General features: G+C 66.9%; 51 protein-coding genes and 1 riboswitch (1 of these 52 only partly in view). Of the genes, 25 read left to right on the top strand and 26 right to left on the bottom strand.

Going from position 1 to position 55,767, the window contains the following annotated elements:
- The 3 genes in view from OKA11_RS19495 to OKA11_RS19485 are tightly spaced (each overlapping or abutting the next) and all read right to left on the bottom strand, a layout consistent with a single transcriptional unit that may run on beyond the window.
- Window positions 1–4, bottom strand: partial view of a gp53-like domain-containing protein gene (locus OKA11_RS19495; RefSeq protein WP_267223416.1) — the 5' portion only. Its footprint begins 1,028 nt before the window's first position; only the first 4 of its 1,032 coding nucleotides appear in the window; it begins with the start codon at window positions 2–4; its stop codon lies beyond the left edge, outside the window.
- On the bottom strand, window positions 4–645 hold the full coding sequence (locus OKA11_RS19490) for a phage tail protein I (protein WP_267223414.1): 642 nt from the start codon (window positions 643–645) through the stop codon (window positions 4–6). The genes OKA11_RS19495 and OKA11_RS19490 overlap by 1 nt, the downstream gene beginning before the upstream one ends.
- Window positions 642–1,547 (bottom strand): baseplate assembly protein, encoded by a 906-nt coding sequence (locus tag OKA11_RS19485; RefSeq protein WP_267223412.1) that lies wholly within the window; start codon window positions 1,545–1,547, stop codon window positions 642–644. Before OKA11_RS19485 ends, OKA11_RS19490 begins: the two co-directional genes overlap by 4 nt.
- 217 nt (window positions 1,548–1,764) lie before the next feature.
- Here OKA11_RS19485 and OKA11_RS19480 point away from each other — a divergent pair, with 217 nt between their 5' ends.
- The 4 genes from OKA11_RS19480 (at window position 1,765) to OKA11_RS19465 (ending at window position 5,318) form a co-directional block, all read left to right on the top strand.
- The gene (locus OKA11_RS19480; protein ID WP_267223410.1) at window positions 1,765–1,968 is read left to right on the top strand and encodes a hypothetical protein; all 204 of its coding nucleotides are present in this window, start codon (window positions 1,765–1,767) and stop codon (window positions 1,966–1,968) included.
- A gap of 1,277 nt (window positions 1,969–3,245) precedes the next feature.
- On the top strand, window positions 3,246–3,488 hold the full coding sequence (locus OKA11_RS19475) for a hypothetical protein (protein ID WP_142638337.1): 243 nt from the start codon (window positions 3,246–3,248) through the stop codon (window positions 3,486–3,488).
- 164 nt (window positions 3,489–3,652) lie between these two features.
- Window positions 3,653–3,955, top strand: a complete 303-nt coding sequence (locus tag OKA11_RS19470; RefSeq protein ID WP_267223407.1) for a hypothetical protein — start codon at window positions 3,653–3,655, stop codon at window positions 3,953–3,955.
- Window positions 3,956–4,235: 280 nt separating this feature from the next.
- Window positions 4,236–5,318 (top strand): IS630 family transposase, encoded by a 1,083-nt coding sequence (locus OKA11_RS19465; RefSeq protein ID WP_142632508.1) that lies wholly within the window; start codon window positions 4,236–4,238, stop codon window positions 5,316–5,318.
- 399 nt (window positions 5,319–5,717) lie between these two features.
- Here the strand turns inward: OKA11_RS19465 and OKA11_RS19460 are convergent, their stop codons facing one another.
- From OKA11_RS19460 to OKA11_RS19405, 12 genes are all read right to left on the bottom strand, one after another.
- Window positions 5,718–6,386 carry a phage virion morphogenesis protein gene (locus tag OKA11_RS19460; RefSeq protein ID WP_267223405.1) on the bottom strand — a complete coding sequence of 223 codons (669 nt, stop codon included), beginning with the start codon at window positions 6,384–6,386 and terminating at the stop codon, window positions 5,718–5,720.
- Window positions 6,386–6,868, bottom strand: a complete 483-nt coding sequence (locus tag OKA11_RS19455) for a phage tail protein (RefSeq protein ID WP_267223402.1) — start codon at window positions 6,866–6,868, stop codon at window positions 6,386–6,388. Before OKA11_RS19455 ends, OKA11_RS19460 begins: the two co-directional genes overlap by 1 nt.
- Window positions 6,852–6,983, bottom strand: coding sequence for a hypothetical protein (locus OKA11_RS19450; RefSeq protein ID WP_267223399.1), 132 nt, complete (start codon window positions 6,981–6,983; stop codon window positions 6,852–6,854). The genes OKA11_RS19455 and OKA11_RS19450 overlap by 17 nt, the downstream gene beginning before the upstream one ends.
- A gap of 10 nt (window positions 6,984–6,993) precedes the next feature.
- Window positions 6,994–7,392 (bottom strand): hypothetical protein, encoded by a 399-nt coding sequence (locus OKA11_RS19445; protein WP_267223397.1) that lies wholly within the window; start codon window positions 7,390–7,392, stop codon window positions 6,994–6,996.
- Complete coding sequence (locus tag OKA11_RS19440; RefSeq protein WP_267223394.1) at window positions 7,389–7,988, bottom strand: lysozyme family protein; 600 nt, start codon at window positions 7,986–7,988, stop codon at window positions 7,389–7,391. Before OKA11_RS19440 ends, OKA11_RS19445 begins: the two co-directional genes overlap by 4 nt.
- A gap of 5 nt (window positions 7,989–7,993) precedes the next feature.
- Window positions 7,994–8,329, bottom strand: a complete 336-nt coding sequence (locus OKA11_RS19435; RefSeq protein WP_207077930.1) for a hypothetical protein — start codon at window positions 8,327–8,329, stop codon at window positions 7,994–7,996.
- Window positions 8,330–8,557 carry a tail protein X gene (locus OKA11_RS19430; RefSeq protein WP_142633710.1) on the bottom strand — a complete coding sequence of 76 codons (228 nt, stop codon included), beginning with the start codon at window positions 8,555–8,557 and terminating at the stop codon, window positions 8,330–8,332. It abuts the gene before it with no gap.
- On the bottom strand, window positions 8,557–9,039 hold the full coding sequence (locus OKA11_RS19425; RefSeq protein ID WP_267223389.1) for a head completion/stabilization protein: 483 nt from the start codon (window positions 9,037–9,039) through the stop codon (window positions 8,557–8,559). The genes OKA11_RS19430 and OKA11_RS19425 overlap by 1 nt, the downstream gene beginning before the upstream one ends.
- On the bottom strand, window positions 9,036–9,326 hold the full coding sequence (locus OKA11_RS19420) for a hypothetical protein (RefSeq protein WP_267223388.1): 291 nt from the start codon (window positions 9,324–9,326) through the stop codon (window positions 9,036–9,038). Before OKA11_RS19420 ends, OKA11_RS19425 begins: the two co-directional genes overlap by 4 nt.
- A gap of 121 nt (window positions 9,327–9,447) precedes the next feature.
- Window positions 9,448–10,095, bottom strand: coding sequence for a phage terminase small subunit (gene gpM / locus OKA11_RS19415; protein WP_267223385.1), 648 nt, complete (start codon window positions 10,093–10,095; stop codon window positions 9,448–9,450).
- Window positions 10,096–10,296: 201 nt separating this feature from the next.
- Window positions 10,297–11,415 (bottom strand): phage major capsid protein, P2 family, encoded by a 1,119-nt coding sequence (locus OKA11_RS19410; RefSeq protein ID WP_267223383.1) that lies wholly within the window; start codon window positions 11,413–11,415, stop codon window positions 10,297–10,299.
- A gap of 44 nt (window positions 11,416–11,459) precedes the next feature.
- Window positions 11,460–12,281 (bottom strand): GPO family capsid scaffolding protein, encoded by an 822-nt coding sequence (locus tag OKA11_RS19405; protein ID WP_267223381.1) that lies wholly within the window; start codon window positions 12,279–12,281, stop codon window positions 11,460–11,462.
- A 21-nt stretch (window positions 12,282–12,302) separates the two neighbouring features.
- On the opposite strand from OKA11_RS19405, the gene OKA11_RS19400 reads away from it, so the two are divergent.
- The 7 genes from OKA11_RS19400 (at window position 12,303) to OKA11_RS19370 (ending at window position 21,998) form a co-directional block, all read left to right on the top strand.
- Complete coding sequence (locus OKA11_RS19400; RefSeq protein WP_446686311.1) at window positions 12,303–14,297, top strand: terminase large subunit domain-containing protein; 1,995 nt, start codon at window positions 12,303–12,305, stop codon at window positions 14,295–14,297.
- Window positions 14,294–15,349 (top strand): phage portal protein, encoded by a 1,056-nt coding sequence (locus OKA11_RS19395; RefSeq protein WP_207077935.1) that lies wholly within the window; start codon window positions 14,294–14,296, stop codon window positions 15,347–15,349. Before OKA11_RS19400 ends, OKA11_RS19395 begins: the two co-directional genes overlap by 4 nt.
- 1,041 nt (window positions 15,350–16,390) lie before the next feature.
- A complete protein-coding gene (locus OKA11_RS19390; RefSeq protein ID WP_267223380.1) occupies window positions 16,391–16,735 on the top strand; it encodes a site-specific integrase in 345 nt (114 codons plus the stop codon).
- Window positions 16,736–17,134: 399 nt separating this feature from the next.
- Window positions 17,135–17,389 (top strand): hypothetical protein, encoded by a 255-nt coding sequence (locus OKA11_RS19385; RefSeq protein WP_267223378.1) that lies wholly within the window; start codon window positions 17,135–17,137, stop codon window positions 17,387–17,389.
- Window positions 17,390–18,611: 1,222 nt separating this feature from the next.
- A complete protein-coding gene (locus OKA11_RS19380) occupies window positions 18,612–19,526 on the top strand; it encodes a LysR family transcriptional regulator (RefSeq protein WP_267223376.1) in 915 nt (304 codons plus the stop codon).
- A 172-nt stretch (window positions 19,527–19,698) separates the two neighbouring features.
- Window positions 19,699–21,051, top strand: coding sequence for an MFS transporter (locus OKA11_RS19375; protein WP_267223374.1), 1,353 nt, complete (start codon window positions 19,699–19,701; stop codon window positions 21,049–21,051).
- 71 nt (window positions 21,052–21,122) lie between these two features.
- On the top strand, window positions 21,123–21,998 hold the full coding sequence (locus OKA11_RS19370; RefSeq protein ID WP_267223372.1) for a shikimate dehydrogenase: 876 nt from the start codon (window positions 21,123–21,125) through the stop codon (window positions 21,996–21,998).
- Between the two features lie 46 nt (window positions 21,999–22,044).
- On the opposite strand, the gene OKA11_RS19365 is transcribed toward OKA11_RS19370, so the two are convergent.
- The 7 genes from OKA11_RS19365 to OKA11_RS19335 form a co-directional block, all read right to left on the bottom strand.
- Window positions 22,045–23,988, bottom strand: a complete 1,944-nt coding sequence (locus OKA11_RS19365; protein WP_267223370.1) for a bifunctional sugar phosphate isomerase/epimerase/4-hydroxyphenylpyruvate dioxygenase family protein — start codon at window positions 23,986–23,988, stop codon at window positions 22,045–22,047.
- 131 nt (window positions 23,989–24,119) lie between these two features.
- On the bottom strand, window positions 24,120–24,977 hold the full coding sequence (kdsA, locus tag OKA11_RS19360) for a 3-deoxy-8-phosphooctulonate synthase (protein WP_267223369.1): 858 nt from the start codon (window positions 24,975–24,977) through the stop codon (window positions 24,120–24,122).
- 18 nt (window positions 24,978–24,995) lie between these two features.
- The gene (locus tag OKA11_RS19355; protein WP_267223366.1) at window positions 24,996–25,619 is read right to left on the bottom strand and encodes a histidine phosphatase family protein; all 624 of its coding nucleotides are present in this window, start codon (window positions 25,617–25,619) and stop codon (window positions 24,996–24,998) included.
- A 1-nt stretch (window position 25,620) separates the two neighbouring features.
- Window positions 25,621–26,424, bottom strand: coding sequence for a 3-deoxy-manno-octulosonate cytidylyltransferase (locus OKA11_RS19350; RefSeq protein WP_267223364.1), 804 nt, complete (start codon window positions 26,422–26,424; stop codon window positions 25,621–25,623).
- Window positions 26,425–26,443: 19 nt separating this feature from the next.
- Window positions 26,444–27,025, bottom strand: a complete 582-nt coding sequence (locus OKA11_RS19345; protein WP_207077944.1) for a class I SAM-dependent methyltransferase — start codon at window positions 27,023–27,025, stop codon at window positions 26,444–26,446.
- A gap of 39 nt (window positions 27,026–27,064) precedes the next feature.
- A complete protein-coding gene (locus tag OKA11_RS19340) occupies window positions 27,065–28,078 on the bottom strand; it encodes a KpsF/GutQ family sugar-phosphate isomerase (protein ID WP_267223362.1) in 1,014 nt (337 codons plus the stop codon).
- Window positions 28,072–29,841, bottom strand: coding sequence for a hypothetical protein (locus OKA11_RS19335; protein ID WP_267223360.1), 1,770 nt, complete (start codon window positions 29,839–29,841; stop codon window positions 28,072–28,074). Before OKA11_RS19335 ends, OKA11_RS19340 begins: the two co-directional genes overlap by 7 nt.
- Before the next feature lie 254 nt (window positions 29,842–30,095).
- On the opposite strand from OKA11_RS19335, the gene OKA11_RS19330 reads away from it, so the two are divergent.
- Window positions 30,096–32,486, top strand: coding sequence for an HAD family hydrolase (locus OKA11_RS19330; RefSeq protein ID WP_267223356.1), 2,391 nt, complete (start codon window positions 30,096–30,098; stop codon window positions 32,484–32,486).
- 234 nt (window positions 32,487–32,720) lie between these two features.
- On the opposite strand, the gene OKA11_RS19325 is transcribed toward OKA11_RS19330, so the two are convergent.
- Complete coding sequence (locus tag OKA11_RS19325; protein ID WP_142635635.1) at window positions 32,721–33,629, bottom strand: dihydrodipicolinate synthase family protein; 909 nt, start codon at window positions 33,627–33,629, stop codon at window positions 32,721–32,723.
- A 117-nt stretch (window positions 33,630–33,746) separates the two neighbouring features.
- Here OKA11_RS19325 and OKA11_RS19320 point away from each other — a divergent pair, with 117 nt between their 5' ends.
- Window positions 33,747–34,970 carry a M24 family metallopeptidase gene (locus tag OKA11_RS19320; protein ID WP_379489335.1) on the top strand — a complete coding sequence of 408 codons (1,224 nt, stop codon included), beginning with the start codon at window positions 33,747–33,749 and terminating at the stop codon, window positions 34,968–34,970.
- A 127-nt stretch (window positions 34,971–35,097) separates the two neighbouring features.
- On the opposite strand, the gene OKA11_RS19315 is transcribed toward OKA11_RS19320, so the two are convergent.
- Window positions 35,098–36,804 (bottom strand): DUF885 domain-containing protein, encoded by a 1,707-nt coding sequence (locus OKA11_RS19315; RefSeq protein ID WP_267223425.1) that lies wholly within the window; start codon window positions 36,802–36,804, stop codon window positions 35,098–35,100.
- A gap of 375 nt (window positions 36,805–37,179) precedes the next feature.
- Here OKA11_RS19315 and OKA11_RS19310 point away from each other — a divergent pair, with 375 nt between their 5' ends.
- The 4 genes from OKA11_RS19310 to nagE all read left to right on the top strand — a co-directional run bounded on the left by OKA11_RS19310 (window position 37,180) and on the right by nagE (window position 45,401).
- Entirely contained in the window at window positions 37,180–38,745 is a 1,566-nt protein-coding gene (locus OKA11_RS19310) for a S10 family peptidase (RefSeq protein ID WP_267223352.1), read from the top strand.
- A 172-nt stretch (window positions 38,746–38,917) separates the two neighbouring features.
- Complete coding sequence (locus tag OKA11_RS19305) at window positions 38,918–41,167, top strand: family 20 glycosylhydrolase (RefSeq protein WP_267223349.1); 2,250 nt, start codon at window positions 38,918–38,920, stop codon at window positions 41,165–41,167.
- On the top strand, window positions 41,164–43,677 hold the full coding sequence (gene ptsP, locus OKA11_RS19300) for a phosphoenolpyruvate--protein phosphotransferase (RefSeq protein WP_267223348.1): 2,514 nt from the start codon (window positions 41,164–41,166) through the stop codon (window positions 43,675–43,677). Before OKA11_RS19305 ends, ptsP begins: the two co-directional genes overlap by 4 nt.
- Complete coding sequence (gene nagE / locus OKA11_RS19295; protein ID WP_267223346.1) at window positions 43,674–45,401, top strand: N-acetylglucosamine-specific PTS transporter subunit IIBC; 1,728 nt, start codon at window positions 43,674–43,676, stop codon at window positions 45,399–45,401. The genes ptsP and nagE overlap by 4 nt, the downstream gene beginning before the upstream one ends.
- On the opposite strand, the gene OKA11_RS19290 is transcribed toward nagE, so the two are convergent.
- Window positions 45,341–47,086, bottom strand: coding sequence for a tetratricopeptide repeat-containing sulfotransferase family protein (locus OKA11_RS19290; protein WP_267223344.1), 1,746 nt, complete (start codon window positions 47,084–47,086; stop codon window positions 45,341–45,343). The genes nagE and OKA11_RS19290 overlap by 61 nt on opposite strands.
- Before the next feature lie 44 nt (window positions 47,087–47,130).
- Window positions 47,131–48,441 (bottom strand): cobyrinate a,c-diamide synthase, encoded by a 1,311-nt coding sequence (locus OKA11_RS19285; RefSeq protein WP_267223340.1) that lies wholly within the window; start codon window positions 48,439–48,441, stop codon window positions 47,131–47,133.
- 73 nt (window positions 48,442–48,514) lie between these two features.
- Window positions 48,515–48,724, top strand: a riboswitch (cobalamin riboswitch).
- 274 nt (window positions 48,725–48,998) lie between these two features.
- On the opposite strand from OKA11_RS19285, the gene OKA11_RS19280 reads away from it, so the two are divergent.
- The 8 genes from OKA11_RS19280 to cobU are packed head-to-tail and all read left to right on the top strand — an operon-like array spanning window position 48,999 to window position 55,690.
- Window positions 48,999–49,406 carry a DUF1636 domain-containing protein gene (locus tag OKA11_RS19280; protein WP_267223338.1) on the top strand — a complete coding sequence of 136 codons (408 nt, stop codon included), beginning with the start codon at window positions 48,999–49,001 and terminating at the stop codon, window positions 49,404–49,406.
- A complete protein-coding gene (cobT, locus tag OKA11_RS19275; protein ID WP_379489336.1) occupies window positions 49,403–50,452 on the top strand; it encodes a nicotinate-nucleotide--dimethylbenzimidazole phosphoribosyltransferase in 1,050 nt (349 codons plus the stop codon). The genes OKA11_RS19280 and cobT overlap by 4 nt, the downstream gene beginning before the upstream one ends.
- A 10-nt stretch (window positions 50,453–50,462) precedes the next feature.
- Window positions 50,463–51,047, top strand: a complete 585-nt coding sequence (locus OKA11_RS19270) for a histidine phosphatase family protein (protein ID WP_267223337.1) — start codon at window positions 50,463–50,465, stop codon at window positions 51,045–51,047.
- A 13-nt stretch (window positions 51,048–51,060) separates the two neighbouring features.
- Window positions 51,061–51,786 carry an adenosylcobinamide-GDP ribazoletransferase gene (locus OKA11_RS19265; protein WP_267223423.1) on the top strand — a complete coding sequence of 242 codons (726 nt, stop codon included), beginning with the start codon at window positions 51,061–51,063 and terminating at the stop codon, window positions 51,784–51,786.
- A complete protein-coding gene (locus tag OKA11_RS19260; RefSeq protein ID WP_267223335.1) occupies window positions 51,783–52,781 on the top strand; it encodes a threonine-phosphate decarboxylase in 999 nt (332 codons plus the stop codon). Before OKA11_RS19265 ends, OKA11_RS19260 begins: the two co-directional genes overlap by 4 nt.
- On the top strand, window positions 52,774–53,745 hold the full coding sequence (gene cbiB / locus OKA11_RS19255) for an adenosylcobinamide-phosphate synthase CbiB (RefSeq protein ID WP_267223332.1): 972 nt from the start codon (window positions 52,774–52,776) through the stop codon (window positions 53,743–53,745). The genes OKA11_RS19260 and cbiB overlap by 8 nt, the downstream gene beginning before the upstream one ends.
- On the top strand, window positions 53,733–55,187 hold the full coding sequence (locus OKA11_RS19250) for a cobyric acid synthase (protein WP_267223330.1): 1,455 nt from the start codon (window positions 53,733–53,735) through the stop codon (window positions 55,185–55,187). The genes cbiB and OKA11_RS19250 overlap by 13 nt, the downstream gene beginning before the upstream one ends.
- Window positions 55,184–55,690: a bifunctional adenosylcobinamide kinase/adenosylcobinamide-phosphate guanylyltransferase gene (cobU, locus tag OKA11_RS19245; RefSeq protein ID WP_267223328.1), complete on the top strand. Its 507-nt coding sequence runs from the start codon at window positions 55,184–55,186 to the stop codon at window positions 55,688–55,690. Before OKA11_RS19250 ends, cobU begins: the two co-directional genes overlap by 4 nt.
- Window positions 55,691–55,767: the final 77 nt, after the last annotated feature.

Genomic DNA, 55,767 nt, shown 5'->3' with positions numbered 1-55,767 from the left:
TCATCAGTTGGTCTCCAGAAAGTCTTGCGTGTCGCCGTCGAAGATCGGCTCGCCGTCCTCGGTCTGGAGCAGGCTTGCCCAGTCGCGGGTCGTGTCGCGCTCGGCCGCGTAGTCGGCGCGGGTGAAGCTGCCGCCCATGCCGCCGGCAGCAAGGTACAGACCGGCCTTGAGGTCGAGGCTCTGCACGAAATCGAAATGGGCGCGGGCAGGCTTGGCCACGGCCACGTCGCGGATGATCGCGTCGGCCGTTTCACTGGTCAGGAAGCTGGCCGGGATTTCGGAGGCGGGCGCGCGCACCTCGAAGGTATGGGGCGCCCGGCGCGGGCTTGCCTCATGCCATTCGACCAGGCGCAGCGAGGGGTGATAGCGGGCCAGCACTTCCTCCACCGCGCGGCGGGTGCCCTTGCGCCGGTGATAGGGGATCGCGTCGGCAACCTCGGCGCGCTTTTGCGCGGTGGTCCATTCCGATTTCCAGTGGCTGATCGCCAACGCCCAGGCGAGCCATGGCAGGTGCGTTTCCGGGCAATCGGCGGCCGACCAGACCGAGCGCACCGGCGCGGGCAGATCGGTCAGGCGCGCGGCGACCTGCTCGAGAGCCTTCTCCAGCGGGGTGGAGGCAGGGGGCAGGACGGAGGCGTAGGTCATTCGCCCGTGCCCGCCAGCCTGGCGGTGACGCCGGTGCAGTAGGGCGCCTGCAGGCGCGTGATCGCGATATCGGCAGCGGGCTCGCGCAGGATGACGTTCTGTGCGCCTTCCACGTGCGCGGCGCGAAACAGGGCGGACCGGGTGATGTCGCGGCCGAGGCGGTGGCTTTCCGCGACGTAGGCTTCGACCGAGGCAAGCGAGGCCGCAAGCACAACTGCGGCATCCGGGCCGCTGTAGGTGGCAAGGTCATAGTCGACGGCATAGGGCACGATGTCCGCCGACTGGACGGTGACAAGGTCCGTCAGCGGGCGGCGGGTATCGGCCGAGACATAGGCGCTCACCGCGTCGACCAGCGCCTGCGAGGCCGCGCCATCGGCCGTGCGCGCCATGATCGTGACGATCACGTGGCCGGGATCGAAGCTGATCGCCGTGGCGTCCAGCACGTTGGAATCGGCCGACAGCGCGTGGAACACGTAGGCGCCTTCGGGGCCGGCAACGGAGTAGCCCTCGGGCGCCAGGACCATGCGGCGGCGGAATTCCGTATCGCTTTCCATGATCGCTGCGGTGCCGTTCGCCGTATCGGCGGGCGTGATCGTCTTGCGGGCGATGCCGAACAGGGCGGCGATGTTGTCCAGATCCGCGCCCACCGCATAGGCGGGCATCACCGCGCGCACGGCATCGTTGATCCGCTGGCGCAGCAGCTGGGCGAAATAGGTGAAGACCTGAAGGAGCTTGGTGGCCGGATCGCTGTTGCGGCCGGTGAAGGTCAGGCCGCTTTCCGCCATGGCGGCTTTCATCTGCGCGATGCAGTCAGCAAGGATCGTCGCGAAATCGAGATCCTCGACGATATCGGGCACGGGCATGCGCGAGAGATCGACAGCGGTGAAGGAGGTATCGGCCATGCCCCGCATGTCGCGGCAGGCTAGGGGCTTGCGCTATCCCCCGGCATTGGGATGGGCGGCCAGCCAAATGCTTCGATATGCAGTGGCTTCAAGGGGCCGGTAGGCGACTGTCGGCTTCGGGGCGAAGGCTGGCAACTCTCGGCCGTTCCATGGGCGTTGCACCCTACACGTTCCGGCGAATATTGCGTGAATCTGTAGATCGCTCTACTGGATGCAGATGCCAAAAATCGAAGTATTTGAGAAGGATGAAGACACCCCCATTTTTGAGGGTGAGTTCACGTTCATGCCCCGAATTGGGGAATACATATCGAAGGATATAGGCGGATATTTCGGCTACTACCATGTAGTCGAAATCTGGCACCGCGAAGAAGGCGATTCCGGCATATACCAAGCCTGCATTCAAGTGGAGCTTCGCGATTAGCGATTGCCCTGTGCCGAGCGCCCCGAATGGGCGCGCGATCGACTGCGCAAGTTCATTGTGGACTCAAGCATGTCGGTTTACTGATCAGTGATGTCTTCCAACAAGTCACTCCTACTAAATCTGCTCCTTCAGACTGGGCTTGTCGTCACTAACATCGCCCTTTGGACCTTGCTGTTTGGATGGTTCCCGAACATCTCGCGATTCACAGCGTCGCTTATCCTTCTCGCGGCATCGACAGTTTTTTACACTGTCTTCTTGCAACGCCGGTCATGCGGCCATGGAAGAATAACGGACGGCGGGCAGCGCATGTGGTGGCCCCACGTTGTCACCTGTTGCCCTGATTGTGGGGATGAAGTTTAATCTAGCCGGGACTAACCTGCAGTATCAGCTTGCCCCCCTCTCCACCTGAGTCCCAAGCTGATCGGCGAGGGAAACGGACGGTCGGCTGCTTGACGCTTAAAATCATGCGATAAACGACCAACAAGGGCGCAATGCGGTCTGACGGCACACGCCCCCTTTCGGTCGCTCGTCCGGTCTGGCATGCATACTTTATGAGCAGAACATATCGTTGGGGCACGTGGGCAGTTGTGTCAGCTAGCGCGCTCGCGCTCGGTGGATGTGCCGAGGGATGGAAGGCGAGTGAGGCCGAGAGTCGTGACTGGCTGCCCGGAGCGCTTCCTCATCTGAACCGCGTTATTTCGCTACTTCGGACATGTCAGCCAACGCGACCAAGCGGCTACAACAATATCTGGGTTGATGGATCAAACGACGACGAATTGCCTCACTGCGCCTTCGGTGACGACAGCGGAATTGAGGAAATCAGGTCCCGACTAAAACAAGCTGGCGTCCTCGGCGTCGCTTACTGGCCGAGCGGCAGCCCCCGCAAGCGGGTGAACTGGGCAGAATTCATCTTATTCCGTGAAGGGATGGTGACCTCGGGATCGAGCACTTCCGTGACCTACAAAGTGCAGCCAGAGCCTTGCGTCGGCACAACTGAGGGTGACGATAGCTTTCGCGTAACGTCTCGTTCTATCACTCCCGCGCCGTGTCGTTGGTTCTGGACTCGATCCGAAGGTTAGCGGAAGGACCGCCAACCACCCCTCCCAGCTGCTGACGAACCCGCCCGGCAGGGGAAACCGGACCGACCGCTGCTCGGCCCGTCAAATTGGCCAACGAACGACCAACTAGGGCGCTAGGCAGTCGCCGAATCGGAGCCTTTGCGGAAGTCGAGATACCAACGTAGGCTCTTCGGCCAAGCTAATTGAAAGAGCCTCGGAATGCGATTGCCCATTCGAAATTACCTGGCGACCCCACTTACGATTTTCATCGAGCCAATTTGCGATCAATACGAGGTCCCTCCGGGTGGCGAAGCTGCAGTAATTCTCGATGATGGGCATCCTCATTCAATTGATGTGCATCCCGACAACTGGGTTTCGATCTGGAACGAGGGCGATAGCTTGGCTCAAGTCGAAATTTTTGACCGGCACCAGTTCGGCACACCATCTCGCCCAATTTCGTAGTTTTCCGGCATGACCGGTTTCGGGAGCGCGCCTTCGAACACTGAGCGACCAACTTGGGCGCATGGCAGAATTTCAGCACACGCCCCCTTGCGGACTTTTGCACGGGCTGACACGTTCAGCGGCGCATGGATGAAAACTGGATCTCGACTATAGTGTGGACTGTCGTGAGCACGCTGGGTGGAGCGATCGTCGCAATCATACTCAACAGGCACGCGGCGGGGCGAAGCCGCTCGCTGCGTACTGTGATCGCAACGGCTTCGGCCTTGCTGCCAACCCTGGTGGTGACGGCTGTAGTCCTTCTTTCGTCCGGAGATCCTCTATCTTTGATCTTGTCGATGTCGCCAGATGAGTTCCTGTTTCCATTCGCCTTCCAGCTTGTGATTAGCTTGGCGATTGCGCTGCCTGTGTCATGGCTGATCAGTAAGCACGAACCTGATCAGATGCATGGAACCGGAGTGTTCGAATAGAACTGCGCATGCCCCCTTTCCACCCATCCCGGCTAATGGCCGCTCAGGTCGACAAGCCTAACCGGACAGACGGCTTCCTGGCGCCCCAGATCGGCCCTTGAGCGACCGACAAGGGCGCGTAGCAGAATTTCGGCAGACGCCCCATTGCAGGCCTAAGCATCCCGCCAGTAGCGGACGCTCCACTCGGGCAGCTCAGAAGCGACGGCACTAGTGGATTGACCGGAACGAAAGAGTCCAGTTGGGGATTCCCACTGGCTTGCTGGCGTGTCAGTCTCGGAGGATGCGTGATGGGATCAGCTTCATCGTTTCGGCCTCCGACCGTCAACGCCTGCACGACATCGTGTCGGCGCCCTTGAGTCCACAGAAACATGTCTGGCGCGCCCGTATCGTTCTTTTGAGCAGCGACGGCCTGGGCACCTCGGCGATTATGACGGCAACAGGAAAGTCGAAGACCTGCGTGTGGCGCTGGCAGGAGCGTTTCATGCACGAAGGCGTCGATGGCCTGCTCCGCGACAAGTCCCGTCCGCCCGGCAAGGCGCCGGTATTGCCCAAGCGCGTGGCCGAAATTGTCCGGCTTACGCAGGAACCGCCGCCGCATGAGGCAACCCACTGGACGGCGCGCGCGATGGCCAAAGCGGTCGGGCTTGCCGTTTCGACAGTGCAGTCGATCTGGAAGGCGCATGGGCTTGCTCCGCATCGCTGGCGCAGCTTCAAGCTGTCGAACGATCCGGCTTTCGCCGAAAAGCTCACCGAGATCGTCGGCCTCTATGTCGATCCCCCCGCCCATGCGGTGGTCCTGTCGATCGACGAGAAATCGCAGATACAGGCGCTCGACCGCACCCAGCCCGGTCTGCCGATGAAGAAGGGCCGCGCCGGCACCCTGACCCATGACTACAAGCGCCACGGCACGACCACGCTGTTCGCTGCGCTCAACGTGCTCGACGGAACCGTGATAGGGCAGAACATGCAGCGCCACCGCCACCAGGAGTTCATCCGCTTCCTCAATCGGATCGAGCGTGAAGTACCCAAGGGCAAGGCGATCCACGTGATCCTCGACAACTATGCCGCACACAAGAAGGACAAGGTCCAGGAGTGGCTCGCCCGCCATCCGCGCTGGACTTTCCACTTCACGCCGACATCTTCCTCATGGCTCAATGCCGTCGAGGGCTTCTTCGCAAAGCTGACCAGGCGGCGCCTTAAGCACGGCGTCTTCCACTCCGTCGTCGACCTCCAGGCTGCCATCAACCGGTTCATCCGGGAGTACAACGCCGACAACCCCAAGCCCTTCATCTGGAAGGCCAATCCGGACGAAATCATCGCGGCTCGAAATCGAGGGTTCCAAACGTTGGAGTCAATCCACTAGCTAACAAGCGTCCTTGCTCTTCGAATGCTTGTTCGTCCGAAGCTGACGCAAATCCCGAGGCCCTCGGATCATCATGGTTCAAGGTTGCATCGTATGTGGCTGCCCAAGCCCACAATTCGGTAACTAGCTGCCGGCTGAGAGCTAGGTCTTCCGGCTTGATGTCCCCAACTCGCCCCGACTCGTCCCACCAGAGCGGTGCGCATTGGTAATCCGTCATGACCTTGATTTTCATCGCCGCATGATGATGAAGGGCAGACACGAAGGCAACTTCCGCTTCCCACCCATCTTCACCGCCGAGCGCTCAGGTTGGCGCGGGAAACCCGACCGGCAGGTTTCTGGAGCGTCAAATCGGCCCTTGAGCGACCGCCATGGGCGCTAAGTGGCCGTACGAGCCTACCCTCAGACCAGTGAAATCTGAGCGAGGAGGGTGTCTAGCAGTCGCTCACGATCTGCGGCCGTCGCCCCAAGCAATTGGCGCTGCGGATAAGCAACTGCCTTTGCGCGCAGCGATGGCTTGTCCCGCAAGCCGAACTGGTGAACCTCCGCGATCTGCGAGACTTTGCCGGTGAAGCCAACCCAGATGCCCTGATCATCAACGCCAGAGCGCAGGAATCGCGCGCTGGCGAGGCGGCGGAACATGGCCTTGCGGCGCAGGCTTCCCTGCCGGCGCAGGCTGCTGCCGGTGGTGTTGCGGTGTTCCTCGGGGACCGGGAGCCACTTCACGATCTTGTCGAATTCGAACGTGCGGATATCGCCGGCCTCGATATCGAAGCCGGTGAGCATGCGGCCGGTGCCCCATGTGAAGCTTTTCATGATCACCCGGCGCGGTTCGCCGCTGCCGTGGGCGGGATAGAGGAAGCACGCGGCGCCCCGGCTCTGGACTGGCGGTGCCTTCTGCTTACGCGCTTCGAACGCGGCGCCGGCGGGATCGCGCTGGGCGGCAATGCGCTTACGCTGACTGGCGGCCAGCTCGCGCGCCATGCGGTGCATCAGTGCGCGGCGCGGGCCGGGTTCAAGGCTGCGCAGGATGGCGCCGGCGATGCGCTCCAGTTCCCCCAGATCGTCCATCAGTCGGCGCCGCCCAGCATCAGGGGTTCATCGCCGGCAAATGCATCGCTGAAGGTCGCGGTGACGCCGGCAAAGGCATCGGTAAAATCGGGTTCGGGCAGCGTGGTGATATCGTAGCCGCTGCCGTCCGCGCGCAGGTTCACCAGCACGCTTTCGGTGAGGTCGATCGAGAATTCCACGTCGGCCGTGTCCGCATCGAGCAGTTGGGCTTCGAACCCGAAAGGCTGGCTGTCCGACTTGCGCAGCAGGGCTGGCTGTTCGCGCTGGATCCACGCCAGCAGGGGCACGATGATGTCGTTGGCATCGCCCGCGTAATCCATGAAGAGGGCCTTCACGGTGTAGCCATAGGCGAACGACAGCGTGGCAGAGCGGCGCGCGTTCACGGTGCCGCTCTCGATGTAGATCTGCAGCTTGTCCGGGTGGACCTTCAGGTAGGGGATATAGGCGGTGAGCCAGCGGCGCAGCCTATCGGCCTTCTGCATCGGTGCCTCCCATCGCGGTGCGGACTTGTGCCTGGAGTTCGATCAGCGCCGCGCGGATCTGGCCGGCGACGTCATAGAGCGCGGTCAGGCTATTATGGGCGTCGGCGCCGTCCATGGTTCCGGCGCTATTGCGCTGCACCCTGGGCAGCGGCGCCGGGGGCGCCAGCAGCGCTGGCGACACCCGTGCCGTTCGCGACGTCGGCTGCGCGGTCGAGCAGGCCGACGCCATCAGCATCAATGCAGACATTGCGATAGACCGGGCGTTCAACGACCTTCTGGCTTTCATGGTAGATTTCCCTGACACTGGCCTGCCGGGTGTATTCGGCGGCCTGGCTGCGTTCGGTGGAGGCGTCGATCTGGCCCTGCAGTCTGGCACGCACCGCTTCGGCGGCATCGTCCGCGCGCTTCCGGGCGGCCTGTTCCTGTGCGGCGCCGACGTGCGTGCCGTAGAAGAAACCGCCGATGCCGGCGGCGCACGAAGCGAGCGCGCCGGCAAGAGCGAGGTGGCCAAGACCGAGCGTCACGCCCAGCCTGCCTTGATCAGCGCCGACTGGATGCGATCGGCATAAGTGGCGATATCATCGGCCCGGTCGGTGCCGTTGATGATGCGGCGGGCCATGATGAATTCGGAATGGGTGCCGGTGGGGCTGACGTAGTCTGCCAGCTTGCGCCCGGTGAACGCCCCGGCCTCCATGCCCATGATCAGGATCCGCACCGAGATATCGGGTTCGAGCGCGCGATCGAAGTTCCTCAGCAGGGTGCCGCCGAGGCCAAGGGCCTTGTCCGCCCATTCGTAGTTGCGATCCCACGTCAGCTGGACGAGCCCGCGCCCGTACTGCGACTGGCCGTACTTGCCGGGGACGGCATAGGGTTTGCCTCTGCCGAGCCCCCATTCGCGCTGCGGCTTGAAGCGGGCTTCGTGCCAGGCGGTGGCAAGGGCATAGGCCATCCAGCTGGCCGGCCAGAGGGCACCGGCGACAAGGATGGCGTTGACGATGTTGACCTGGGCCTGCGTCAGCGAGCCGGTGACGCCGCGCAGCGCGGCGAAGAAGGCATCGGGCGAGGCAAGCGCGCGGCGGCGCGGCGCGCTTGCGGTCCGGGGGCTGGCTTTGGTGGCCATGGCGATCAGTCCTTTTTCGGGAGGAAGCGGTCTGCGAGGCGACCGGGGAGGCTGGTGAGCGCATCGATCACCGCCCTGGAGACGCGCGGGGTGGCGTCAAAGGCGAGCAGGGCGATGGCAAAGGCGATCGACTGGGCGACAAAGCCGTTCCAGTCCGTCACGGCGACGATCGCGAGCGTGGCGTAATAGCTGACCGTGGAGCCCACTGCCCACTGCAGGAAGCGCTGGCGCCAGGGCAGACCGGGCTTCCACGCCTGCGCGACGGCCGAGCCGATCAGCGAGGGGCTGAGCGAGCCGACAAATTCAGCCGTGGTTTCAAGGATGCTGCGAAAGTCCGACATTCAAAGGCTCCAGAGTTGGACGAGGGGCAGCACTTGCGCGGTGCCGGCATCGGCAGAGGCCGGGACGATCACGACGGTGCCGAGGGGGAGGATGGGGCCGAGATCAGCCAGGCCGGGGTTCGCGTCGAGAACGCGCGCCAGATCGGCAATGCCAAGCCCGGCATCGCGCCAGAGCAAGAGGTCCAGCTTGTCGCCGGCCTTCGCGGTAAGGCGCTGCTGCGCGGCCATCAGATCAGATCGACCGTGGTGCGCGGCTTGCCGAGGATGTCGCGCACGGCATGCATGGCATCGCGGCGCAGATCGCCGATCGAGGCGGTGAGATCCTCGCCCTGCGCGTTGCCGGCGGCCGTCGTGTCGAAGTCGCGGTGGCGTTCGACCAGTTCGGCCTTGGCGTAGAGGGCGACCGCACGCTGATAGCGGATCAGCTGCACGCTCTGGCCATCCAGCTGTTCGGCCGGGACACTGGCCAGCGTGGCATAGCCGCCTGCCTTGCGGGCGGCGGCATAGGCGGCAAGGTCGTTGCCCACGGTCATGGTCGCACCGAGGATCGCCGCGCGCAGCCGCGCCGGCGTGATGCTGGTCGGGATCCGGGCGTCTTCGCGCACGGCAGCCGGATCGACGTCAGGGAAGAAGCCGTCGTTGATGACGGCCGGTTCCGTCGCCGGCGGCTGCTCGATTTCGGCCGCGTCGGGGAGGGAAACGAAACTCATACGAGCCCGAACGCCACGCAGGTTGCCAAGGCAGTGATCACGGCGAAGCGGCCACAGGCGTAAGCCACGTAACCCCAGAGCGCGGCGCCGGCGATTTCGATCACGAGACACCAGATCAGCGGAGTTTTGCTATACGCGCGCCAAAGCGTGGCGGCGCCGCGATGCCGCAAGAGTTTCGCCAGAGACCAAGCGGCAACGGCGCGCAGTTTGGTTTTCTTCATCGACCGCCAGAAGCCGGCAAGGAAAGTGATGGCAGCGACCAGCAGGATGGTCTGGACGAGGTTCATAACGGGCTCCGGGATCCGGCCCGCCGGCTAACAGGGGTGGGGACCGGGGCAGATGGCGGCCCTGCGGCCCGAAGGCCTCCCGCATCGCGCGATCCGCCCCTGAGCGCCGGGGGCGAGCTTGTCAGGCGGCAGGGCCGCCGGGTTCATTGTTCGTTGTGGGCGGGAAGGCGGCGAGGTTCGCAGCGATCAGCTTATCGGCTCGCTTGATGCGGTCCTTCACGCCGGCGCGGTCATTCAACCGCAGAGCCTCCCGCAGCGTATTGCGGGCAATCGTGAGGTGCAGGCGGGCGTTCGGACCTGCCTCCATGCCTTCGGCTTCGCGCAGTTCCTCGATCCCCTGAGCCTTGAACAGCTTGGCGCGAATCTCGTCGTGCATGTCGCAATCGGCCGTCAGTTCGGCGACGCGCTCAAGAATTTCGAGGGGGAACGGCGTGTCGAGTTTGTGCGCCTTGTCCGCAGCGTTGGCGATATTTTCGGTAACGACGGCGGCTGCGTCGCGGTGATAGCGCGCGGGCATCGCGACCTTGTGGCGCAGGATGAAGGGGACCAGATCGAGCGCCTGGCTGAATTGGCCAGTGTCGATCAGCCAGACCATGCAGGTTGGCAGGACGGTGGCAGCAACCCCCGTGCCGACGCCGGCATCGGCTGCGACCAGCCCTTCAATCCATGCGGCATATTCCGGCAGCATTTCGCGCTTGGCCGCTATCTTGCGGTCAATCGAAGAAATAGCCTTCAGGCGGCGGATGTCGTGTGTGAGGCGTAGCGCCATTTCTTTGGCGGCGCGTTCGGCAGGCGATGCCGAATTCGCCCCCGCTGCCGAGGGAGGGGCAGCAGCGAGGGCGACGGCCACCCCGCGAACAGGCGCAGCCGCTGCGGTGACAGTCTGGGCAGCGAGGATGCGATCACGCTTACGACGAGCGAGGCTCATGGTCGTTTCCTGTTCGTGGGGTGGGTTTCAGGGAGGGGAGGGTCAGCCGGGCCTCTTGCCCATCACCACGTTCTCAGCGAGCGCGCAGCGGCCGTAGTCTTCGACCACGTAATCCTCGTTCACCGACTCGTAGTTCTCGATCTGGTCGAGCGCGGGCTCGTCCTTGATCTGACGGCGGCGAGTTTCTTCCTGCACGTAGATTGCGAGGTTATCGAGGCTGGTGACCAGCATCGACGTCTCGGGGAAGAACGGCACGATGACGGCGCGCTTGCCGCCCAGCTGCATCGGCAGCGTCAGGATGCGGTGCGCGGCTTCACGCTCGGTCGCGGTATCGCCGGCCGCCTGCAGCAGGTTCAGATACTTGTCCTTCACCAGCTTCCAGCCAACGATCACGACAAGGTCGGTATCGCCACGGTTCCACGGGTCGAGCAGATCGAGCATGTCGAAGGCCAGAGCGTCGAGGTTGGCGAAATCCGCCTTGGCAGTGGCGACGTTGGTCGCGTCCGGATCGACGACTTCGACGCCGGCAGCGACATAGATCGCCTTGGTGCCGGTAGCCGGGTTTTCGCCTTCGGCGGGCGCATAGGTGCTCAGTTCGCCGTCATCGATCACGCGGTCAGGCGCGGAGGTACGGATCTTGTGCAGCCAGCCTTCGTTTACGTCCTGCAGCAGCGGATTGGCGGTGCGATCGGTGGTTGCAGCTGCCGAAATGCCGTTGAAGCCGATCATGATCCGGTCGCGGCCCTGCTGCTTCAGGATGACGTCGCGCAGGAGCGTCTGGAAATTGGGCTTGTGCCGCCACTGATCCAGCTTGGCGTAGGGGATCGCGTGGTCGAAGTTGGTCTGGCGGCAGAAGTAACCGCCGTCGTCCGAGGTGTCGGTGGGATCGGTAGGCGTGCGGCGTTCGCCGGCCTTGGTGTTGGTTCGGCCTGCGAGCGGACGGGTGACGCCCACGCCGACCCTATCGCCGGCCTGCGCCAAAACCATGTTGATGGAGATCTGCTGCAGGAAGTCGCTCGACTCCTGAATTTTTTCTTCGAGCGTCTGTTCGACCGCCGGGGCAACGCTGAACTTGGCGACGATGTCTTCGGCGTCGATGCCGTTCAGCAGCGCAATCTGGCTGACGTAGGCTTTGAACTTGGCGCGGGTCTCTTTACGCATGAGCGAGGGGCTCCAGTGAGGGCAGGGGCAGGCGGATCGGGAGGTCAGCAGTCGGTGACGATTGCGCCGGTGCTACCGTCGCCGCCGGTAGCCAGCGTGCGGGTGAAGCCTTTCGGCTGTTCGGTGCTGGCGAGTTTGGTTTCGAGGGTGTCGAAGCGGGCCGTCAGTTCGGTGACGGCATCGTTGGCCACCTTGGTTGCGGCGGCGATATGCGTGCCGATGCTTTCGCCCATCGCCTTGGTGAATGCCTGGACGTCAAAGGTGTTGTCATTGGCGGGCTGTGCGGGCGGCGTGACCGGCTCGTCCTTCTTTTCCTTGCGGAAGAACGACAGCAGCGAACGGCCGATGCTTTCGCCGATCGCGGCGCTGTCGAGCGGTTCAGCGTGGAGTTCGATCACGGTTTCGCAGGCGCTGGTGAAGACGTTCGGGCGTGACATGGCCGCGAACTTCAGCGGCTCGGTGCCCAGCGATGCCGGGGTGTCGGTGATGGCAAGACCAACGAGGTAGGCCTTGCCTTCACCGGCGAAGTTCGGGTGGATTTCGCAGCTGGTGAACAGCTTCTGGCCGGCCTTGTTGATTTCCAGCAGCTGATCATTGGCTTCGATCTCGGCATAGAGCGCGAGGAGCGTCTTCTTTTCACCGTTGATGGTGAGTTCGACTTCCTGCGCCTTGAGCGAGAGAACCTTGCCGTAGGAGTTGAACGGCCGGTCGGGGCTGTAGCCGGCGATATGTTCGCAGTTGATGGTCGCGGTGTAAGTGGCCGGATCATAGCCGGCCGCCATCTGCTCGATCCATTCGCGCTCGATGGTGCGGCCATCGACTGTGGCGCCTTCGACGGCGACGCGGAAAAACTTGCTCTTGGCCATGATCGGTTCCGGTTTCCTGTGATGCTCGGCGCCGGGGCGCAGCGGTGTCAGGAGCCAAAAGGGCGGGTCTGGCGCGTTCTCTCAAGGGGCAGCATTTGGCCGGGTGCCCGTCCAAATGGATGGCGGTGCTTGGACGCAAAAACGCGCGGCATGGTCGCCTGCATGACCACGAACGCGACCCTTCCAGACCCGCTGGCTTCCACATGGAAGTTCGACCCGCGTCGCCATGCCCGCAGCCTTTACTGGCGCGGGTGGGGCGTGACGCAGATTGCCGACGAATTCGCGCTGCACGGCGTGACGAACGACCAGGGCAAACCCATCCCGCGTCCCACGATTGAATCGTGGCGCCAGCGCGACAAGTGGGACGATGCGCCGTCGATCAAGAAGATCGAGGACGGCCTTGAAATTCGCCTGCTGACGCTGATCGCAAAGGAGAAGAAGACCAGCGGCGACCTCGTGGAAATCGACTCTCTACGCAAGGGCGTGGAGAGCGCCGCGCGGGTGCGGCGCTACGAGGCTCCAGGCGGCCATAGCGGCGACCTCAACGAAAAGGTCGCCAATCGCAACGCCGGGCCGCGCAAGGCGCCAAAGAAGAACCATTTCACCGAAGAGCAGGCCGAGGAACTCAAGCGCATCTTCCTTGACGGGTGCTTCGATTATCAGGTGCGCTGGTGGGAGGAGAAGGATCAGCGCACCCGCATGATCCTGAAATCGCGCCAGATCGGCGCGACCTACTTCTTCGCCTTCGAAGCGCTCATGGATGCGATCGAGACCGGACGTAACCAGATCTTCCTGTCAGCCTCGAAGGCTCAAGCGCACCAGTTCCGGTCCTACATCGTCAGCTTTGCCAAGCTGGTGGGCGTATCGCTGGCAGGTGACCCGATGGTCATCACGTCCGATCTGCGCCCGCCGGAGGAGGCCGGGGCCGAACTGCACTTCCTTGGCACGAATTTCCGCACCGCGCAGGGCCGCAGCGGCAATTTCTACTTCGACGAGTTCTTCTGGGTCCATTCGTTCGAGGAATTGAACAAGGTCGCCTCAGGCATGGCGACGCACAAGAAGTGGCGAAAAACCTACTTCTCGACGCCATCGACCATCGCGCACCCTGCCTATCCGTACTGGACCGGCGAGCGTCGCAACAAGCGCAGGAAAAAGGCCGACAGGATCGAGATCGATGTAAGCCATGAAGCGCTTGCCGCCGGCAGTGTCGGGCCGGATCGTGTCTGGCGCCATATCGTCAACATCCGCGATGCGGATCTGGCCGGCTGCGACCTGTTCGATATCGAAGAACTTGAAGACGAATATGCGGCCGACGAGTTCGCGAATCTCTACATGTGCGAATTCGTTGACGACAGCCTTTCGGCCTTCAAGTTCAACGACCTGATCGCTTGCGGTTGCGACAGCTTGGTCGAATGGGAGGACTTCAACCCTGAAGCCGCGCGCCCTTATGGCGAGCGGCCGGTTTGGGCGGGGTATGACCCGCAGTCGAGTGAGACTGGCGATAATGCAGCGCTGGTGATCGCGGCGCCGCCGCTGTCGGAGGGCGGGGCGTTCCGCATCCTTGAACGCTATCCGCTTCGCGGACAAGACTTCGAAGAACAGGCGGCTTTCATCCAAGCGATGTTGGGCCGGTACAACTGCACCTATCTGGGCATTGACGCGACAGGCGTGGGGGCTGGCGTGTATCAGCTGCTGGCGAAGCCCGGAGCCATGCCGGGCTGTTCCGTCGCCAAGATCGAATACTCGCTGGAAGTGAAGGCGGGCATGATCATGAAGGCGCAGAACGTAATCCGGCGCGGGCGCCTGGCTTTCGAGAGCAGCTACCTCGACATCGTATCGGCCTTCGTATCGATCAAGAAAACGCTGACCACCAGCGGGCGCAACGTGACCTTCAAGGCAGGGCGCGGCGGTGACGACGGCCACGCCGACATCGCGTGGGCGACCATGCACATCCTCATGAACGAGCCGCTGGACGGCAAGGCAAAACCCAAGAGCACGATGGAGATTATCGAATGAGCAAGCGTAACCGTGCCCGCCGCATGAGCCGTCAGGAAACGGCGGAGGCATCGCAGGGTGCGATCGTCGCCAGCAACGATAATCGCAGTGAGGTGCATGCCTTCACGTTCGGGGATCCCGAGCCGGTGCTGAGCCGGGCGACCATGCTCGATATGCTGGAGTGCTACCACAATCAGCGCTGGTATGAGCCGCCAATCGCGCTGCACGGTCTTGCCCGTGCATTCCGGGCTTCGCCCCATCATTCCAGCGCGATCATCCTCAAGCGCAACATGCTGGCGGCAAGTCTGGAGCCCACCAAGTGGCTGAGCCGCGCCGCGTTCAAGGGCATGGCGCAGGACTATCTGGTGATGGGCAACGCCTATGGGCAGGAGGTTCGCAATCGTCTGGGTGGGCTGCTGCGCCTCGACCATGCGCTTGCGAAGTACGTGCGGCGCGGTGTGGAGCCGGGGCGCTTCTGGTGGGTTCCGGGGCATCAGCCCGAGGCAGAATTTGCGCCTGGCACTGTCCACCAGCTGATCGCGCCGGACGTCAATCAGGAAATCTATGGCGTGCCCGAGTACCTGTCGGCTCTGCAGTCCGCCCTGCTTAACGAGAACGCCACGCTGTTCCGCCGGCGCTACTTCGAGAACGGGAGCCACGCCGGCTACATCATGCATGTGAACGGCGAGTTTGCCGATGGTGACGTCGACAAGATGCGCGAGGCGTTGAAGCGAGCGAAGGGGCCGGGCAACTTCCGCAACCTGTTCATCCACTCGCCCAACGGCAAGGACGGGGGCATCAAGATCCTGCCGATCGCGGAGGCCGGGGCCAAGGACGAATTCCTTGGGATCAAGAACACGACGCGCGACGACGTGCTTGCCGCCCACCGCGTGCCGCCCCAGCTGCTGGGGATCGTGCCTGCCAACGCCGGCGGCTTTGGTGACGTGACCAAGGCGACCGACGCGTTCTTCGAATTGGAGATCGAGCCGCTCCAGTCCGTCTTCCTCGAACTGAACGATGCAGTGGGCGCTGAAGTTGTCCGGTTCCGGGAACGGGTGAAGGCGGCGGCCTAAACGGCCACAGGCGAAATCGGAAAGGGCGGCTTGGGAGGGCCGCCTTTTTTGTATCCGGCGACGGCGAAAGATTGTTGCGCGGGGCACCGCGGCGATTCGGTGTGCCTGACCCCCTCGCCGGGGCCGAAAAATGGCGGAACCGCGTGGGTCGGCCACCCCCGACGGCAGGGGCGGGGCGGCACCCCCTCGCAACGCGCTTTTCCCCCCACCTCGCCCGCGCACTTTTCGTGTCGGTTTTGATGCAGTTGCGCCGACCGGGCCAACCCGGCCCAGCTCTAAGGCCGAAGTGGGCAATCGAGGACCGAGGCGTTGATGCATTCTGATGCAGCTGGAGGGGGCTTTCCCCAAAGATCCGAGGGACGAAAAAATTCGTGCGCAGCAGGTCCGCCACTGAGGGAGGGGGCGGGAAAACGCAACATGTGCAATCCGGGCGCGTCTTGTTGGATTAAGATACTGAAAATACGTAATAAAAATGGTTGCATCTAAGGTGCAATCTCACGCCACCTGTTGGAACGAAAAGTGCAACATCCGCAGAAATCCTAGGTTTTTTTCTATCAAAAGGTTGCATTTCTAAAGTGCAATCTGGTTGCGTAGAGGTTGCACAAAAGGTTGCGTCAAAAGTGGCGGATTTCCGCCAATGTTGCACATGTTGCATTTTTTCCGATAGCCCCCTCGTATGATTAAGTTGGGCCGGGAGGATATTTATAACTTCCGGTTCGATTCCCTCCGAGGCATTCGAACTGGTGGAAAATCGCTCTATGGTTTGATCTATGGTTTCGGGGGCTGGTGGATGGCGGCATAGATTAGTGATTTCAGCACCTTACGATCTCTATTTGGCGGCCTCCCGCTCCGCCATTTGCCCGTCCAAATCAGTCTGGAACAGTCCCGCAAGGGGCGATTTCCTGCGTTTTGCGCGCTGTAACTCGTTCCGCGATCCCGTTTTGCTTCATGTCTGCGAGGGGTATCGCAGGGGGCAAGGCGGGGTAATGCGCAAAGAAGGGGCGGTAGCCGACGCTGACCGATCCAGGCGAGGCGCACGAGGTGCTGATTGCCGCGGAGGCGAGCGGGGCGTCGCCGGTCACGAAGCTGGCCTCACGCCACCTCGCGTTGACGCACGCGCGGCCGGGCATGGTGCCTGCGGCCGAGTGGCGGGAATTCGACGGCGTGGATTGGGAAGGGGATGCCTTCTCCGTTACTGCCGATCTGGCGCGTTCCGGCTGGCCGGATGAAGCTCATCCTCGACCTGAAGGACGAAGAGGCCTTCGAGCACATTATCCCGTTTTCTGGCAGGCTTGCGACGTGCTGCGCGCCGTGTGCTGCGTGACCGGGCGCGGGCGGCTGGTATTCCCCGGGCAGAGCTATGCGCACCGGCCGTCATCGACCTGATGGATGGGTCTCGGCGCTTGTAGGCGAGGCCTTTTCAAGTCGGAAAAAGCATGGAGCATTGCGGAACGTGGTGGGACGGTTTGGAATGCGTATTGAACGTGGAACATGTGCGGCGCCCGGCGCGCCGTTCGGCACCTGCTGGTGGCACAACAGGAGCGGGGGCGTCGGTCCGCTCGCGGATGCGGCGGCTGGCAGGCGCTTGACGACGCCGAGCTTGATTGGCGCGCGCTGTGACGGCTGCTGTCCACGAATTCCAGAGTGAGGGGATCCTGCCGGGGCCGGGCCATTGCGGCGCGCCGAGCGGCGATCATCATTACTGTAATTGTTAAAAATCAATACGTTGACATTGTTTCCAATTTCGCCTGAGTTGATGGGGTGTGGGGCGAAAGGAAACAGAAAATGGCCTCCAAGCTTCTGAAAATCGCTTTTGGTGTTGCTGCGATCATCTCGACCGGCACCGGGACTTCGGCCATTGCTGCGAACGAGGCATGTCCATACGACCTGCGAGGATCCGGCCTTACTGCCGCTGAAATCCAGGCGATCTGCGACGAGTGGGCGCGTTCGATCCCTGGCAACGGGACAAGCAACGGCGATGGCGGCCAGTGGTCGCCGGGCCAGAATTGCTGGGGCGTTTGCAGCGGCCAGGTGAAGTGAACGAGAGGGCGGCCTTCGGGCCGCCTTTTTTCATGCGGCAGAGTTGCTTGGGGCACTGCCGCTGTCCTTTCTTGAACCACAGCTCCGGCGTGCGATCGGCCGCCAGCAGGCCGAGTTAGCCAAAGTGGAGCCGACGAAGCCTGATCTTGCAGCGTTGGAGACGATCGAGATGGCGACCGTCATGCTGCGCCTCCGGTGTAAGCGCTGCGGCATGTGCGATGCCGAGAGGAACGCGATGCATAGCGGGTTTACCGGCGCTGGCTGGTAACCATCGGCTTACGCTGTCAGCGGAAGCATGCTGTCAAAGCGGCGGGCATATTTCTGCATTGTTGCAGTGTTAAAAAGTTGAAATTGCTTGATCTGCAGTACTGATTGCGGCAGTGAATAATCCGGGTTGCGCCCATGATCGCCTGATTACAGGGGCATGGAAATTGTCAGATAATGCTGTGAGCAAGAGACAGGCTAAATGCGCATCCTGTACTATCCAATCGATTTCATTCGCCGATTTTTCACGTGGCTTTTTGGACATCACTGCGATGCTGGCGACCCGAACTGCAAGCCGTTCGCCGAATGCGAAAAGTGCCGCGATCGCAAGGAATGGTAACTCGGTAGCTAATCCGCGCTGCCCTGCCGCGCTTCGACGCTTCGCAGATGGCGGGCCGCACAATCCCCGTACATCGCGATCATCACGCTTTCCCTAGGCGGCGTGGACACATTCTGCATCGCCGCGGCTGGAGGCAAAAGCCGTCGATTCAAGAAGGCGAGGCGCAGGAGTATGTCGATACTTCCAGCCGAGCCGACGCCGAAGGGACGGCTTTTGCCTCCAGCCCCGGAGGGGTTGCCCTGCAAGCGGCGCCAGCAGCGTTGCTCCGCCTGGAAAGATGCCCACTCTTCCTGCGGCTTCGCGCCTTGCTGGCGCCGCTTGCAGGGCAACCGTGGTGTTGCGGAATGTGTCCACGCCGCCTAGACTGCCTGCGCCGGATCGATGAGCGGCCGCGGCGGTACCGGGATCGGCGGGCAAGCCTGCCGCCGGTTGGTCTGAAGCTCGGGCGTGGGGCGTCGACCGCGGCGCGGGCTGCGTCCAGCCGCTCGGCGTCTTCAAGGGCGGCGGCCTTGCGCTTCAGGGGCTGCATTTCCCCGGGAAGATGGGCCGCCTGATTGACGGCTTCAGACACATCATAAGCCGGATTGGCCCGGCTTCCGCTGCGTGCTAGCCGGAGCCATGCTGACGATCAGGCAGATCGAGATCTTTCGCGCCGTCATGATCACCAAGACGGTGAGCGGGGCGGCGCGCATGTTGGGGACGTCCCAGCCCGGGCTCAGTCGCATGCTCGCGCATATGGAGGACCGGCTGCGCTTCCGCCTGTTCGACCGCACGCGCGGCCGGTTGGTGCCCACGCAGGAAGCGCGCGCGCTGTTCGAGGAAATCGAGCATGTCTACAAAGGCTTCGCCGATCTCGAACATGTCGTACAGCGCCTCGCCAAGGGTAGCGACCGGACCTTCCGGGTTGGCGCCTCGCCCTCGCTCGGGCATTCGGTGGTGCCGCAGATGCTCTCGCGGCTGACGGCCAACTATCCCGGTCTCACCATCCAGTTCGACATTCTCTCGGTCGAGCAGGCGGACGACTATCTGGCGCTTCAGCGCGGGGACTATGCCCTGACGGTATTCCCCATCGACCATCCCAACGTGCTCTCGAGTCGCATCGGCAGCGGGCGGATGGTCTGCGCGGTGCCCGCCGATCACCCGCTGGTCGGGCGCGAGCGCATCTCGGTGGCCGATATTCGCGGCGAGCGCATCCAGTCGTTCCGTCATGATACCCCGCACGGGCGCATCATCGCGGAGATGTACGCGGCGGCGGGGGAGGACTTGGAAGTCGCCACTTTCGTGCGTTTTGCCGAAACGGCGGTGGCATTTGTCGCCAATGGGATGGGGCTGGCGCTGGTCGACAGCTTCACCGCGATGCAGGCCCATGCCGATAGCGTGCGCTTTCTGGAGTTCGACGCGCCGGGTGTGCTGCCCGTCTACATCAGCCGCAACATCGAGGCGGCGCGGCCCATCATTGGCGAGACTTTCGAGGAGATTGCGCGCAATATCCTGCTCAATCTGCCAAGGGCGCCGCGGCCTTCGCCTGCATAACATAATGGTATGATCGACGTCGCCATGCTCACTGGCAAAGCCTCGGGCCTTGCAACACCCTTCCAATGCCCGTGATGCGAAGAATGATCGCGGGGCGCGAGTCCGGCATCGGTTCGCCGGAGAAAACAAGTCGTGCGGTCAAGCACGGCCGAACATGGGAAGAGGCAAGACCATGGCGACATATTCCGCAGCCGGATCGGTGTCCGTGCGCCCTTACGTGACTGTCAGCGGCAAGCCCATGGCGTCCGATGCCGATGGCTGGACTGCGCGGCAGATCCTGGTCGTGGCGGTCTGCTTCGTGCTCAACATGCTCGACGGCATGGACGTGCTGATCCTTTCCTACATCGCGCCCGCGCTGTCGGCCGACTGGAAGATCAGCCCGGAGAGCCTTGGCGTGGTGTTCAGCTCCAGCCTTGCCGGCATGGCTGCGGGCGGCTTGCTGGTCGCGCCGATGGCCGATCGCTTTGGCCGCCGCAAGCTGATCATCGCCTCGTTGGTGATGATGGCCACCGCGATGTTCGGCTCGGCACTGGCCACCAGCATTGCAGAGCTTGTCGCCTCGCGTTTCCTCGTGGGCATCGGGATCGGCACCGTGCTGGCGACGATGGCGGCGTTGACCGCCGAATATGCGCCGGCCAGGTACCGCACGTTCGCGGTCGGCTTCCTGCAGGCGGGCTATCCCGTGGGGGCGACGCTGACCGGCTTCATCGTTGCGCGCCAGATCGACGTTCACGGCTGGCAGGCCATGCTGCTGGGCGCGGCCATCCTGTGCACGGTCTCGCTGCCGCTGGTCTGGGTGCTGCTGCCCGAATCGATCGACTTCCTCCTCTCCCGCCAGCCGCGCGGTGCCCTGCCGCGGGTCAACCGGCTGCTGGTCTCGCTCGGTCGCGATCCGCTGGAGGCGCTGCCCGAGCGCCGCGTGGCCGAGCGCAGCGACGTCGGCCTGCGCGGGGTGCTGGGCGAAGGGCGCTGCGCAGGCACCATCCTGCTGTGGATGGCGACGATCTTCGGCTTCATGACGCTCTATTTCGTGATCAGCTGGATCCCCAAGCTGGCGGTCGAGGCCGGCCTGCCCGCCACCCAGGCGATCTATGCGGGCGCGGTCTACAATATCGGTGCCTTTGTCGGCATCACCGCGCTGGGCCTGATCGCCACCCATGTCGACCTGCGCCGCCTGATCCTTGCCTTCATGGTCTGCGCGGCGGCCGCGCTGGTTGTCTTTGGCGCCATCGCCATGCCGATCGCGGCGACGCTGCTGGTCGCCTTCCTGATCGGCGCCTTCATCCAGGGTGGCTTCAATGGCTGCTATCCGCTCGCCACCAGCTTCTACCCGCCTTCCGTGCGCAGCACCGGGCTCGGCTGGGCGATGGGCGTGGGCCGCCTCGGTGCCGTGATCGGCCCGATGCTGGGCGGTGTGCTGCTGGCCGAGAAGGTGCCGTTGCCGGTGATCTTCGCGATCTTCGCGGTTCCCGCGGTCGTGGCGGGGATCTGCGTCACCTTCATCAAGTTGCCCGCCAAGGGCTGACGGGATGCCTGGGACATAGCCCAGGCATTTGCCCCGCCCCCGTTTCAGAACACGTCCCAAGGACCGAAATCATGTTGCAGCCCCCTGTCGCCGTTTCGGCGCCCGCCCGCGCGTCCATCCTCTGCGGCCTTGTCGGCTTGGGCATTGGCGGATCGCGCAGCCCCGAGATGCATGAGCGCGAAGCCCGCGCACTGGGCCTGCCGATGGTCTATCGCATTCTCGATAGCGAGGCCGTGGGTTTCGGAGCCGGGGATCTCGGCCAGTTCCTCGCCATGCTGGCCTCGCTCGGGTTCGACGGGGTCAACGTCACCCATCCCTTCAAGCAGGCGGTGGTGCCCCTGCTCGATGAGCTGTCCGACGTCGCCGCGCGGCTCGGCGCGGTCAATACCGTGCTGTTCCGGGACGGCCGTAGTTATGGCGACAATACCGACTGGTCCGGCTACCGCGCGCACTTCCTTGCCGGGCTCGGCGTATTGCCGCGCAGCAAGGTGGCGATGATCGGTGCGGGCGGCGCAGCGGCGGCAGTGGGCTATGCCCATCTCGACCTCGGCGCGAGGCGGCTGGCCATCTTCGACCCGGCCAGCGACCGCGCGCAAGCGCTGGCCGCCCGGCTGGGCGCGTTGTTCCCCGAGGCCGAGGTGGTGGCGGCGGCGTCGCCCGCCGTGGCGCTGGCCGGGGTCGATGGCGCCGTGCAGGCCTCGCCCGTCGGCATGCTCAGCCATCCCGGCCTGCCGTTCGATCCGGCCTTGCTGGAGCCGCGCATGTGGGTCTCGGAGGTGATCTATTTTCCGCTCGAAACCCAATTGCTGCTGGCGGCAAAGGCGATCGGCTGCGCGACGCTCAACGGCGGCGGCATGGCGGTGATGCAGGCGGCGCACGCCTTTGCGATGTTCACGGGGCGCAAGCCGGACAGTCGGCGCATGCTGGCGGACTTCGCGGCGGCGTAAGCGCAGGGGGCATGGCCCCCTGCCTCGGTCTGAAACGGTCGCCCGCCTATTCCGCCACGGCTTCCGGTGCCCGGAACCGGTTCTGCGCGGCCAGCCTGATCCCGGCATTGGGCGCTCCGTAACCGGCGTAAGTTCCCCCGCGTTCCACGAACTCGAAGAAGAACAGCTTGTCGAAGGCGCGGCTGTAGAGCTGGCGGTAGGTATTGCCGGCGCCGTCCTCGTCGTAGAGCACGCCGCCTTGCTGCATGTGCCTCGCGGCCGCGTCGTCGAAGCCGAAGCGGGCGACGAGGTCGTCGTAGTAGTTGGCGGGGATCTCCAGCATCGCGGCGCCGCGGGCGCGGGTTTCGGCGGCGGTGGCCATGATGTCGTCGCAGGTGATCGCCACGTGCTGGAAGCCGCCGCCCATGCCCTGAGCCAGGAAGCGCGAGGACAGCGTCTCGCGCGCGTCGGAGGCGTTGAGGGTGAGGCGGAACTTGCCGTCCGGCGATTGCAGCGCCTGGCTGTGGACAAGGCCGGAGGGATCGATCACGTCGTTGGCATCGCGCCCCTCGAGGCCGAACAGCGCGCGCCAGTAGAGCTGCCAGGACAGGAACTCGTCGTTGTGGACGACGGCGGCGAGGTGATCGATGTCGCGCACGCGCGCTGCGGTTTCGGCATCGCTGCCGGGCTCCGGCTGCGCACGGGCTTCGAACTCGCGGGCCCAGAGCGCCTCGGCGCCGTCATCCTCGACGAGGTAGACAAGGCTGCCGCCGACGCCGCGCAGGGCGGGCATGGCCATGCGGCCGGGGCGGCCCTCCGGGCTATAGGCGCGGATGCCCAGCGCGGCGGCGCGGCGCATCACCGCCTCGGCGTCTTTCACCCGCACGCCGATCGCGCAGATCGAGGGGCCGTGGACGATGCGGTAGGACTTGACGAAGCCCTTGGGCTCGGCATTGATGACGAGGTTGACGTTGCCCTGCCGCCAGCGGGTGACCTTCTTGGTGCGGTGGCGGCCGATCTCGCTGAACCCTAGCGATGCGAAAGTCGCGCCAAGGCGGACGGCGTCTTGTCCGGCGGCGGTGAATTCCACGAACTCGGCGCCGAGCGGCGGCTGCGGCGGGGGGATGTCGGTCGGCTCGCCAAGCAGGCGCCGGGCGGCATCGCGGACGTATTCGAGCGAGCGGTGGCCGTCCTGCGCCACCAGGCGCGAGGCGGTAGAGCGGAAGCGGTCGTTGAAGATTTCCAGCGAGAGCGGGCCCTGATAGCCGGTGCGCAGGATCTCGGCGACGTAGCCGGGCAGGTCCAGTCCGCCTTGCCCCGGCAGGTTGCGGAAGTGTCGGCTCCAGTAGAGCAGGTCCATGTCGAGCAGCGGGGCGTCGGCGAGCTGGACGTAGACGATCTTGTCGCCGGGGATCTCGCGGATGCTTTCGCTCGGGATGCGGCGCGAGAGCGAATGGAAGCTGTCGAGGATGATGCCGATGGCGGGGTGATCGACTTCCTTGACGATCGACCAGGCCGCGCGGTGGTCGTTGACGTGGCGGCCCCAGGCAAGCGCCTCGTAACCGACCAGGATGCCGCGCGCCGCGGCCCGTTCGCCGAGGTCCCGCAAGTCGTCGACGATCCGCTCGCGCTCGCCCAGCGCATGGGGCGAGCAGTTGGAGCAGACGAGGATGCGGTCGGTATCGAGTTCGGCCATGAGGTCGAACTTGCGCTCGGCGCGGTCCATGGCGCGCTGGCGCAGCGGGCCGGGCATGCCTTCGAAATCGCGGAACGGCTGGTAGAGCGAGCAGCGGATGCCGAGGTCAGCCATCATCGCGCGCACTTGCGCGGGGCGCAGGGCCGAGCCGATCAGGTCGTTCTCGAAGATCTCGACGGATGCGAACCCGGCATCGGCGGCGGCCTTGAGCTTTTCCTCCAGCGTCCCGCGCAGGGATACCGTGGCGATGGCGTTGTGGGCCCCGCTGGTATTGCGAGCCCCGCTGGCAATGCGATCATTGTGGGCGTTGGGCATGCTGGGCCTCCGGTGCAGTTCCTGCCCCCCGGTATCCAGGCCCAGGCTACGCCCTTGAAGCCCCGCCGTCGACATTGCTCATGCCTGTTTGTTATGGACTGCCTTCCAGGCTGCAGGGGAGGGCATGAAGTTCAGCCGAGGCCCTTGGCGATGGCATCGAGCGCCCGCAGGGTGCCGATGAGGGCCTTCATCTCCCCGATCGGGATCATGTTGGGTCCGTCCGAGGGGGCATTGTCCGGGTCTTCGTGAGTCTCGATGAACACTGCCGAGACCCCCACCGCACAGGCCGCGCGGGCCAGCACCGGTGCGAATTCGCGCTGTCCGCCCGACGTGGCGCCAAGGCCGCCAGGTTGCTGGACGCTGTGGGTGGCGTCGAACATCACCGGGTAGCCGGTGCGCGCCATGATCGGCAGGCCGCGAAAGTCCGATACCAGGGTGTTGTAGCCGAAGCTGGTACCCCGGTCGCACAGGATGATCCGCTCGTTGCCGGTGCTGGCGATCTTGTCGGCGACGTTCTGCATGTCCCAGGGGGCGAGGAACTGGCCTTTCTTGACGTTGATCACCCGCCCGGTTGCCCCGGCGGCAAGCAGCAGGTCGGTCTGGCGGCAGAGGAAGGCGGGAATCTGGATCACGTCCACCACGTCCCTCACCGCCTCGCACTGCGCGGCTTCGTGGACGTCGGTGAGCACCGGGCAGCCAAAACCCTGCCTGACCGCGTCGAGCACCGCGAGCCCTTCGTCCAGCCCGACGCCGCGCGCGGTGGACAGCGAGGAGCGGTTGGCCTTGTCGAAGCTCGACTTGTAGACGAAACGGGTGCCGGTGGGGGCGCAGGCCTCGGCGATCTTTTCGGCCATGAACAGCGCATGGTCGCGGCCCTCGATCTGGCAAGGGCCGGCGATCAGCACGAAGGGCGCATCGCCGCCGATCTCGATGTCGTCGCGGATGGTGAAGCTGCGGGGCGGGACGCTGGTGGGCGGAACGGGGGCCATGGTCGTGCTGCTTTGCTGTCAGGAATGGGGGAGATCGCCGGGGCGCGCGTTCCAGCACGCGACGGTGATCCGGTCTGGGGAGAGATGCAGGATGGAAAGCGCCCCGGTATCCATCTTGGCATCGGCTGCCGGTATGCCGAAGCCTTGCGCGATGACCCGGTAGATGCCGTTGCTGGAAATCACCAGCACGGTCTCGTCGCGGTCTAGTGGCAGGCGGGCGAGGAAGGCCTGCCACTGGGCGCGGATCTCGCCCTCTGGCGGGCTCCAGCAAAAGCCTTCGGGGAACACGCTGTCCTGCTGCCAGCCGTCGATGGCGCTGTCGCCGTGCGCCGCGCGGATCTCGGCGTTGGAGCGGCCTTCCCAGCAGCCATAGTCGATCTCGCGCAGTTCGGGGGTGATGGTCAGCGCAGCGGCGCAGAGCCCCATGGCCTCGGCGGCGATGGCGGCGGTCTGCACCGTGCGTTGCAGGGGCCCGGCATGGATGCGGGTGGGGACCATGCCGCGCGACAGGAGGGCCGTGCCGATGGCGGCGGCCTGCGCGCGGCCCTTGCCGACCAGCGGCAGGTCGCTGCGGGCGCCGACCCAGACGACGCGGTCCTCGGGGCCGAACGTATTGCCATGGCGGGCGAGGATCAGCCGCATGTCAGAGCGCCAGTTCGCCTTCGCGGGCGATGATCGCCTCGACCAGTGGCACATCTTCGGGCGCATCGACCGAGGCATGGGTGCGGCCCCGGTAGTCGACCGGGACGACCCGGATGGTCATGCCGTTTTCGAGCGCGCGCAATTGCTCCAGCCCCTCGGTCAGTTCGAGCGGCGAGGGCGGCAGCGCGACATAGCGGGCAAGGCTTCCGGCGGTGAAGCCGTAGAGGCCGATGTGCCGATAGACCGGCGCCATTCCCGCCGTGCGCACGAAGGGGATGATCTGCTTGGAGAAGTAGAGCGCATTGCGGCGCCGGTCGAACGTGACGGTGGTGCCGCTGGCGGGGGCGAGCGCCTTGTGGGCCTTGAACGCGGCCAGATCGTCCTCGCCGAGCGCGACTGCCGGGGTGACGATGTCGAAGTCCGGCTCGCTGCCGGCCGTGGCATCGCTGGCGCCTGCGAATTCCGCGACCATCGCCGCCAGGACCCACGGCGGCGTCAGCACCGCATCGCCCTGGAGGTTGATGAGCGCGGTCTCGGTGATGCCCGCGCTTGCCGCCGCCTCGGCCATCCGCTCGGTGCCGTTGCGGCAGGTCGGCGAAGTCAGCACCGTCTCGCCGCCGAACACGGCGGCGTGCTCGGCGATGCGGTGGTCCTCGGTGCAGATCACCACGCGCGAGACGCCGGGAACGGCGCTGGCGATGCGCCAGACCCGTTCCAGCATGGTCATGCCGGCGATTGCCAGCATGGGCTTTCCCGGCAGGCGGGACGAGCCGAAGCGGGCGGGGATGACGATGGCGGCGCTCATCGACGGCTGCTCCTGCCGCTCAGGGCTTGAACGCGAACCAGGTCGGGTAGCGCGAGTTCCAGCTGTCCTCGCTGCATTCGATCACGAAAAGTTCGAGGCCGTTGCGGGCCACGAAGTCGTCGACCGCGGAGACCACCAGCGGCCAGTCGGCATGGTAGTCGTCACCGGCGATGATGCCGCCCTGCTTGAGCTTGGGGTACCATTCCCAGAAGGTCTTGCCGCCTTCCTCGCCGTTGTGGGCGTAGCCGTCGACATAGATGAAATCGAGCGAGTCCTCGCCGAACAGGTGCGAGGCCTCGTCGAAGCGCATGCGCAGGATCGAGTTGCGGTCGCGGTAGGCGTTGAGGCGGACGATCGCCTCCATGTACTGCGCGGTGCCGTGGCCGCGGTCGCCCGCCCAGGCATCGACGCTGAACAGGTAGCCGATCTGCGAACGCTCGAAGATGCGCTGCGAGAAATCGCCCGCGGCGACGCCCAGTTCGATGCCGATGCCGCCGGGGCGGATCAGCGTGGCGACGTCGTCGCGGCGGTTGAAGCCGGCGATCCTCGCCCGCAGGGTTTCGTCGATGCGGAAGCCGGTGTCCAGGATGGTAGCGATCATTTCAATTCCCCCGGTTGAAGTGGTGTCGGTTCGCGCCGGTCAGGGGCGCAGCAATTCGTAGCTCTGGATCATGCCGGAAAGGCGCCCCTCGCCGTCCACGACGGGCACCACCGAAAGCGGGCGGCCGGCCTCTTGCAGCAGCAGCAGGACATCGGCGACGACGGCATCCTCGCCGATCACCAGGGGGCCGGTCTTCATGACGTCGGCGGTGCGGGCGGCGTAGAGGTCGCGGCGGGCCTCGATCAGGCGGCGCACGTCGCCGTCGACGACAAGGCCGAGCAGGCGGTTGTCCTGGTCGACCACGCAGACCGCGCCCATGCAGCCGGCGGAGATCACCGCGATCATCTCGGCCACGCTGGCATCCGGGGCTACGGTCGGCAGGTCAGCGCCCTTGCGCATCAGGTGGCGCACCGGGATCATGTGGCGGCCAAGCAGTCCGGCAGGGTGGTGGCGCAGGAAGTCCTCGCGGGTGAAACCCCGCGCCCGGCTGGCGGCGACGGCAAGGGCATCGCCGATCGCCATCTGCAGGGTCGTGCTGGAGGTGGGGGCCATGCCGATGTGGTCGGCCTCGCCCTGCAGGTCCATCAGCACGAGATGGTCGACCACTTGCGCCAGCGGCGAGCGGGCGCGCCCGATCACGCCGATCAGCGGGCACTTGCGCGCCTTGAGGATCGGCAGGATGCGCATGATCTCCTCGGTCGAGCCGCTGTTGGAGAACAGCAGCACGACGTTTTCGGTCTGCACGGCGCCAAGATCGCCGTGCGCGGCCTCGGCTGCATTGAGGAAGAACGCGGCGGTGCCGAGGCTGGAGAAGGTTGCCGCCACTTTTGCGGCGACCAGGCCCGACTTGCCGATGCCGAGGCAGACCACCGGCCGCTGCTGCGCCGCGAGCAGGGCGACGACGGCAGCCATGGCGGCATGATCGGCACGCAGGAAGTGGTTCAGTGCATCGCGCTCGGCGGCCAGCACCTCGCGGAACCACCGGGTGCGGGGATCCTCGTGGGCCGCGGCGCTGTCCGCGTGGTCGAAGGTGGAGATGGCGGCGTTCAGCATGGCTGCCCTCCGGCCAGCGCGGCCTGAAGCTGCTGGTTTTCGCGCTGCAGATCGGTGTTCCATGTGGCCAGCCCGAAACGGCGCACGTCGACCTGGCGCCAGAACAGGCCGGGGTCGCGCTCCAGCAGCGGGAGCTTGGCGAGCGCATTGGCGCACTGCGAACCCATGTCGATCACTTCGGCCAGTTCGGTAAGGTAGAACGGCAGCGGCCGGGCGGGATCGCCCATGTGTTCGGCGTGGGGGCAGGCGGCAGCCGCGAGGGCGATCGCGAGGCCGCGTTGCAGCGCTTCGCGGGCCGCCTCGAGCTCGCCCTCGGCAATGTCCAGGCGGGCCTCGTAGAAAGCCGCGCCGACCGCCTTGGTGGCGAGGATCGGCGAGAAGCGGGCCCAGTCGGCGTCAGCCGCGGTGCGGTACCAGCGCCGGGCCGCGCCGCGGTCGCCGATGAGTTCGCAGAGGCGTCCGGCCAGGAACGCCAGCGAAATCTTCCAGCGCGCGACATGGGGCGGCACTTCTGGCCCGTTGGTCTCCGGCGCCTCGACATAGCTGGCGATGGCGTCGATCAGCGGGCCTGCCTGGCTGCCGGCGCGGGTTTCCAGCACGCGGTAGCCATAGACGGTGAGCGCCGCGCCCTGATCAGCCGAACCGGGGCGGGTGTTGCTCACGACATGTTCGGCGAGGCGTGCGAGGGTCTCGTCGTTGCGCAGCCGTTCGCCCATCTGCACCATCGGGCGGTAGAGCCAGGGATTGTCATAGGCATTGCCGAAATCGGTCAGGACCGGGATCGCGGCGTCGCTGGCGTCTCCGTCGAGCGCGGCAGGGCGGTAGGCATCGCGGTGCCCGGCGCCCGCCAGCGGGTTGGCGGAGGCCAGCACCAGCAGCCAGGGGCCGGTGCTGTTTCCGCCGAGCGGGACCGGCATGATGGCGCGCGGACCGAGCGGGTCCTGCGTGAGCAGGCCTTGTTCGTGGCGCATCTCGATGAGGAAGCGGCTGGAGAGCGCCGCGCTCAATTCCGGCCAACCCTCGGGCAGTGGTTCGTGCGGCGCGGCAGCGCGGCGGATCGCGAGGATCAGCCGGCCATCGAACTTGAGCAGGTTCAGGTAGCGATCGAGCAGGGCTTCCCAGCCCGCTGCGGTGTCCGGCTGGACCGCGACCACGCTGTCGAGCGAATGCGGTGCGATCGCCGCGCATTCGCTGCCGGTCAGCACGTGTGCGGCCTGGCTCAGCGCGGCGACGATGCGGGCGCCATCGGCGGCATCGGCGCCGTCGACCAGCACGGTGTCGCCGCCGCGCACCTGATCGGCGGCCAGCACGAAGCGGGCGATGGTGTCGTCGGCGTCGATGCCGGGACGGGAGAGCAGGCCGCCGTCCTCGCCGCTTGCACGGCGCTCGTAGAAGCTCAGTGCCGGCAGGGTGTGGCCCGTGCGCTGGGCATAGTCGGGCAGGGTCATGTCGCCGGGATGGCGGCTCCAGCCTGCGCCCAGCACGATGCCTTCGATACGCGAACGGTTCCCGGCGGCGGTGCGCAGGACCAGCCGCCCGGCGCTGCCGAGGCTGCGCAGGCGCTCGGCGAAGGCCGTCTCGCCGCCCGCCGGCGGCCATTCGAGGTAGGCGCTGCCGGCGTCGGGAGCGTCGGCACCGAGGGCGTGGATCTCGCAGCCGAGCAGCGCCAGCTCCTGCGCCAGCCGGCCATGGGCGGCCAGGTCCAGCGCGATGCGGCAGGGGCCGAGGCGCGATACGATGGCGCTGGCGTCATGGATGCTCATGGCGGCTCGAATTCTCCCGTTGCGGCCCGCCGCGCAGCAGGCGGCGATCCGCGTGAAGCGCCGCTCCGGGGAAAGGCGCGCGTTACTCGACTGGCTCAATTATAGGATAACGATCGGGCGGACGGTGGTCCGGTGCGGCAAATTTTGCCTGTGTCGTTTCGGCAGGGCCGGAGCCCCGGCAATCCCTCTATATTGAGCCAAGCCCGTGAACCGGGACCCGTTCCCGCTCCGCCAGTCCTTATCCGAGGGATGCCATGTCCAAGACTTCCATCCGTGCCGCGACCCTGCCCAAGCTTTTTGACGTCGTGCCCGGTGACCTGAACCTTCGCTATCTCTCGCTCGACTGCTTCGACACGCTGATCTGGCGCAATACCCAGTCCCCGCAGGACCTGTTTGCCGACCTGCCGGTGGCCGGCGGGGCGATGGGCCCGCGCCGCCAGGCCGAAAGCGCCGCGCGGGTCGCCGCGCCCGATCGCCATCGCCGCTTCGAGGTCACGCTCGACGAGATCCACGCCGAGCTCTCGCCGCGTGCGGGCAAGGCCGCGCAGGCCGCGATGGTGCAGGCCGAACTCGATGCCGAGGCGCGCCACTGCTTCGCCTTCGAGCCCACCCGCCAGCTGATCGTCGAGGCCAAGCGGCGCGGGCTCAAGGTCATCATCGTCTCGGACACCTACCTCTCGGAAAAGCGCCTGCGCGCCCTGATCGCAGAGGTCGGCGGGGCGGACCTTGCGGCGATGATCGACCGCATCTTCTGCTCGTGCGAATATGGCGTGGGCAAGCATGGCGGCCTGTTCCGCTTCGTGCTGAAGGAACTGGGGATCAAGCCCGAGCAGATGTTGCATGTCGGCGACAATTTCGTCGCGGACCTCACCTCGCCGCGCAAGCTCGGCATTCCCAGCGTCCATCTCCTGCAGTTCGACACCCAGGCCCAGCAGCGCCTGCGCATGGAAGCGGCGGCGTCGAGCATGATCGATCCGGCCACCCGCGTGACCGTGCCGGTCTATCAGCCGCACCGGGCGCAGATCGCGCTGCGGGGGGATGGCGACCCGGTCTATGCCTTCGGCCACGACGTGCTCGGCCCGATCATGCATGGTTTTGCCTCGTGGATCCGCGAGGAGGCCGAGGCGATGGAAGCGGCGAGCGGGCGGCCGGTGAAGTTGCTGTTCCTCCAGCGCGACGGCCATCTTCCCGCCAAGGCCTTTGCCGCACTCTATCCCGACTGGGCGGACCGCGCGACCGAGGCCACCATCAGCCGCGTCATCGCGGTTGCCGCAAGCTTTGTCGACGAGGCCGCGGTGCGCAGGCACATGACGCCCTGGTTGGTGCCGCATATCCAGAAGACGCTCGACAAGGCGCGCATCTGCGCGCGCCAGTTGCTGTTCGACGAGGCGGAAACCGAAGCCTTGCTGGAGGGCGACCTTGCGGGCTTCGGCAAGCGGGTGATGCAGGCGCACAACCTCAAGAAAGTGCTCAAGCGGTCGGCGGAGTTCGGCGAGCGGATGTTCCGCCACTTGCGCAGCCTCGGCGTCGAGCAGGGCGACACCGTGATGCTGATCGACCTTGGCTACAACGGTTCGGTGCAGAACGCGGCCGAGGCGCGGCTGCGCAAGGGCATGAAGCTCGATGTCGCCGGCCGCTACATGCTGCTGCGCGAGACGACACCGTCGGGGCTCGACAAGAAGGGGTACTTCGATACCCGCAACTACGACTACAACGTGCTTTCGACGGTGTTCAACTCGATCTCGGTGATCGAGCAGTTCAGCACCATGTCGGTCGGCTCGGCGCTGGACTACGAGGCAGACGGCACCCCGGTGCGCGAGGCCGCTTCGGTCCCGGCCGCCCAGAGCGACTGCCGCGAGCGCGGGCAGGCGGCCTGCGTCGACTTCATTCGCGGTGTCGGCACCGGCTTTGTCCGGCCGCCGCGCTCCGACGATAGCGACAGCCGCCGCCGTGCCGCCATGGGGGTGATGAGCCGCCTGTTGCTGATGCCGGTCGAGGCGGAAGTCGAGATGCTCAAGACCTTCAGTCACGACGCCAACTTCGGCGTCGACGACATGCTGGAGATGTCGAACCTCGAGGCGGCGCAGAAGAGCATCCGGCGCCGCGGCTTCTTCTACATGCGCAATGCCCAGCGCATGTACCTGCCGGGCGAACTCCAGCAGTTCGGCCTGCCGCTCAATCTCTCGGTCTTCGGCATCCGCCGCTTCAACCTCGAACTGGCCAAGGGCGATGTCGACATCGATGCGCTGCAACTGCCGATCCAGGTCTACGGCGGCGGCGAAAGCGCGGCCAAGACGGTCGGTGCCCACCGCACTGCCGACGGCTTCTTCCGGGCCATCGTGCCGGTGGGCAAAGGGCAGTTCTCGATCGGCCTGTTCCTGGGCCGCCTGTTCCAGTTCGTGCAGTTCGAGGAGATCAGCTTGCAGCCTGCCAACAGCCTTACGGCGGAAGAGGCCACGCCGGTGGCCACGGTCACCGACGGCATGGAGGAAGTGGCCCCGGGCCTCTACCGGATCGCGGCGCCGGAAGGCTTCATGATCGTGCCCGCCGTGCCGAGCGAGGAGCAGATGCTGCTCAACCTCGTGTTCCGCCCGATCGTCACCCGCGCCGAGGCGCAGGCGCTGGAGACCCGCCAGGTCGCTTGATCCGGGGGGAGTGGGCTGGTGCCGCCAAAATCCGCCCTTGGCGGATCTTCAGACAAACCAAGGGAAGGCCCGCGATGCGCAGAGCATCGCGGGCCTTCCCTTATCCCGGGTCACGGCCGTCCCGTGGCCTTGTACCGACCTGCGATAAGCTTGACTTGTCGCAGGTCGCTCAGGCGCCGCGCGGCGCCTGAGCGTTCCAAGCTGCTGATGCGTCAGCATCATTGCAGCTTGGCATTACTCGCCGCAGGGGCGGGTCGCCTTGCAGGTTTCGACCCACTGGATCACGTCCTCGCGGCGCTTGCCCGAGAGCGGCATGCGCGGCATGCGCACGCGCTCGGTGCCGCGGCCCATGATCGTTTCGGCCAGCTTGATCGACTGCACGAGGTCATGCTCGGCATCGAGGTGGAGCAGCGGCATGAACCAGCGGTAGATCGCGCGGGCTTCCTCGATGTTGCCTTCGTTGAAGGCGGCGATCAGGCGCACAGATTCGCGCGGGAAGGCGCTGGTGAGGCCCGAAACCCAGCCGCTGGCGCCCAGCATCATGCCTTCGAGGGCGACGTCGTCGAGACCGGCCATGACCGAATAGCGATCACCGAAACGGTTGATGAGGTCGGTGAAGCGGCGGGTGTCGGGGGCGCTTTCCTTGACCGCGACGATGTTCGGCACGTCGGCGAGGGCTTCCAGCGCCTCGGCGCTGACGTTGACGCGGTAGGCCGGCGGGTTGTTGTAGAGCATGATCGGCAGCGAGGTCGCCTCGGCGACGGTGCGGAAGTGGGTGACCAGCTCCTCGGTGGTGGGCACGTAGACCATCGCCGGCAGCAGCATCAGCGCGTCGACGCCGATCTTCTCGGCATCCTTGGCATAGGCCACCGCACGTTCGGTGGTGAACTCGGAAACACCGGCCACCAGTGGCACGCGGGCGCCCACGGCTTCCACCGCGCCGGCAAGGATCTTGCGCTTTTCGTCGGCTTCCAGCGAGTTGTTCTCGCCGCAGGTGCCGAGCAGGATCAGGCCGTCGACGCCGTCGTCGACCAGTGCGGTCTGCACGGCCTGGGTGGCATCGGCATCGACCGAGTAGTCCGGCGCAAACTGGGTGGTTGCTGCGGGGTAGACCCCGGTCCAGAGCGTCTTGGTCGAAGGCATTGTCGGGAGTTCCTGAAAATTGACTGGAACATTCGTATACGATATATGATAGACCTAAGCAATGGCTTTCTGGGAGGTCCCGGAAATGCTAGCGCTCCCCATCACATTGGACAGGAGTTGACGGTGACACAGGGTAATGCAGCCGGAGGTATCGGCGGGTCGAATGCGGCCGAGCAGCTGGCGCAGATCCGCCCCTGGGCCGATCCCGCGCCGGCGATCACGCTGGACGAGCGCATGGCCCGCATCGACAAGGCCCGCCGCCTCACGCGCGACAGCGGCGCCGAGGCGCTGCTCGTCACCGCGGGCGCCAGCCTCAATTATTTCGCGGGCCTTGCCTGGAGCGAATCCGAGCGGCTGGTGGCCTTGCTGCTGCCGGTGGACGGCGCGCCGATCCTGATCGCGCCGCGCTTCGAGCTTGGCACGCTGGAGGCGGGGTTGCTGATCGAGGCCGACTTCCGCCTCTGGGAGGAGGACGAAAGCCCGACCGCGCTGCTTGCCGCGGCGCTGCGCGATAAGGGCGTCTCGCGTCTCGCGATCGATCCGGCGATGAGCTACCTGTTTGTCGACCGCATCGCGAGGGACGCGCCGTCGGCCACGCTCGTCTCCGGCGCGCCGGTGATCGACGGCTGCCGCATGGTCAAGTCGGCGGCCGAACTGGCGCTGATGCAGCAGGCCAAGTCGATGACGCTGGAAGTGCACCGCCGCGCCGCCAGCATCCTGCGGCCCGGTATCCGCGCCAGCGAAGTCGCCCGCTTCATCGACGAGGCCCACCGCGCGATCGGTGCCCCTGGCGGCAATGCTTTCGTGATCGTCCAGTTCGGCCTCGCCAGCGCCTATCCGCATGGCCTGCCCGGCGACCGCGCGTTGCAGGAAGGCGAGATCGTGCTGATCGATACCGGCTGCCGGGTTGCCGGTTACCACTCGGACATCACCCGTACTTATGTCTTCGGCGAGGCCAACGACGAGCAGCGGGCGATCTGGGAACTCGAACGCACCGCGCAGCAGGCCGCCTTCGACGCCGTCGAGCCGGGCAAGCCGTGCGAACTGGTTGACTACGCCGCGCGGGCGGTGCTGGAGAAGGCCGGGCTGGGGCCGGACTACAAGCTGCCCGGCCTGCCGCATCGCACCGGCCACGGCATCGGGCTGTCGATCCACGAACCGGCCTATCTGGTGCGGGGCGACAAGACGCCGCTGGCGCCGGGCATGTGCTTCTCGAACGAACCGATGATCGTCATCCCCGACCGTTTCGGCGTGCGTCTGGAAGACCATTTCCACGTGACCGACAGCGGCGCCAAGTGGTTCACCGAGCCGCAGCCGTCGATCGACCGTCCGTTCGGCTGAACGCAGCGGGGCCCAACCCCTTCAGGCTCGGAAAATTAACGGAGGGGGCGGCTGTTGCCACCCCCTCCTCGCGACCCGTGGGCTCGTCGGATCCGGCGGGCGATCTTTGCCGCCCGTCTCGTGATCGTCAGGACTCCTCGTCGGGATAGGGACCCTTGCCGCCTTCGGCGATGAACTGGTCGATGCGGGCAGAGAGGATCGGCAGCGGCACCGATCCCAGGGCCAGCACGGTATCGTGGAAGGCGCGGATGTTGAACTTGGGGCCAAGCGCGGCCTCGGCCTTGCGGCGGCCCTGCATGATCGTCATTTCGCCGAGGTAGTAGGCCAGCGCCTGCCCCGGCCAGGCGATGTAGCGGTCCACCTCGGTCTCGATCTCGTGGTTGGACAGCGCGGTGTTGTCGTGCAGGTACTGCTGCGCCTGCTCGCGGCTCCAGCCATAGTGGTGGACACCGGTATCGACCACGAGGCGCGCCGCACGCCAGGCCTGGTAGCTGAGCATGCCGAACTTCTCGTAAGGCGTCTGGTAGATGCCCATGTCGGTGCCGAGGCGCTCGGTATAGAGTGCCCAGCCTTCGCCGAAGGCCGAGATGTAGGTCTCGCGGCGGAAGTCCGGCTGGTCCTTGTTCTCGGCCGCGATCGGCATCTGGAAGGCGTGGCCGGGGGCGCTCTCGTGCAGCGTCAGCGCGGGCAGCGAATAGAGCGGGCGGCTGGGCAGGTCGTAGGTGTTGACGAGGTAGACGCCCGGCCCGCCGCGACCGGCGGTGTAGAACGGGGCGATGTCGTCGGGCACCGGCACGATGCCGAAGCGCTGACGCGGCAGGTGGCCGATGAAGCGGCCGATCTTGCGGTCCACTTCCTTGGCGGTCCAGGCCGCGCGGTCGAGCAGGGCCTGCGGGGTGTTCACATAGAACTGCGGGTCGGTGCGCAGGAACTGGAGGAAGGCGGGCAGGTCGCCGTCGAACTTCGCCTCCTTCATCGTTTCCTGCATTTCCGTGCGGATCTTGGCGATTTCCGAGAGGCCGATCGCGTGGATCTGCTCCGGCGTCATGTCGGTCGTCGCGTATTCCTTGATGACCGAGCGGTAGTAGGCCTTGCCGTCGGGCAGGGTCTCGGCGGCCAGTTCCTTGCGCGCGCCGGGGATATAAGTGCCGCGCACGAAGGTCAGCAGATCCTTGTAGGCCGGAAGCACCGCTTCGTTGATCGCCTTGAGCCCGGCTCTGCGCAGTTCAGCCTGCGTGGCAGCGGGGATCGCGGCGGGCATCGCCTTGAAAGGTTCGAAGAACACCGTGTCCTGTGCCGCCTTGTCGGCGACCGCGGCAATGGATGCGTCGCGGCCCTTCAGCGTCACCTGCGGCGCGGTGAAGCCGCGTGCGAGACCGGCCTTCATGTTGGCGGTCTGATCGCGGAAGTAGCGCGGGAACTCGGTCATCAGCGCGATGTAGCGGCGGTATTCCTCCTCGTTGGAGAACGTCCGGCGGCCCATGCCGGCAAGGCCGCTCCAGAAGCTGGTGTCCGAATTGACCGGCTTTTCCCACTCGTGGAATTTCTGCTGGGCGATCAGGACATCGATCTGCGCGAGGTAGACCTGCTGGTCCACGCGCACGGCGGGCGAGAGCGTGTCGGCCGGGATCGCGGCGACCTGCCGCCGCACATCCTGCCAGTAGACAAGGCGGGCGGCCTGCGCCTTGGGGGTGACGTCGGGAAGATGGGCGCGCAGCTTGCCCGGGCCGTCGTCGTCGCCCTGCTGCTGCTTGCGCCAGGCCCATTCCTTGTCGGTGATCGCCTTGAACTGGGCATCCGCGCTGCCCGCCTGTGCCTGTGCAAACGCGGGCATCGCCGCGCCGGCAAGCAGGAGGGCCGAGAAACAGCGGAAAACGACAGTGGACAAGAGCGGTCCCTTCGAACTTCGTCTATCGTATGCGGATATACGGTATTTCTTGCGGCGGCCCTGTAGCAGAAAGCGCTCTGGCGCGGGAGGGGCTAATTTGTAACGGAGCGTCAGGCTCGTCGTTCTTGCAGCAGCGCTGTTGACCGGATCGGCGGCAGTGCTATGCCTGATGGGTATTAGGTATACGATCTGCACCACTTTGATCACGACAACGGGCCGCAGCCAGATCGTCATTGCCGCCGCTGCCTGACGCAGGGAAAAGCGTTCCCGGCAGCTCGCGGGCGTTCGAAGGGCATGCGGCAATACAGGGGACACTGCCGCATGCGCCGCTTTCTGACCGTTCTGGCCGTATCTTCGGCACTCGTCTTCACACCGGCCATGGCGCAGGATCACGCCGGCAAGGCTGATGCGCAGGATGCTGCCAAGGCTGATACCGGCAAGCCCGACAAGGTGGAGGCCAGCGCGGTCGAGGATGCGCAGCCGCGCAAGGACAGCGTGACCACCTCGCGCGGCCAGAAGATCGCCTATACCGCCACGCCCGGCCACCTGACTCTGCGCGACGACGACGGCGAGGCGATCGCCAGCCTGTTCTACGTCGCCTACACCGCCGACAACCTCGGTGCGAAGGCCAGGCGTCCGGTGACCTTCCTGTTCAACGGAGGGCCCGGCTCGTCCACGATGTGGCTGCACATGGGCAGTTGGGGGCCGGTACGTGTCGATACGCCGACGCCGACCGCCTATGCGCCTGCGCCTTTCGCCATCGGCAAGAACCCGCTGACGATGCTCGACATCTCGGACCTTGTCTTCATCGACGCGCTGGGTACCGGGTTGTCGCGCCCGCTCGGCAAGCACCAGGCGAGCGAGTTCTGGGGCGTCGACAACGACCTCAAGACCTTCACCCAGGGAATCGTGCGCTACCTGTCGATCAACGACCGCTGGAACTCGCCCAAGTTCGTCTACGGCGAAAGCTATGGCACGCTGCGTGCGGCGGGGCTGGCACTGTCGCTGCAGAAGGCGGGGGTGCAGCCCAACGGCATCATCCTCCAGTCCTCGATCCTCAATTACGGCGCCCGCCAGACCGGCTTCGACATCGACGAAGTGCGCATGCTGCCGAGCTACGCGGCGACCGCGTGGTACCACCATCGCCTTGCCAACAGGCCCGCCGCGCTCGAACCCTTCCTCACCGAAGTGCGCCGCTTTGCCACCGGGCCTTATCTCAATGCGCTGGCGCAGGGCTTCAACCTGCCGGCCGACCAGCGCCAGGCGATTGCCGGGCAGCTTTCCGCCTATACCGGCATTGCGCCGCAGGTGCTGCTGGCGGGCAACTTGCGCATCGATCTCAACCGTTACCGCAAGGAACTGCTGCGCGATTCCGCCGAGACCATCGGCCGTCTCGACTCGCGCTTCATGGGGCCGGAATCGGAAGTGCTGGGCGACCGGCCCGAGTACGACGCCACCGATACCTCGATGACCGGGCCTTACGTTGCCGCGCTCAACAGCTACCTGTTCGGCACGCTGGGCTACAAGACCCAGCTCTATTACCGCCCGAACTACTATTCGGGCATGCTGCGCGGCTGGGACCAGAGCCACGTGGCCGATGACGGGCGCAAGCAGGCACTGGCGGCGACCAGCCTCGATCTGGCGGCGGCGATGCGGCAAAATCCGCATCTCAAGGTGCTGGCGATGAACGGTTACTACGACCTCGCGACGCCGTTCTTCGGGGCCGAGTGGGACCTCGCCCACATGTCGATTCCCGAGGCGCTGAAGCGCAACATCACCTACACGTATTACGAGTCCGGCCACATGATCTACATCGACCCGCCGTCGATGAAGAAGATGAAGGACGACCTCGATGCCTTCTACGCCGCGGCGCAAAGCGGCGACTGATCCACGCAGAAAGGGCCGGAAGTACGACCTAGCTTCCTCTGACGGTAAGGCCGTCAGGGGCAATCCCGCGATCCCGCGCGGCTCCTGCAACACTGGACGCATGTTCTGGATGGCGGCAAGATTCACTTCTGATCTGGTCGCTTAGAGACCTCATAGAGGTTAGACTGACATAATGCGTTCCATCGTTCTCGCCGCCGCTGTCGTTTCCGGGCTCGTTTCCGGAGCGGCTGCGGCGGCCTCTCCGCCCTTGCTTCCGCTTCCGGCGAAAATCGCGCTGCAGCAGGGGCGCTTCGATTTCCGCCACGCTCGCATTGCGGCGACAGACAGCGGCGAAAGGGCGGCGGCGAGCCGGCTGGCAGACCTCCTCCATCGGACCGGTTCGCTGCAGTTGACCTCCTCGGCCGAGGGGCGCATCCGCTTTCGCCGCGATGCTGCGGTCGCGGGCGCCGAAGCCTACCGGCTGATCGTGACGCGGCAGGATGTCACTGTCGAAGCCTCCAGTGACGCCGGGCTGTTCTACGGTGCGCAAACGCTCTGGCAACTGATCGCCGCCTCCAAGGACGGCACGATCGCGGCCATGGTCGTCGACGATGCCCCGGCCTTTGCCTGGCGCGGGTTGATGCTCGATTCCGCGCGTCACTTCCAGTCGGCAGCCTTCGTGAAGGCGTTGATCGACCGCATGGCGGCAGACAAGCTCAACGTGCTGCATTGGCACCTGACCGATGATCAGGGTTGGCGCATCCCGATCGACAGGTATCCGCGCCTGATCGCGGTCGGTGCCTGGCGCCGCCCGGCCGGGGCTGCCGGCACCGACGCGCAGGGTAATCCCGTGCGCTACGGCGGTTTCTACACCAAGGCCGAGATCCGCGAGATCGTGGCCTACGCGGCCGAGCGCCACGTGACTATCGTGCCCGAGATCGAGATGCCGGGCCATGCCACGGCGGCCATTGCGGCCTATCCCATGCTCGCCGCCGCTGCCGATCCGGCGAAAGCGCCGGGCGCCGACTGGGGCGTCTACGAGAACCTGTTCAACACCGAGGATGCGACCTTCGCTTTCCTGGAAGACGTGCTGGATGAGGTGATCGACCTGTTCCCTTCCACCTATATCCATGTCGGCGGCGACGAGGCGGTGAAGGCGCAGTGGATCGCCGATCCGCGCGCGCAGGCCCGGATCAAGGCGCTTGGCCTCAGGAACGAGGGCGAACTGCAAGGCTGGTTCATCGCCCGCATCGGCGATTACCTTGCCGCCAGGGGCCGCAAGATCGTCGGCTGGGACGAGATCCTCGAAGGCCACGTGCCGCCTTCGGCCACGGTCATGTCGTGGCACGGCATCGCGGGCGGCATCGTCGCTGCCAAGGCCGGGCACGACGCGGTGCTTTCGCCCTCGCCGGACTTCTATCTGGATCACATGCAGTCGATGTCCGCCGACGAGCCGTCAGGCCGGGGCGAGGTGATCGACTGGAAGAGCTTCTACGAGACGCCGGTTCTGCCGCAGGGGCTGACCGACGGCGAGCGCGCGCATATCCTCGGCGTCCAGGCGAACCTCTGGACCGAACACATGCGCACGAGCGAGATCATGGAGCGGCAGATGTGGCCGCGCGCCGCCATGCTCGCCGAAATCGCCTGGACCGCGCCGGAGCGCCGTCAGTGGGATGAGTTTGCCGCGCGACTGCCTGCCGAACTGGCGCGGGAGAAGGCCATGGGCATCGGCTATGACCGCACGCCGCTGCAGGCGCTGGGCACGTTCACGGCGGCCGGCGACAGGATCGCGGTCAGGCTGGAACAGCCGGTGAAGGCGGGCACGCTGCACTACACAACCGACGGCAGCGCGCCGCTGGCCGGTTCACCCGCTTATGCGGCGCCGCTGACGCTCGCATCCGGGACCGTGCTGCGCACCCGCAGCTTCCTCGGCTCCGAGCCGTTCGGCGAGGAGAAGGGCTGGACGCTTTCCGCCGCCATGACCCGCACGCGCCAAGCCTCGCAGCTGGAACTCTGCTCGCGCGCGGTGCCGCTGCGCCCGGAAGACGATGCGCCGGCGCAGGACAAGCGGGCGGTGTTCTGGGGCGATATTTTCCATCCTTGCTGGATCTGGCGCGGCGCACCGCTCGCCGGGATCGCGGGGCTGACCGCCGAGGTCGGACAAGTGCCGTTCAACTACCAGATCGGCGCGGACCGGGCGAAACTGGTGTTCGACAAGCCCGAGACTAGGGCCGGCGAACTGCTGGTCCGGCTGGACAAGGCCGATGGCCCGATCGTGGCCCGCGTGCCGCTGGGCAAGGCGGCCGACAATCCGGGTGTCAGCACGCTCACGGTTGCCCTTCCGGTGCAGGCGGGGCCGCACGATCTCTATTTCAGCTTTGCGCAGCCCGGCCCCGATCCGCTCTGGATGCTCGACCGCCTGACGCTGGATCCCGCACGATGACCTTGACGATTGCCAGCCCGCTGCGCGGCTGGGCCACGCCGCTTTGCGAAGTGCCTGATCCCGTTTTTGCGCAAGGCATGATGGGCCCGGGCATCGCCATCGATCCTGCCGAGGGCCGACTTGTTTCGCCGGGGGCGGGACGGGTGGTTTCGGTCCATCCCGCCGGGCACGCGGTGACGCTGGAACTTGATGCGGGGCCGGTGCTGCTGATGCACGTCGGGCTCGATACCGTCGGCCTTGGCGGCGCGGGCTTCGCGCCGGAAGTCATGGCCGGCGAGCGGGTCGAGGCAGGGCAGGTGCTGATCGTATTCGATCTTGACCGGCTTGCCCGCACCGCACGCAGCCTGTTGACGCCGGTGATCGTCACCAATGGCGAGGCCTTTGCCTTCGTCGGCGGGAAGACGGACCGGGAGATCGCGGCGGGCGCGGCGCTGATGACACTGGAGGCCTGCGGGAAGGCCTCGGCGGCAGGCGCGAAGGAGGCGGCGCCGCGGACCAGTCGTTCGCTGCTGCTGCCGCTGGCGCACGGCCTCCATGCTCGTCCGGCCGCGCGGCTGGCCAGCCTGGCGGGCACGTTCCCCGGCACCCTCGAAATGGTCGCCGTCGATGGCCGCGTGGCTTCGATGCGAAGCGCGGTGGCCATGCTGGCGCTGGGGGTCGGCCACGGCGAGACATTGACCTTGCGGGGAAGCGACATCGCGGCCATCGATGCCATCGCCGAACTGATCGAGAGCGGCATGGGCGAACATCGCCCGGTCACGGTTGGCGAACCGGCAGGGCGTGTGGTTCCGTCCGCGCTGGCCCCGCTGCTCCCGCTGGGCGAAGGCGAGGCGCTGGCGGCGGTCACGGCCGTGGCGGGCGCGGCTATCGGCCCGGCGGTCTGGCTGGTCGATCCGCTTGCATCGCTTCCGGAAACGGCGGGCACGCGCGAAGCGGAAGCGGCTGCGCTCGATGGTGCCATCGCCCAGATCCGTACCCGCCTTGAAAGCGCGGCCGGGGGGCATGGACAAGTCGCGCAGATTGCCGCTGCGCATCTGGTCCTGCTTGGTGATCCCGAACTTCGCGAAGCCGCGCGCGGCGGCATCGCCGCGGGCCTGCCGGCGGGCAGGGCATGGATCGCCGGGGTCGATGGCTTCATCGCCCAATTGCGCCTCTCCCCCGATCCGCGCCTGCGCGAGCGGGTGAACGATCTGGCCGACCTTGCCCGCCGCGTCGCCCTGGCAAGCGCCGGGATCGACGAGACCCCGCCGCCGCTGCCGCCCGGCGCGATCCTGCTGGCGGATGATCTCTATCCCTCGCAACTGATGGCCTTGGCCGATGGCGGCCTTGGCGGCGTGGTCACCGTCGAGGGCGGCGCCACCTCGCATGTCGCGATCATCGCTGCAGGGTTGGGCCTGCCGATGCTGGTGGCGGCGGGCGAGCGGCTGAAGTCGATCCCGCAAGGCGCGGCGCTGCTGCTCGAAAAGGGGGCGCTGACCCATGCGCCCGCAGCGGATGTGCTGGCCGCTGCACGGGCCCGCATCGAAGCCGCGCAGTCCCGTCGCCGCGCCGCCGCAGCCCATGCGCAGGCGCCTGCGATGACGCGCGACGGTGTCCGGATCGAGGTCTTCGCCAATCTCGCCTCCGCCGCCGATGCCGGCGCGGCGGTCGCTGCGGGCGCCGAGGGCTGCGGGTTGCTGCGCAGCGAATTCCTGTTCCTCGATCGCGCCGCTGCCCCTTCGCTGACCGAGCAGCGTGAGGTCTATTCCGCGATCTCCGCCGCGCTGGAAGGTCGCCCGCTGATCGTGCGCACGCTCGACATCGGCGCCGACAAGCCTGCGCCCTACCTGCCGATGAGCGGCGAGGAAAACCCGGCGCTGGGCCTGCGTGGCATCCGCCTGCAACTGGCAGCGCCCGACTTGCTCGACGTGCAACTGCGCGCGCTTGTCACCATGGAGGCGCAAGGCCCGGTGCAGATCATGCTGCCGATGGTGAGCGAGATCGCCGAATTGCGCGCGGCGCGGGCCGCGCTGGAGCAGATCGCTGCCGAAGAGGAGCGTCCGTGCCCGCCGCTCGGGATCATGATCGAAACCCCCGCTGCCGCCCTGCACGCCGGGGTGCTGGCGGCAGAGGCCGACTTCTTCTCGGTCGGCAGCAACGATCTGGCCCAGTACACGCTGGCACGCGACCGCACCAATCCGCATGTCGCGGCGGGGCTCGACGCGCTGCACCCGGCGATCCTGCATCTGATCCAGATCGCGCAGATCGGAGCCAGCCGCCATGGCCGCCTTGTCGGCCTATGCGGCGGGCTTGGTGCGGATCCGGAGGCGATTCCGCTGCTGATCGGCCTCGGCGTGCGGGAACTTTCGGTTTCTGCGGGTTCGGCTGCGCAGACCAAGGCGCTCATTCGCAGCCTCACGCTGGAGCAATGCGGCACCATGGCGGAGGCCGCGCTGGGATTGCCCGATGCCGCCGCCGTGCGCGCACTGGTACGCGCCGAACTCGGCAAGATCGTGGAGGAAGTGGCATGAAGCTCTCGCTGCAATCGCTCCAGCCGCTGGGCCGTGCGCTGATGCTGCCGATCGCGGTGCTGCCGATCGCCGGTCTGCTGCTGCGGCTCGGCCAGCCGGATCTGCTCGACCTGCCGTTCGTGGCCGCGGCAGGGGCGGCGATCTTCGAAAATCTTGGGATGCTCTTCGCGCTTGGCATAGCGGTCGGCATCGCCCGCGATGCCAATGGCGCGGCGGGGCTGGCGGGGCTGGTCTGCTTCCTGGTCGCCAGCAAGGGGGCAGAAATCCTGCTGGTGGTGCCGCATGACGTGACCGCCGGGCTCGCGGCGGATGCCTGGCGGGCCAAGAGCATCGCCAAGCTGGCGGTCCCGATCGGCATCGCCTCCGGGCTTACCGCAGGCGCCTTCTACAACCGCTATGGCGCGATCCGCCTGCCCGAATACCTCGCCTTTTTCGGCGGACGCCGCTTCGTGCCGATCCTTTCCGGGCTGGCCGGGCTGTTGCTGGCGGCGGTGGTTGGTTACGGTTTTGCGCCGATCACCGGCGGCATGGACATGGTCAGTGGCGGCGTTGTCCATGCAGGCGTGCTGGGGCTGTTTGCCTATGGCGTGCTCAACCGCATGCTGATTGTCACTGGCCTGCACCACGTGCTCAACAACGTGGCCTGGTTCATCATCGGCGATTTCCACGGCACCACCGGTGATCTCAACCGCTTCTTCGCGGGCGATCCCGCGGCCGGCAGCTTCATGTCGGGCTTTTTCCCGGTGATGATGTTCGGCCTGCCCGCCGCCTGCCTTGCGATGTACCACGCGGCGCGGCCCGAGCGGCGCAAGGCGGTGGGCGGCATGTTCCTGTCGATGGCGCTGACCGCTTTCCTGACCGGCGTGACCGAGCCGATCGAGTTCACCTTCATGTTTCTCGCCCCGCTGCTCTATGCGATGCACATCGTGATGACCGGCGTGGCCATGGCGCTGATGGACCTGCTCGGCGTCAAGCTCGGCTTCGGCTTCTCGGCGGGGCTGCTCGACTATGTGCTGAACTACTCCAAGGCCACCCATCCGCTGTTGCTGCTGCCGGTGGGGACGGCCTATGCGCTGCTCTATTACGCTTCGTTCCGCTGGGCGATCGCGCGCTTCGACATCAGGACGCCGGGGCGCGAGGACGAGCCGGTGGGCGAGGATCCGGGGGCTATCACCGCTGCCGAGGGGGCGCGTGGGGCGGCCTTCGTGGCGGCGCTGGGCGGCAAGGGCAACCTCGCCGAGATCGGCGCCTGCACCACCCGGCTGCGCCTGCGCCTGCATGACAGCGATGCTGTGGACGAGCCGCGCCTCAGGGCACTTGGCGCGCGCGGGCTGATCCGCCCGGCGCCCGGGGCGCTGCAGGTCGTGGTCGGCCCGATCGCCGACGACGTGGCAAGCGAGATGCGCGAGGCGGCGGGGCCGCTGCGGGAAGCCGCCGAGGCGGCTGCGGCGCCGGATAAGCCGGCGGCAGTGGCAGCGGCTGCGGCAGTGGTTGGGCTCGATGCCGTGCCCTGGCTTGCGGCGCTGGGCGGCAGGGGCAATGTCATGGCGGCGGGCGCGGCTTCGAGCCGGGTCTGGGTCGACCTTGGCGATGCGGCGGCGATCGACGAGGCCGCGTTGAAGAGGCTTGGCGCGCGCATGGTCCTGCGCGGCGCCAGCGGCGTTCAGTTGATCGTCGGTTCCTGGGCGCCGGAACTGGCTATCGGGCTGTCGAAGGCGGCATAACCGCCGCGTTCGATCGCCTCGGTCAGCACGGGGAGCACCGGGGCGAGTTCCTTGGCATAGCCTTTCCAGCGTCCGATCGAGCGGCGGTTGAGCGGCTCGCGCACTTGCGCATGGCCGGGCGTCGGCGCGTGGCGGGGCAGGGTGTGGAAAGCCATTTGCCGGGGTTCGGCATCCAGCCCGAGCCAGGCCATCAGGTCCGCGGTTTCCTCTTCCTGGTCGCCGACAAAGCGTTCGTAGCGCAGTTCGTGCGCGGGGACCGGCAGTTCTTCCAGCCAGTGCTCGGTCAGCGCGTCCATGCGCGCATAGTGGAGCGCGAGGTCCTCGAGCCGGTAGCCGCAGGCAAAGCCGTGGGTGAAATCGTGGCTCATCGCCGAGACCATCACGTCGCGCGGATCGCGGCGCACGACGATCACCGGTGACTGCGGGAAGGCCAGTTGCAGCAGCGGCAGGTAGAGCGCGTTGAGCGGCAGCTTGTCGGTGAAGAAGTCGGCGCCCTTTTCGAGAAGGCCGTAGCGTTCGGCGCGGGCGAGATAATGATCGCGCAGGTGCGTGCCCAGCGTGTCCAGCAGGGCCTCGCTCATGCCATCGGGATCGCGCGGGAAGGCGCCCTGGGTGCGTGCATGAGCCAATTCCGCCAGTTCGCGTCCGAACGGCAGTTCGCCGCCCGCGCGCACGCGCGAATGGCTCGCCAGTACCTGTTCGATGAGGCTCGTGCCCGAGCGCGGGAAGCCGAGGATGAACACCGGCTGCGGCACGCCCTTGCGGCGCTCGGCAGGCAGGAATCCGGCAAAGCGGTCGGCGGTGAAGACGTCCTGCCACTGCCGCACCAGTTCGCCCACCGCGCGGGCCGGATAGCTGCGGCTGGCGGCCCTTGCGAGCGCGTCCTTGCCGGCGGTGAAGTCATCCCAGGCCTCGGTCTTGCGGCCGGCCCGGTCGCGCAGGCGACCGCGCAGCAGCAGGGCGGGGCCCGAAGGCGCGGTTTCCGCCTCCAGCATGGCGAGCCCCATGGGCCATTCCTCGGTGCGTGACAGCAGGGTGACGCGCTGCAGGGTGACATCGCTGCCCTGGCGCAGCGCGAGCGCCTCGGCCCGGGACAGCACGGCACAGGCCCGCTCGAACCGCCCGGCCTGTTCCTCCAGCTCGGCCAGCCAGGTCAATGGGGGCAGGGCGTCGGGCATGGCGTGGGCTGCTTCGGCCAGCAGCGGGCCGGCTTCCTCCAGGCGTCCCTGCCGCAGGAGATTGCGCCCGAGATCGGCAAGCAATTGCGGATGAGGGCCGACAATGCGGATAGCGGCCTCGAGATGCTCGGCGCCTTCGACCAGTTCCTCGCGCTCGCTCAGCATGTTGCCGAGGCGCATCAGGGCGTCGGGATTGCCGGGTTGGTCGGCGATGGTCCGGCGCAGGACCGCTTCCGCGTCGCGCAGACGGCCGGTCTCGTGCAGCCATTCGGCGAGGTCGTTGCGCGGCCACGTGCGCTCGGGCGCGAGAACCGCCGCCTCGCGCAGCAGGTTTTCATAGCGCTCGCCCGCGCCGCGGGCCTTGGCGGCGAGAGCCAGCACCTCGATCGCATCCAGCGCCAGCGCGGGTTCGGTGCGCGCGGCGAGCGCCAGGGCTTCGGCACGCGCGACATCGCCCGAGGAAAGCGCCTCACGCGCGGCGGAAATGGTCTGCAAATCGGCGGCCATGCAAGTGCTTAGAGAGGCTTGTGTGCGAAAATGTCAAATGGACTTTACGTCCCGGCCTGCGCACTCCTGCCGAACAATGCGGCAATCAGTACCGGAGCCGAGACAAAGTAGAGATGCATGTAACTGGCGGTAAGTGAACCGCAGCGGAACAGCCGCTCGCCGGCTCGACCGTCCGGTGTGCGGGCCTGGACCAGCGGCGCGAGCGCGGTTTCGAGCGTGGAATAGTGGAAGGTGTGGCCGCGCAGGCGGTGTCCGTCCAGCATGGCCTCCTGCATGCCGAGCGCGGCAAGGCGCGACTGCATGCGTGCGCGGCCGGGCAGCAGGCCGAGCAGTTCAGCCCGGTTCTGCTCGGCGTCTTCCAGCGTCTCGCAAGCGTAGAGCATGCCGCCGCACTCGGCCAGGATCGGTTTGCCTGCCGCGTGATGGGCGCGGATCGCCGCCAGCATCGGGGTGTTGGCGGCAAGGCGGGCGAGGTGGAGTTCGGGGTAGCCGCCCGGCAGCCAGAGCGCGTCGCATTCGGGCAGCGCGTGGTCGGCGAGCGGCGAGAAGAACGCCAGCCGTGCCCCCGCGCGCTCGAGGAAGGCGAGGTTGGCGGGGTAGAGGAAGGCAAAGGCCGCATCGCGGGCGATGGCCACGGTGGTCCCCGCCAGCGAGGGCAGCGGCTGCGCCGGGGCAGGGGCGGCAAAGGCGACCGGCTCTGGCAGCCAGAGCGCGGTTTCGGGCAGGAGGTCCGCCGCGCGGTCCAGCCGTTCGGCCAAGTCGGCGATTTCGCCCGCCTGCACCAGCCCGAGGTGGCGCGAGGGCAGGCCGATCGCAGGGTCGCGGCCCAGGCTGCCGAGCCAGCGCACGCCCTGCGGCATGCCCTGCTCCAACAGCTGCGCGTGGCGGGCGCTGCCGACCCGGTTGGCGAGCACGGCGGTCAGGTTGACGCCGGGCTGGTAGGTCGCCAGGCCGTGAACCAGTGCGCCGAAGGTCTGCGCCATCGACGAGGCGTCGATCACCGCCATGACCGGCAGGCCGAAACGCCGCGCGAGGTCGGCGGCGGAGGGATCGCCATCGTAGAGGCCCATGACTCCCTCGACGAGGATGAGGTCGGCTTCCTGGGCGGCGGCATGCAGCAGGCGGCGGCATTCCTCCTCGCCGACCATGAACAGGTCGAGCTGCTGCACCGTCGCGCCGCTGGCGACTTCGTGGATCATCGGATCGAGGAAATCGGGGCCGCACTTGAACACCCGCACCCGCTTGCCCGCGCGGGCGTGGCGGCGGGCGAGCGCGGCGGTGACGAGGGTCTTGCCCTGGCCCGAGGCGGGGGCCGCGATCAGCAGGGCGGGGCAGGAAGCGTCGTTAACCGGCATCGTTGCGGCGACTATGGAACTTCCCCGTGCGGCGCAAGCTTCGCCCACTTGCCAGCCGTCCGTCCGCACGATAGTTGCCGGCCTCGCGAAGGGTTCCCCGCGAGGGGATGAAAAGGGAACGCGGGTTAGATGCCCGGGCTGCCCCTGCAACTGTAAGCGGCGAGCCGTTCGGCCAGACACGCCATTGGGAAGCAAGCCGCGCAATGGGCAAGGTTTCCCGAGAAGGCGGCCGGACCGGCCCTGACCCGTGAGCCAGGAGACCTGCCCGTCGCGGTCGTTCTTCGTCGGGACAGGGTGTGCCGGACGGACGGGGGAGTTTCTCTCGCGGAGCGACAGCCATTGCTCCGCCGGCCAAGCGCCCGGGCGGGGGACGCGGCCTGTCGTGCGGTGCCCATGCACCGGGACCCTGCCGATCCGTCCTTTGCCCGATCGCCGACCCGAAGGGGCATTCGATGTCGCGAGCGGGAAGGAAACTCCGTGAACTGTCGTGTTCTGGTCAGCCCCATCGGCGCATGCGCCGAAATCGATTGCTGTTTTGGTGCGGGGAGTGTCGGCCGATGCTGACCCCGGTCGAGCCCGGCCCTTCGGTGGTCGTCTGCAACACCTGCCGCCTTTCGGCCGATGCGCGCGAGGACGGGCAAGGGCGGCGTGGCGGCGCGCTGCTGGCCGAGGCGATGCGGGCGCTCCAGGCCAAGGATCCCGCCCTGCAGGCGGTCGCGGTGCAGGAGATGGCCTGCCTGTTCGCCTGCCAGCGCCATTGCACCGTGCACATCCGCGCGCCGGGCAAGCTGGGCTACGTGCTGGGCGATTTCGAACCCGGCGAGGAGGCCGCCCGCGCGATCCTCGACTATGCCTTGCGTCATGGCGAAAGCGCCGAAGGGCAGGTACCCTATCGCCAGTGGCCGGAAGGCGTGAAAGGCCATTTCATCACCCGCACTCCCCCTGAAGGGTTCATTCACGCATGAGCATGCCCACGCACTCGGCTGCCCCCCCGATGTTTGCCGGCCGCGCTGCCTTTGCCGCCGCGTTGGCCGGTCTTCCCGTACCTGATGGCGCCGCGCTGGAGGCGGCGCGCGGGCGCCAGGCCAGCCTCACCAAACCTGCCGGTTCGCTCGGGCGGCTGGAGGAGATCGCGGTGTTCATGGCCGGCTGGCAGGGCCGGGAAATTCCGCAAGCCGAACGTATCCAGGCGGTGATCTTTGCCGGCAATCACGGCGTTGCCGCACGCGGGGTGAGCGCCTATCCGCCCGAAGTCACCCGCCAGATGGTCGCCAATTTCGAGAACGGCGGCGCCGCGATCAATGCGCTGACCGCCGCCTGCGGTGCCGAACTTGAGGTTGTGCCCATCGATCTCGACCGGCCGACCGGCGACATCACCGTGGAGCCGGCCATGAGCGAGGCCGAGTGTCTGGCCGCGCTCAACATCGGCGCGGCGGCAGTGCGTCCCGGCAGCGACCTGTTGTTCGTGGGCGAGATGGGCATCGGCAACACCACCCCGGCTGCCGCGCTTTGCGCCAGAGTCTTCGGCGGTGCGGCGCAGGACTGGACCGGGCGCGGCACCGGACTCGACGATAATGGCCTTGCCCGCAAGGCGGCGGCAGTGGCGGCGGCGCTGGCGTGCCATGACGGCGCGCCGCGCGATGCCTTCGAGACGCTGCGCCGGCTCGGCGGACGCGAGATCACGGCGATGGCAGGGGCCGTGCTGGCCGCGCGCCATCACCGCGTGCCGGTGCTGCTCGACGGGTTCATCTGCTGCGCCGCGGCGGCGCCGCTCATGGCCGACAATGGCGGGGCGCTCGACCACTGCCTGGCCGCCCATTGCTCGGCCGAGGCGGGGCACGTGCGGCTGCTGGACCGGCTCGGGCTGGATCCGCTGCTGCATCTCGGCATGCGGCTGGGCGAGGGATCGGGCGCGGCGGTGGCGACGCAGATCGTGCGTTCGGCGCTGGCTGCCCATGCAGGCATGGCGACTTTTGCCGAAGCTCTGGTCGCCGGCCAGGCGATCGCATGAGCGGGGCGGCATGAACGGCATCCTTGTCCACCTGATGCGCCACGGCGCCCCGCGCGAACCGGGGCTGATGCTGGGGCACCGCGACGACCCGCCGACCCCGACTGGCGTGGCGCGCTGCATGCTGCGCGCCGAACACCTGGCATTCGCGCAAGTCCTCTCGTCCGATCTGGCGCGGGCGAAAGTCCCCGCGCGCCAGATCGCGCATGCCCGCGGGGCGACGCACCGGGCCGACCGGCGCTGGCGCGAACTCGATTTCGGCGACTGGGACGGGCTTTCGCCGCACGACCTCGACCCTTCGTTGCAGGCCGCCTTCTGGGACGATCCCGATCTCTGCGCGCCGCCGCGCGGGGAACGCTGGTCGCAGCTGTGCCTGCGGGTCAACGAGGCGCTTTGCGGGATCTCCCGGGATACCCTCGTGGTCACCCACGGCGGGGCCATGCGGGCGGCGCTGGCGGTGCTGTTCGGCTTTGATCACCGCCAGATATGGGCGTTCGAATTTGCCTATTGCGCGGTGCTGAGCCTGCGCCTCTGGCCCGATGGCGAAGGGCGGATCTCCGCTGCGCAGATCGTTGCGCTGGACGGCGGCCGCTTGTGATCCTGCGCTCATGATCCGCCGCATCGTCCTGGCGCTGCAGTTCCTCACCCGGCTGCCGCTGCCTGCTGTTCGCGCGGGCGAGGCGGACTTTGCCGGAGCCATCCTGTGGTTTCCGCTGGCAGGCGCTGCGGTCGGCGGGGCGGCGGGGCTCGGCTGGTGGCTGGGGCTGCGCTCGGGCGATGGCTGGATCGCCGCGCTGGCCGGGCTGGCGGCGTGGACAGCGGTGACCGGTGCGCTTCATCTCGACGGGCTCGGTGATGTCGCCGACGGCGCCGGAGCCGCCCACAAGAGCGCCGGGGCAGACCGGGAGCGGATCTCGGCGGTCATGGCGGATCCGCATGTAGGCAGCTTTGCGGTGGTGGCCATCGTCCTGCAGCTCACCGCCAAGCTGGTGCTGCTCCATGCGCTGCGGCCGGGGCAGGTCTGGGCCCTGTTGCTGGTGCCGGTGCTGGCGCGCATGGCCCCGCTTGCCTGGACGCTGCTGCTGCCGCCGCTGCACGAGGGGTTGGGCAGCCTGTTCCGCAAGGCCGTGCAATGGCGGCACGTCATCCTTTGGGGCGGGGCGGCGCTGGTGCTGGCGCTGGCAGTAGCGCCGCCGCTCCTGGCGCTCTTTGCCGCGGTGCCGTTCTGGGCATGGTGGCTGCGCAGCCGGATCGGCGGCATTTCGGGTGACGGCCACGGCGCCGGTATCGAAGTGACCGAGACCGCGCTGCTCGCCGCGCTGGTGCTGATCCGGTGAGCGGCGGGCTGGTGATCGACCATTTCCTCCACCACGGCGGCCGCCTGACCGAGGCAGCGCGGCGGTTCGGCGGCGCTGCCGAGGACTGGCTGGACCTCTCGACCGGGCTCAACCCCGCGCCGTGGCCGGTGCCGCAGGCGCTCGCGCCGGACTGGCACGCCTTGCCCGATCCTGCTGGGCTCGCGGTGCTCGAAGCGGCGGCGGCGCGGCATTTCGGGGTCGATCCGGCGCTCTGCTGTGCGGTGCCGGGCAGCGAGGCGGCGCTGCGGCTGCTGGCGCGAATCCTTGATCTGCCGGGGCGGGCGCTGGTGCCGAGCTACCGCAGCCATGTCGAGGCCTTCGCCGTGTCTCGCCCCGTTCGCTTTGGCGAGGTCCCGGCGGCGGGGGAAACCTGTGTCATCGCCAATCCGGGCAATCCCGATGGCGTGCTGCACGCACCCGAGGCGCTGTGCGGCTGGGCGGACCGGATCGCCGGGCGTGGCGGCTGGCTGATCGTCGACGAGGCCTTTGGCGACTGCGCGCCGCAAGCCAGCGTCGCTGCGGCAGTGCGGCCCGAGGGCAGGCTGATCGTGCTGCGTTCCTTCGGCAAGTTCTTCGGCCTGGCCGGGGTGCGGCTGGGTTTTGTGCTGGCACCGCCGCCGATCCTGGCGAAGCTGCGCGCGGCGATGGGCAGCTGGCCGCTCCATGCAGGCGCGCTGGTGATCGGCGCGGCGGCCTATGGCGATGCGGCCTGGATCGCGGCAACGCGCGCCGATTTGCCGGGGCGCGCTGCCGCGCTCGATGCCGTGCTGGCGCGCCACGGGCTGGTGGCGGAGGGCGCTAGTCCGCTGTTCCGGCTCGTCACCGGCTGCCCCGCGGCCGAGCTGTTCGAACGCCTTGCCCGCGTCCGCATCCTGGTGCGGCCTTTCGCCGAGTTCCCCGGTTGGCTGCGCTTCGGCGTGCCTGCCGACCCTGCTGCCCTGGCCCGGTTGGATCGGGCCCTGCACAATGGCTGAGCCAACGATTCTAGCCGCCATGGCGCTCGAGGGCGCGCTGGGCTGGCCGTCCAGCCTCCATGCCCGCATCGGCCATCCGGTCGGGCTTTTTGCGAAGATCATCACCGGCTGCGAGCGGGCGCTCAACCGTCCTGCCTGGCCGGATTGGCAGCGGCGGCTGGCTGGCCTTGCGGCGATGCTGGCGCTGATCGTCATGGCGGCCTGCGTGAGCGCGCTGGCGGTCCTCGGTGTCCGCGCAGTGGCGGGCAATTGGGCCTGGGCGGTGCTGGCACTGCTTGCCTGGCCGGCGCTGGCCGCACGCAGCCTCGACGATCACGTGCGCCCGGTGCTGGCGGCGCTGGAGGCGGGCGACCTGGTCGCCGCGCGCCGCCGCGTCGGCATGATCGTCGGGCGCGAGACGCGGGACCTTGACGAGGCCGGGGTGGCCCGTGCCGCGATCGAGAGCCTTGCCGAGAGTTTTTGCGACGGTGTCGCAGCGCCGCTGTTCTGGCTGGGGCTGGGCGGGCTGCCCGGGGTCTGGGCCTACAAGGCGATCAACACGGCGGATAGCCTGATCGGCCATCCCGAGGAGCCGCTGCGCGCTTATGGCTGGGCGGCGGCGCGGATCGACGATCTGGTCAACCTGATCCCGGCGCGGCTGGCGGGGCTGCTGCTTTGCCTGGTCGGCGGGGGCGGCTGGGGCACCATGCTGCGCGACCATGCGCTGCATGCTTCGCCCAATGCCGGATGGCCCGAGGCGGCGATGGCAGGCGTGCTCGGCGTGAGGCTGGCGGGGCCGGTGCGTTACGACGGGGTCGCGGCCGACAAGCCGTGGATCGGCCGGGAGGGCGGCGAGGCGGGCGCCGCCGACTTGCGGCGGGCGCTGGGCGTCTATCGGCGCGCCTGCGCGGCGCTGGCATTGGGGGCCTGGATCTTGGGGATCTTGGGGATTTTGGGAATCGTGGGGAGCGCATGGCAGGTTTGATGTTGCAGGGGACCGGCTCGGACGTCGGCAAGTCGGTGGTCGTGGCGGGGCTGTGCCGGGCCTTGTCCAATCGCGGGCTCAAAGTGCTGCCGTTCAAGCCGCAGAACATGTCCAACAACGCCGCCGTCACCCCCGGGGGCGGCGAGATCGGCCGCGCCCAGGCGCTCCAGGCGCTGGCGGCGCGGGCGCCGCTGCATGTCGACATGAACCCGGTGCTGCTAAAGCCCCAGGCCGACCGCACCTCGCAGCTGGTTGTTCACGGGCAGGTGCGCGGCACGCTGGGAAGCGCCAATTTCCGCGAGGCGCGGCGCAGTCTGCTGCCCGACGTCATGGCCAGCTACCGGCGGCTGGAGGCGCGCTGCGACCTCGTGGTGGTCGAAGGCGCGGGCTCACCCGCCGAGATCAACTTGCGCGCGGGCGACATTGCCAACATGGGCTTTGCGCGCGAGGCCGACGTGCCGGTCGTGCTGATCGGCGATATTGACCGCGGCGGGGTGATCGCCTCGCTGGTCGGCACCCGCGCGGTGATCGAGCCTGACGATGCCGCCCAGATCCGCGGTTTCCTCATCAACAAGTTCCGCGGTGATCCGGCCCTTTTCGCGGACGGCTATGCCGCCATCGCGCAGCGTTCGGGCTGGCGCGGCTACGGCGTGCTGCCATGGCAAAGCGCGGTCGGCCGCCTGCCGAGCGAGGACGCCGTGGTGCTCGAACGCGGGCTGGGCGGCGGCTCGGGAAAGTGTCTCGTGGCCTGCCCGATCCTGCCGCGCATCGCCAATTTCGACGATCTTGATCCGCTCCGGCAGGAAAGCGGCGTGGAGGTGGCGATGATCCCGCCGGGCACGCCGATCCCGGCCGAAGCGGCGCTGATCGTGCTGCCGGGTTCCAAGGCGACGATGGCCGATCTGGCATTCCTGAGGGCGGAGGGCTGGGACATCGACATTCTGGCGCACTATCGGCGCGGGGGTATGATTCTGGGGATCTGCGGCGGTTTCCAGATGCTCGGCAGGACGATCGCCGATCCGCAGGGGATCGAGGGCCAGCCCGGCGAGATGGCCGGGCTCGGCCTGCTCGACGTGACCACGGTGCTGGGGCCGGCCAAGGCGCTGCGGACCGTATCGGGGGAGGCAATGGGCGCCGGCTTCGAGGGCTACGAGATGCACATGGGCGTGACCACCCGGCATTCCGGCGCGCCGCTGGCGATACTGGCGGGCGACCGTGCGGACGGTGCGCGCGATGCCGGTGCCCGCGTGCTGGGAACCTATTGCCACGGCCTGCTCGCCTCGACCGATCTGCGCGCGCAATTGCTGGCGCGGCTAGGCGCGGCAAGCGACCGGCGCGATCATCATGCCGAAGTCGATGCCGCGCTCGACGAACTGGCAGGGGCCATGGAGGCGAATCTCGACATCGACGGCCTCCTCGCGCTGACGGAGATGGGGCGATGATCAGCACGTTTGTTCTGGGCGGCGCGCGTTCGGGCAAGAGCCGCCATGCGCAGGGCTGGATCGAGGTGGTGGAGGGCCGTCTCGCCTATGTGGCGACCGGGCAGGCCTTCGACGACGAGATGGCGGCGCGCATCGCGCTCCACCGCGCGGACCGGGGCGAGCGCTGGACCACCATCGAGGCGCCGCTCGACCTTACCGGCGCCATCGCCCGCGCTTCGCGGGAGGCGGACGCGATCCTTGTCGATTGCCTGACGCTGTGGCTGTCGAACCTGATGATGGCCGAAATGACGTTGGCCCCGCAGTTCGACGCGCTGTGCCGGGCGATTGCCGATTGCCCAGTGCCGCTTGCGCTGGTGGCGAACGAGGTGGGGCTCGGGCTGGTGCCGGAAACCCCGCTGGGCCGCGCCTTTCGCGACGAGGCGGGGCGCCTCAACCAGCAGGTCGCCGCCGTTGCCGACAACGTGGTGTTTGTCGCCGCCGGACTGCCGCTGAAGTTGAAGTAGGGAAAAGGGCCGCCCCGGGGAACGGAGCAGCCCTTGGAAGGCCATGGCCGGTCCTGCAGGAAGACCGGCCATGAAGC

Source organism: Novosphingobium clariflavum, assembly GCF_026420865.1.
GTDB lineage: Bacteria > Pseudomonadota > Alphaproteobacteria > Sphingomonadales > Sphingomonadaceae > Novosphingobium > Novosphingobium clariflavum.
This window is presented reverse-complemented; position numbering and strand designations above follow the sequence as displayed.

Excerpts from the sequence above, each read along its gene's own strand:
- OKA11_RS19490 (WP_267223414.1), bottom strand. The coding sequence starts at position 645 with ATGACCTACGCCTCCGTCCTGCCCCCTGCCTCCACCCCGCTGGAGAAG.
- OKA11_RS19485 (WP_267223412.1), bottom strand. The coding sequence starts at position 1,547 with ATGGCCGATACCTCCTTCACCGCTGTCGATCTCTCGCGCATGCCCGTG.
- OKA11_RS19480 (WP_267223410.1), top strand. The coding sequence starts at position 1,765 with ATGCCAAAAATCGAAGTATTTGAGAAGGATGAAGACACCCCCATTTTT.
- OKA11_RS19475 (WP_142638337.1), top strand. The coding sequence starts at position 3,246 with ATGCGATTGCCCATTCGAAATTACCTGGCGACCCCACTTACGATTTTC.
- OKA11_RS19465 (WP_142632508.1), top strand. The coding sequence starts at position 4,236 with ATGCGTGATGGGATCAGCTTCATCGTTTCGGCCTCCGACCGTCAACGC.
- OKA11_RS19460 (WP_267223405.1), bottom strand. The coding sequence starts at position 6,386 with ATGGACGATCTGGGGGAACTGGAGCGCATCGCCGGCGCCATCCTGCGC.
- OKA11_RS19455 (WP_267223402.1), bottom strand. The coding sequence starts at position 6,868 with ATGCAGAAGGCCGATAGGCTGCGCCGCTGGCTCACCGCCTATATCCCC.
- OKA11_RS19450 (WP_267223399.1), bottom strand. The coding sequence starts at position 6,983 with ATGGACGGCGCCGACGCCCATAATAGCCTGACCGCGCTCTATGACGTC.
- OKA11_RS19440 (WP_267223394.1), bottom strand. The coding sequence starts at position 7,988 with ATGGCCACCAAAGCCAGCCCCCGGACCGCAAGCGCGCCGCGCCGCCGC.
- OKA11_RS19435 (WP_207077930.1), bottom strand. The coding sequence starts at position 8,329 with ATGTCGGACTTTCGCAGCATCCTTGAAACCACGGCTGAATTTGTCGGC.
- OKA11_RS19430 (WP_142633710.1), bottom strand. The coding sequence starts at position 8,557 with ATGGCCGCGCAGCAGCGCCTTACCGCGAAGGCCGGCGACAAGCTGGAC.
- OKA11_RS19425 (WP_267223389.1), bottom strand. The coding sequence starts at position 9,039 with ATGAGTTTCGTTTCCCTCCCCGACGCGGCCGAAATCGAGCAGCCGCCG.
- OKA11_RS19420 (WP_267223388.1), bottom strand. The coding sequence starts at position 9,326 with ATGAACCTCGTCCAGACCATCCTGCTGGTCGCTGCCATCACTTTCCTT.
- gpM (WP_267223385.1), bottom strand. The coding sequence starts at position 10,095 with ATGGCGCTACGCCTCACACACGACATCCGCCGCCTGAAGGCTATTTCT.
- OKA11_RS19410 (WP_267223383.1), bottom strand. The coding sequence starts at position 11,415 with ATGCGTAAAGAGACCCGCGCCAAGTTCAAAGCCTACGTCAGCCAGATT.
- OKA11_RS19405 (WP_267223381.1), bottom strand. The coding sequence starts at position 12,281 with ATGGCCAAGAGCAAGTTTTTCCGCGTCGCCGTCGAAGGCGCCACAGTC.
- OKA11_RS19400 (WP_446686311.1), top strand. The coding sequence starts at position 12,303 with ATGCTCGGCGCCGGGGCGCAGCGGTGTCAGGAGCCAAAAGGGCGGGTC.
- OKA11_RS19395 (WP_207077935.1), top strand. The coding sequence starts at position 14,294 with ATGAGCAAGCGTAACCGTGCCCGCCGCATGAGCCGTCAGGAAACGGCG.
- OKA11_RS19385 (WP_267223378.1), top strand. The coding sequence starts at position 17,135 with ATGGCCTCCAAGCTTCTGAAAATCGCTTTTGGTGTTGCTGCGATCATC.
- OKA11_RS19380 (WP_267223376.1), top strand. The coding sequence starts at position 18,612 with ATGCTGACGATCAGGCAGATCGAGATCTTTCGCGCCGTCATGATCACC.
- OKA11_RS19375 (WP_267223374.1), top strand. The coding sequence starts at position 19,699 with ATGGCGACATATTCCGCAGCCGGATCGGTGTCCGTGCGCCCTTACGTG.
- OKA11_RS19370 (WP_267223372.1), top strand. The coding sequence starts at position 21,123 with ATGTTGCAGCCCCCTGTCGCCGTTTCGGCGCCCGCCCGCGCGTCCATC.
- OKA11_RS19365 (WP_267223370.1), bottom strand. The coding sequence starts at position 23,988 with ATGCCCAACGCCCACAATGATCGCATTGCCAGCGGGGCTCGCAATACC.
- kdsA (WP_267223369.1), bottom strand. The coding sequence starts at position 24,977 with ATGGCCCCCGTTCCGCCCACCAGCGTCCCGCCCCGCAGCTTCACCATC.
- OKA11_RS19355 (WP_267223366.1), bottom strand. The coding sequence starts at position 25,619 with ATGCGGCTGATCCTCGCCCGCCATGGCAATACGTTCGGCCCCGAGGAC.
- OKA11_RS19350 (WP_267223364.1), bottom strand. The coding sequence starts at position 26,424 with ATGAGCGCCGCCATCGTCATCCCCGCCCGCTTCGGCTCGTCCCGCCTG.
- OKA11_RS19345 (WP_207077944.1), bottom strand. The coding sequence starts at position 27,025 with ATGATCGCTACCATCCTGGACACCGGCTTCCGCATCGACGAAACCCTG.
- OKA11_RS19340 (WP_267223362.1), bottom strand. The coding sequence starts at position 28,078 with ATGCTGAACGCCGCCATCTCCACCTTCGACCACGCGGACAGCGCCGCG.
- OKA11_RS19335 (WP_267223360.1), bottom strand. The coding sequence starts at position 29,841 with ATGAGCATCCATGACGCCAGCGCCATCGTATCGCGCCTCGGCCCCTGC.
- OKA11_RS19330 (WP_267223356.1), top strand. The coding sequence starts at position 30,096 with ATGTCCAAGACTTCCATCCGTGCCGCGACCCTGCCCAAGCTTTTTGAC.
- OKA11_RS19325 (WP_142635635.1), bottom strand. The coding sequence starts at position 33,629 with ATGCCTTCGACCAAGACGCTCTGGACCGGGGTCTACCCCGCAGCAACC.
- OKA11_RS19315 (WP_267223425.1), bottom strand. The coding sequence starts at position 36,804 with ATGCCCGCGTTTGCACAGGCACAGGCGGGCAGCGCGGATGCCCAGTTC.
- OKA11_RS19310 (WP_267223352.1), top strand. The coding sequence starts at position 37,180 with ATGCGCCGCTTTCTGACCGTTCTGGCCGTATCTTCGGCACTCGTCTTC.
- OKA11_RS19305 (WP_267223349.1), top strand. The coding sequence starts at position 38,918 with ATGCGTTCCATCGTTCTCGCCGCCGCTGTCGTTTCCGGGCTCGTTTCC.
- ptsP (WP_267223348.1), top strand. The coding sequence starts at position 41,164 with ATGACCTTGACGATTGCCAGCCCGCTGCGCGGCTGGGCCACGCCGCTT.
- nagE (WP_267223346.1), top strand. The coding sequence starts at position 43,674 with ATGAAGCTCTCGCTGCAATCGCTCCAGCCGCTGGGCCGTGCGCTGATG.
- OKA11_RS19290 (WP_267223344.1), bottom strand. The coding sequence starts at position 47,086 with ATGGCCGCCGATTTGCAGACCATTTCCGCCGCGCGTGAGGCGCTTTCC.
- OKA11_RS19285 (WP_267223340.1), bottom strand. The coding sequence starts at position 48,441 with ATGCCGGTTAACGACGCTTCCTGCCCCGCCCTGCTGATCGCGGCCCCC.
- OKA11_RS19280 (WP_267223338.1), top strand. The coding sequence starts at position 48,999 with ATGCTGACCCCGGTCGAGCCCGGCCCTTCGGTGGTCGTCTGCAACACC.
- cobT (WP_379489336.1), top strand. The coding sequence starts at position 49,403 with ATGAGCATGCCCACGCACTCGGCTGCCCCCCCGATGTTTGCCGGCCGC.
- OKA11_RS19270 (WP_267223337.1), top strand. The coding sequence starts at position 50,463 with ATGAACGGCATCCTTGTCCACCTGATGCGCCACGGCGCCCCGCGCGAA.
- cbiB (WP_267223332.1), top strand. The coding sequence starts at position 52,774 with ATGGCTGAGCCAACGATTCTAGCCGCCATGGCGCTCGAGGGCGCGCTG.
- OKA11_RS19250 (WP_267223330.1), top strand. The coding sequence starts at position 53,733 with ATGGCAGGTTTGATGTTGCAGGGGACCGGCTCGGACGTCGGCAAGTCG.
- cobU (WP_267223328.1), top strand. The coding sequence starts at position 55,184 with ATGATCAGCACGTTTGTTCTGGGCGGCGCGCGTTCGGGCAAGAGCCGC.